This window comes from Streptomyces sp. CA-251387 (assembly GCF_050936625.1).
Lineage (GTDB): Bacteria > Actinomycetota > Actinomycetes > Streptomycetales > Streptomycetaceae > Streptomyces.
Genome location: NZ_JBNJMJ010000001.1, coordinates 2,729,755 through 2,786,877, shown reverse-complemented (window position 1 = coordinate 2,786,877; position 57,123 = coordinate 2,729,755). Strand labels below are relative to the sequence as shown.

General features: G+C 69.3%; 47 protein-coding genes, 1 other RNA gene and 4 pseudogenes (2 of these 52 cut by a window edge). 26 read left to right on the top strand and 26 right to left on the bottom strand.

The annotated features are described in order from the left end of the window. Both ACQEV2_RS12470 and ACQEV2_RS12465 read right to left on the bottom strand, forming a co-directional pair. A protein-coding gene (locus tag ACQEV2_RS12470; RefSeq protein WP_433039413.1) for an MBL fold metallo-hydrolase crosses the window boundary here: on the bottom strand, positions 1–657 show its 5' portion. 372 nt of this gene lie to the left of the window's left edge; the window shows 657 of its 1,029 coding nt (coding positions 1–657); its start codon is at positions 655–657; its stop codon lies off the left edge, out of view. A 75-nt stretch (positions 658–732) separates the two neighbouring features. Continuing rightward, positions 733–939: a hypothetical protein gene (locus ACQEV2_RS12465; protein WP_433039412.1), complete on the bottom strand. Its 207-nt coding sequence runs from the start codon at positions 937–939 to the stop codon at positions 733–735. Positions 940–1,082: 143 nt separating this feature from the next. On the opposite strand from ACQEV2_RS12465, the gene ACQEV2_RS12460 reads away from it, so the two are divergent. The 3 genes from ACQEV2_RS12460 (at position 1,083) to ACQEV2_RS12450 (ending at position 3,745) form a co-directional block, all read left to right on the top strand. Next, positions 1,083–2,540 carry an aldehyde dehydrogenase gene (locus ACQEV2_RS12460; protein WP_433039411.1) on the top strand — a complete coding sequence of 486 codons (1,458 nt, stop codon included), beginning with the start codon at positions 1,083–1,085 and terminating at the stop codon, positions 2,538–2,540. Positions 2,541–2,546: 6 nt separating this feature from the next. After that, on the top strand, positions 2,547–2,780 hold the full coding sequence (locus tag ACQEV2_RS12455; protein ID WP_433039410.1) for a ferredoxin: 234 nt from the start codon (positions 2,547–2,549) through the stop codon (positions 2,778–2,780). Between the two features lie 101 nt (positions 2,781–2,881). Beyond that, positions 2,882–3,745 carry a tetratricopeptide repeat protein gene (locus ACQEV2_RS12450; RefSeq protein ID WP_433039409.1) on the top strand — a complete coding sequence of 288 codons (864 nt, stop codon included), beginning with the start codon at positions 2,882–2,884 and terminating at the stop codon, positions 3,743–3,745. Between the two features lie 352 nt (positions 3,746–4,097). On the opposite strand, the gene ACQEV2_RS12445 is transcribed toward ACQEV2_RS12450, so the two are convergent. Beyond that, positions 4,098–4,715 carry a TetR family transcriptional regulator gene (locus ACQEV2_RS12445; protein WP_433039408.1) on the bottom strand — a complete coding sequence of 206 codons (618 nt, stop codon included), beginning with the start codon at positions 4,713–4,715 and terminating at the stop codon, positions 4,098–4,100. Between the two features lie 210 nt (positions 4,716–4,925). Between ACQEV2_RS12445 and ACQEV2_RS12440 the strand changes: the two genes are divergently transcribed. From ACQEV2_RS12440 to ACQEV2_RS12430, 3 genes are all read left to right on the top strand, one after another. Further along, on the top strand, positions 4,926–6,392 hold the full coding sequence (locus ACQEV2_RS12440) for a glycosyltransferase family 4 protein (RefSeq protein WP_433039407.1): 1,467 nt from the start codon (positions 4,926–4,928) through the stop codon (positions 6,390–6,392). Between the two features lie 64 nt (positions 6,393–6,456). Then, positions 6,457–7,218 (top strand): class I SAM-dependent methyltransferase, encoded by a 762-nt coding sequence (locus tag ACQEV2_RS12435; protein ID WP_433039406.1) that lies wholly within the window; start codon positions 6,457–6,459, stop codon positions 7,216–7,218. Beyond that, positions 7,215–8,285 carry a prenyltransferase gene (locus ACQEV2_RS12430; protein WP_433039405.1) on the top strand — a complete coding sequence of 357 codons (1,071 nt, stop codon included), beginning with the start codon at positions 7,215–7,217 and terminating at the stop codon, positions 8,283–8,285. The genes ACQEV2_RS12435 and ACQEV2_RS12430 overlap by 4 nt, the downstream gene beginning before the upstream one ends. A 17-nt stretch (positions 8,286–8,302) precedes the next feature. Here ACQEV2_RS12430 and ACQEV2_RS12425 read toward each other — a convergent pair whose 3' ends face one another. The 6 genes and pseudogenes from ACQEV2_RS12425 to ACQEV2_RS12400 all read right to left on the bottom strand — a co-directional run bounded on the left by ACQEV2_RS12425 (position 8,303) and on the right by ACQEV2_RS12400 (position 14,327). Next, positions 8,303–8,596, bottom strand: coding sequence for a hypothetical protein (locus ACQEV2_RS12425; protein WP_004001644.1), 294 nt, complete (start codon positions 8,594–8,596; stop codon positions 8,303–8,305). 48 nt (positions 8,597–8,644) lie between these two features. Then, positions 8,645–9,655, bottom strand: a complete 1,011-nt coding sequence (locus ACQEV2_RS12420) for an LLM class F420-dependent oxidoreductase (RefSeq protein WP_433039404.1) — start codon at positions 9,653–9,655, stop codon at positions 8,645–8,647. A gap of 102 nt (positions 9,656–9,757) precedes the next feature. Next, positions 9,758–10,566, bottom strand: a pseudogene (locus ACQEV2_RS12415) (hypothetical protein). 164 nt (positions 10,567–10,730) lie between these two features. After that, positions 10,731–11,702: an N-acetylmuramoyl-L-alanine amidase gene (locus ACQEV2_RS12410; protein WP_433039403.1), complete on the bottom strand. Its 972-nt coding sequence runs from the start codon at positions 11,700–11,702 to the stop codon at positions 10,731–10,733. Positions 11,703–11,781: 79 nt separating this feature from the next. Next, on the bottom strand, positions 11,782–12,432 hold the full coding sequence (locus ACQEV2_RS12405) for a class I SAM-dependent methyltransferase (protein WP_433039402.1): 651 nt from the start codon (positions 12,430–12,432) through the stop codon (positions 11,782–11,784). Between the two features lie 140 nt (positions 12,433–12,572). Then, positions 12,573–14,327 carry an MFS transporter gene (locus tag ACQEV2_RS12400; RefSeq protein WP_433039401.1) on the bottom strand — a complete coding sequence of 585 codons (1,755 nt, stop codon included), beginning with the start codon at positions 14,325–14,327 and terminating at the stop codon, positions 12,573–12,575. 275 nt (positions 14,328–14,602) lie between these two features. Between ACQEV2_RS12400 and ACQEV2_RS12395 the strand changes: the two genes are divergently transcribed. The 4 genes from ACQEV2_RS12395 (at position 14,603) to ACQEV2_RS12380 (ending at position 18,543) form a co-directional block, all read left to right on the top strand. Next, the gene (locus ACQEV2_RS12395; RefSeq protein ID WP_433039400.1) at positions 14,603–16,030 is read left to right on the top strand and encodes an MFS transporter; all 1,428 of its coding nucleotides are present in this window, start codon (positions 14,603–14,605) and stop codon (positions 16,028–16,030) included. 152 nt (positions 16,031–16,182) lie between these two features. Then, a complete protein-coding gene (locus ACQEV2_RS12390) occupies positions 16,183–16,722 on the top strand; it encodes a SigE family RNA polymerase sigma factor (protein WP_433039399.1) in 540 nt (179 codons plus the stop codon). Next, on the top strand, positions 16,722–17,561 hold the full coding sequence (locus ACQEV2_RS12385; RefSeq protein ID WP_433039398.1) for a hypothetical protein: 840 nt from the start codon (positions 16,722–16,724) through the stop codon (positions 17,559–17,561). Before ACQEV2_RS12390 ends, ACQEV2_RS12385 begins: the two co-directional genes overlap by 1 nt. Before the next feature lie 232 nt (positions 17,562–17,793). Next, entirely contained in the window at positions 17,794–18,543 is a 750-nt protein-coding gene (locus ACQEV2_RS12380; protein WP_433039397.1) for a class I SAM-dependent methyltransferase, read from the top strand. A gap of 43 nt (positions 18,544–18,586) precedes the next feature. Here ACQEV2_RS12380 and ACQEV2_RS12375 read toward each other — a convergent pair whose 3' ends face one another. Further along, on the bottom strand, positions 18,587–19,219 hold the full coding sequence (locus ACQEV2_RS12375; protein WP_433054391.1) for a response regulator: 633 nt from the start codon (positions 19,217–19,219) through the stop codon (positions 18,587–18,589). A gap of 445 nt (positions 19,220–19,664) precedes the next feature. Here ACQEV2_RS12375 and ACQEV2_RS12370 point away from each other — a divergent pair, with 445 nt between their 5' ends. From ACQEV2_RS12370 to ACQEV2_RS12360, 3 genes are read left to right on the top strand one after another with little or no spacing between them, the layout of a single operon-like run. Next, a complete protein-coding gene (locus tag ACQEV2_RS12370) occupies positions 19,665–20,543 on the top strand; it encodes a MaoC/PaaZ C-terminal domain-containing protein (protein ID WP_433039396.1) in 879 nt (292 codons plus the stop codon). A gap of 30 nt (positions 20,544–20,573) precedes the next feature. Beyond that, positions 20,574–21,650, top strand: coding sequence for a Zn-dependent alcohol dehydrogenase (locus tag ACQEV2_RS12365; RefSeq protein ID WP_433039395.1), 1,077 nt, complete (start codon positions 20,574–20,576; stop codon positions 21,648–21,650). Between the two features lie 20 nt (positions 21,651–21,670). After that, the gene (locus ACQEV2_RS12360) at positions 21,671–22,609 is read left to right on the top strand and encodes a 3-oxoacyl-ACP reductase (RefSeq protein WP_433039394.1); all 939 of its coding nucleotides are present in this window, start codon (positions 21,671–21,673) and stop codon (positions 22,607–22,609) included. Positions 22,610–22,691: 82 nt separating this feature from the next. Here ACQEV2_RS12360 and ACQEV2_RS12355 read toward each other — a convergent pair whose 3' ends face one another. Further along, positions 22,692–22,844: a hypothetical protein gene (locus ACQEV2_RS12355; RefSeq protein WP_433039393.1), complete on the bottom strand. Its 153-nt coding sequence runs from the start codon at positions 22,842–22,844 to the stop codon at positions 22,692–22,694. A gap of 96 nt (positions 22,845–22,940) precedes the next feature. Then, positions 22,941–24,128, bottom strand: coding sequence for a hypothetical protein (locus ACQEV2_RS12350; protein WP_433039392.1), 1,188 nt, complete (start codon positions 24,126–24,128; stop codon positions 22,941–22,943). A 232-nt stretch (positions 24,129–24,360) separates the two neighbouring features. Here ACQEV2_RS12350 and ACQEV2_RS12345 point away from each other — a divergent pair, with 232 nt between their 5' ends. The 3 genes from ACQEV2_RS12345 to ACQEV2_RS12335 are packed head-to-tail and all read left to right on the top strand — an operon-like array spanning position 24,361 to position 27,318. Beyond that, on the top strand, positions 24,361–25,218 hold the full coding sequence (locus tag ACQEV2_RS12345) for a Nif3-like dinuclear metal center hexameric protein (protein WP_433039391.1): 858 nt from the start codon (positions 24,361–24,363) through the stop codon (positions 25,216–25,218). Continuing rightward, on the top strand, positions 25,215–25,958 hold the full coding sequence (locus tag ACQEV2_RS12340; RefSeq protein WP_433054388.1) for a zinc ribbon domain-containing protein: 744 nt from the start codon (positions 25,215–25,217) through the stop codon (positions 25,956–25,958). Before ACQEV2_RS12345 ends, ACQEV2_RS12340 begins: the two co-directional genes overlap by 4 nt. Before the next feature lie 49 nt (positions 25,959–26,007). Next, a complete protein-coding gene (locus ACQEV2_RS12335) occupies positions 26,008–27,318 on the top strand; it encodes a bifunctional RNase H/acid phosphatase (protein WP_433039390.1) in 1,311 nt (436 codons plus the stop codon). On the opposite strand, the gene eda is transcribed toward ACQEV2_RS12335, so the two are convergent. After that, complete coding sequence (eda, locus tag ACQEV2_RS12330) at positions 27,301–27,930, bottom strand: bifunctional 4-hydroxy-2-oxoglutarate aldolase/2-dehydro-3-deoxy-phosphogluconate aldolase (RefSeq protein ID WP_433039389.1); 630 nt, start codon at positions 27,928–27,930, stop codon at positions 27,301–27,303. The two genes, ACQEV2_RS12335 and eda, sit on opposite strands and share 18 nt — an antisense overlap. Before the next feature lie 78 nt (positions 27,931–28,008). Further along, positions 28,009–28,791, bottom strand: coding sequence for a peroxide stress protein YaaA (gene yaaA / locus ACQEV2_RS12325; RefSeq protein WP_433039388.1), 783 nt, complete (start codon positions 28,789–28,791; stop codon positions 28,009–28,011). Positions 28,792–28,864: 73 nt separating this feature from the next. On the opposite strand from yaaA, the gene ACQEV2_RS12320 reads away from it, so the two are divergent. Continuing rightward, a complete protein-coding gene (locus tag ACQEV2_RS12320; protein ID WP_433039387.1) occupies positions 28,865–30,313 on the top strand; it encodes an RNB domain-containing ribonuclease in 1,449 nt (482 codons plus the stop codon). Here ACQEV2_RS12320 and ACQEV2_RS12315 read toward each other — a convergent pair. Both ACQEV2_RS12315 and ACQEV2_RS12310 read right to left on the bottom strand, forming a co-directional pair. Beyond that, complete coding sequence (locus ACQEV2_RS12315; protein ID WP_433039386.1) at positions 30,288–30,902, bottom strand: hypothetical protein; 615 nt, start codon at positions 30,900–30,902, stop codon at positions 30,288–30,290. The two genes, ACQEV2_RS12320 and ACQEV2_RS12315, sit on opposite strands and share 26 nt — an antisense overlap. Continuing rightward, positions 30,899–31,681: a MerR family transcriptional regulator gene (locus tag ACQEV2_RS12310; RefSeq protein ID WP_433039385.1), complete on the bottom strand. Its 783-nt coding sequence runs from the start codon at positions 31,679–31,681 to the stop codon at positions 30,899–30,901. The genes ACQEV2_RS12315 and ACQEV2_RS12310 overlap by 4 nt, the downstream gene beginning before the upstream one ends. Positions 31,682–31,788: 107 nt before the next feature. Between ACQEV2_RS12310 and ACQEV2_RS12305 the strand changes: the two are divergent. The 3 genes and pseudogenes from ACQEV2_RS12305 (at position 31,789) to rnpB (ending at position 33,932) form a co-directional block, all read left to right on the top strand. Next, a pseudogene (locus ACQEV2_RS12305) lies at positions 31,789–32,614 on the top strand (helix-turn-helix domain-containing protein). A 19-nt stretch (positions 32,615–32,633) separates the two neighbouring features. Beyond that, a pseudogene (locus ACQEV2_RS12300) lies at positions 32,634–33,413 on the top strand (DMT family transporter); the annotation flags it as partial. 103 nt (positions 33,414–33,516) lie between these two features. Then, positions 33,517–33,932: RNase P RNA component class A (rnpB, locus tag ACQEV2_RS12295), an RNA gene on the top strand. A 280-nt stretch (positions 33,933–34,212) separates the two neighbouring features. Here the strand turns inward: rnpB and ACQEV2_RS12290 are convergent. After that, positions 34,213–35,043 (bottom strand): hypothetical protein, encoded by an 831-nt coding sequence (locus ACQEV2_RS12290; RefSeq protein ID WP_433039384.1) that lies wholly within the window; start codon positions 35,041–35,043, stop codon positions 34,213–34,215. Between the two features lie 601 nt (positions 35,044–35,644). Between ACQEV2_RS12290 and ACQEV2_RS12285 the strand changes: the two genes are divergently transcribed. Both ACQEV2_RS12285 and ACQEV2_RS12280 read left to right on the top strand, forming a co-directional pair. Continuing rightward, positions 35,645–36,328, top strand: coding sequence for a hypothetical protein (locus ACQEV2_RS12285; RefSeq protein WP_433039383.1), 684 nt, complete (start codon positions 35,645–35,647; stop codon positions 36,326–36,328). Next, a complete protein-coding gene (locus tag ACQEV2_RS12280) occupies positions 36,325–37,656 on the top strand; it encodes a hypothetical protein (RefSeq protein ID WP_433039382.1) in 1,332 nt (443 codons plus the stop codon). The genes ACQEV2_RS12285 and ACQEV2_RS12280 overlap by 4 nt, the downstream gene beginning before the upstream one ends. Before the next feature lie 162 nt (positions 37,657–37,818). Here ACQEV2_RS12280 and ACQEV2_RS12275 read toward each other — a convergent pair whose 3' ends face one another. Next, positions 37,819–39,438, bottom strand: a complete 1,620-nt coding sequence (locus tag ACQEV2_RS12275; protein WP_433039381.1) for a serine/threonine protein kinase — start codon at positions 39,436–39,438, stop codon at positions 37,819–37,821. Between the two features lie 454 nt (positions 39,439–39,892). On the opposite strand from ACQEV2_RS12275, the gene ACQEV2_RS12270 reads away from it, so the two are divergent. Then, positions 39,893–40,495, top strand: a complete 603-nt coding sequence (locus tag ACQEV2_RS12270) for a restriction endonuclease (RefSeq protein ID WP_433054385.1) — start codon at positions 39,893–39,895, stop codon at positions 40,493–40,495. Positions 40,496–40,517: 22 nt separating this feature from the next. On the opposite strand, the gene ACQEV2_RS12265 is transcribed toward ACQEV2_RS12270, so the two are convergent. The 5 genes from ACQEV2_RS12265 to ACQEV2_RS12245 form a co-directional block, all read right to left on the bottom strand. Beyond that, positions 40,518–44,255, bottom strand: a complete 3,738-nt coding sequence (locus tag ACQEV2_RS12265) for a caspase, EACC1-associated type (protein ID WP_433039380.1) — start codon at positions 44,253–44,255, stop codon at positions 40,518–40,520. After that, the gene (locus tag ACQEV2_RS12260) at positions 44,252–44,671 is read right to left on the bottom strand and encodes a hypothetical protein (protein ID WP_433039379.1); all 420 of its coding nucleotides are present in this window, start codon (positions 44,669–44,671) and stop codon (positions 44,252–44,254) included. The genes ACQEV2_RS12265 and ACQEV2_RS12260 overlap by 4 nt, the downstream gene beginning before the upstream one ends. 127 nt (positions 44,672–44,798) lie before the next feature. After that, on the bottom strand, positions 44,799–45,491 hold the full coding sequence (locus tag ACQEV2_RS12255; RefSeq protein WP_433039378.1) for a hypothetical protein: 693 nt from the start codon (positions 45,489–45,491) through the stop codon (positions 44,799–44,801). A gap of 166 nt (positions 45,492–45,657) precedes the next feature. Further along, entirely contained in the window at positions 45,658–46,179 is a 522-nt protein-coding gene (locus ACQEV2_RS12250; protein ID WP_433039377.1) for a hypothetical protein, read from the bottom strand. A gap of 331 nt (positions 46,180–46,510) precedes the next feature. After that, entirely contained in the window at positions 46,511–47,824 is a 1,314-nt protein-coding gene (locus ACQEV2_RS12245; RefSeq protein WP_433039376.1) for a tyrosine-type recombinase/integrase, read from the bottom strand. 224 nt (positions 47,825–48,048) lie between these two features. Between ACQEV2_RS12245 and ACQEV2_RS12240 the strand changes: the two genes are divergently transcribed. After that, the gene (locus ACQEV2_RS12240) at positions 48,049–48,267 is read left to right on the top strand and encodes a helix-turn-helix domain-containing protein (protein WP_433039375.1); all 219 of its coding nucleotides are present in this window, start codon (positions 48,049–48,051) and stop codon (positions 48,265–48,267) included. Positions 48,268–48,898: 631 nt separating this feature from the next. Here ACQEV2_RS12240 and ACQEV2_RS12235 read toward each other — a convergent pair. The 3 genes and pseudogenes from ACQEV2_RS12235 to ACQEV2_RS12225 form a co-directional block, all read right to left on the bottom strand. Next, complete coding sequence (locus tag ACQEV2_RS12235; protein ID WP_433055237.1) at positions 48,899–49,363, bottom strand: hypothetical protein; 465 nt, start codon at positions 49,361–49,363, stop codon at positions 48,899–48,901. Between the two features lie 42 nt (positions 49,364–49,405). Continuing rightward, positions 49,406–49,543, bottom strand: a pseudogene (locus ACQEV2_RS12230) (HNH endonuclease); the annotation flags it as partial. A 132-nt stretch (positions 49,544–49,675) separates the two neighbouring features. Beyond that, complete coding sequence (locus tag ACQEV2_RS12225) at positions 49,676–51,421, bottom strand: hypothetical protein (protein WP_433039374.1); 1,746 nt, start codon at positions 51,419–51,421, stop codon at positions 49,676–49,678. 505 nt (positions 51,422–51,926) lie between these two features. Here ACQEV2_RS12225 and ACQEV2_RS12220 point away from each other — a divergent pair. Further along, positions 51,927–56,447, top strand: coding sequence for an AAA domain-containing protein (locus tag ACQEV2_RS12220; RefSeq protein WP_433039373.1), 4,521 nt, complete (start codon positions 51,927–51,929; stop codon positions 56,445–56,447). A 1-nt stretch (position 56,448) separates the two neighbouring features. After that, a protein-coding gene (locus tag ACQEV2_RS12215; protein WP_433039372.1) for a hypothetical protein crosses the window boundary here: on the top strand, positions 56,449–57,123 show its 5' portion. Its footprint extends 141 nt past the window's final position; only the first 675 of its 816 coding nucleotides appear in the window; its start codon is at positions 56,449–56,451; its stop codon lies beyond the right edge, outside the window.

Genomic DNA, 57,123 nt, shown 5'->3' with positions numbered 1-57,123 from the left:
CTCGTACAGGCCGATGTGCGGGGTGATCTCGGGGAGCAGGTGGTCGCCGGAGAACAGGCGGCCGTGGCCCGGCAGCCGGGCCGGGTGTTCCTCCTCCAGGTGGAGGCAGACGTGGCCGGGGGTGTGGCCCGGGGTCCAGATGGCGCGCAGGCGGCGGCCGGGGAGGTCGAGGAGCTCGCCGGGGACGATCTCGCGGTCGGGCGCGGCGGGCGAGAAGCCGGGCAGGGAGCGGGGGCGGCGGGCGGCGCGGAGCGGGGACACGTGGGCTTCCGGGGCGCCGGCCGCCGTGAGCTTGTCCGCCATGTACGAGAACCAGCGCTCGGGGCGGGTCGCGCGGGTGCGCCGTACGATCGCCGCGTCCGCCGCGTGCATCGCGATCCACGCCCCGGAGGCCTCGCGCACCTTGCCCGACAGGCCGTGGTGGTCCGGGTGGTGATGGGTGATCACCACGCCGTGGATCTCGGCGGGCGCCGTGCCGCACGCCGTCAGGCCCTCGGCGAGGGCGTCCCAGGAGGCCGGGTCGTCCCAGCCGGTGTCGATGAGGACCGGGCCGCGGTCGGTGTCGACGACGTACACGAGGGTGTGGCCGAGCGGGTTGTCAGGGATGGGGACCTGGAGGGACCGGACGCCGCCGCCGTGGTCGTACACCTGCGCCATGGGCTCCCCAATCGCCGCACACCGGCACACACCGACGGCCACTATAACTAGAACGGGTTTCGATGGGAGCCTGAGTCATCCAGGCTTGGCGTTCCGCATCCGCTCCGGGGTCCAGAACTCCCTCATCTCCTCGGGGCTCTTGGTCTCCCGGTGGACGGACACCCCGTTGCCATGTGTGACGTCGTCCCAGTTCGAGGCCGTCCATACGGCGCCGCAGGCGGCCGTCGTCATGGCCGTCGCGAACACCGCCCACGCGCGCCTGCGCTCACGGTTTGCCGTCATCCACCGTTCCTCCCCGTCGACTTGATCAGCGTAGGCGTGAGTGATGTGCGATCCGTGGACTCCTCGTAGTGGAACTGGTATCAGTTCTGAAACAGCGTCAGATACCAAGGAAACCCGCTCCAGCTCCGCAGGAGGCGTCGGCCATGACCGAGCTCGTGGAACACGGACAGCTGTTCATCGGCGGGGAGTTGACCGACCCCCTGGGCAAGGACGTCATCGAGGTGATCTCGCCGCACACGGAGGAGGTCATCGGACGCGTGCCGCACGCCTCGCCGGCCGACGTCGACCGGGCGGTCGCGGTGGCGCGGAAGGCGTTCGACGAGGGCCCCTGGCCGCGGATGTCGCTCGACGAGCGGATCGAGGTCGTCACCCGCATCAAGGACGGAATCGCCCTGCGGCACGAGGAGATCGCCCGCGTGATCTCCTCCGAGAACGGCTCCCCGTACTCCTGGAGCGTCCTCGCGCAGGCGCTCGGCGCGATGATGGTGTGGGACGCGGCGATCACGGTCGCGCGGAACTTCACCTACGAGGAGCGGCGCGACGGCGTGCTGGGGAAGATCCTCGTGCGGCGGGAGCCGGTCGGGGTCGTGGCGGCCGTCGTCCCCTGGAACGTCCCGCAGTTCGTCGCCGCCGCCAAGCTCGCGCCCGCGCTGCTCACCGGCTGCACGGTGATCCTCAAGCCGTCGCCGGAGTCACCGCTGGACGCCTACCTCCTCGCCGAGATCGCGAAGGACGCCGGGCTGCCGGACGGGGTCCTGTCCATCCTCCCGGCGGACCGCGAGGTGAGCGAGTACCTGGTCGGGCACCCGGGGATCGACAAGGTCTCCTTCACGGGGTCGGTGGCGGCCGGAAAACGGGTCATGGAGGTCGCGGCCCGCAATCTCACCCGCGTGACGCTGGAGCTGGGCGGCAAGTCGGCGGCCGTCGTCCTGCCGGACGCGGACGTCGAGGCGACGGTCGCCGGTGTGGTCCCGGCGGCGTGGATGAACAACGGCCAGGCGTGCGTGGCCCAGACGCGCATCCTCCTGCCCCGCGCCCGCTACGACGAGTTCGCCGAGGCCTTCGCCGCGGCGGCGGGCGCGCTGGTGGTCGGCGACCCGCTGGACCCGGCGACCCAGGTGGGGCCGCTGGTGGCGCAGCGGCAGCAGCGCAGGAACCTCGACTACATCCGCATCGGCCAGGAGGAGGGCGCGAAGATCCTCACCGGCGGCGGGCGTCCGCAGGGCCTGGACCGGGGCTGGTACGTCGAGCCGACGCTCTTCGGCGACGTCGACAACTCGATGCGGATCGCGCGCGAGGAGATCTTCGGCCCCGTGATCTGTCTCCTCCCCTACGGCGACGAGTCCGAGGCCGTGAAGATCGCGAACGACTCCGACTACGGCCTGAGCGGCAGCGTCTGGACGGCCGACACCGCGCATGGCATCGAGGTCGCCCGCCAGGTCCGTACCGGCACCTACTCGGTGAACACCTTCAGCCTGGACATGCTGGGCCCGTTCGGCGGCTACAAGAACTCGGGCCTGGGGCGGGAGTTCGGCCCCGAGGGCTACGGCGAGTACCTGGAGCACAAGATGATCCACCTGCCGGCCGGCTGGGAGGCGTGAGCCGGCATGGGCGACCGCTGGCACGTCGAGGTCGACCGGTCGGTGTGCATCGGCTCGGCCCAGTGCGTCCACCACGCCCCCGACGGCTTCCGCCTCGACACCGGCCGCCAGTCCCATCCGGCCGACCCGGAGACCGACGCGAACGAGAGGATCCTGGCCGCGGCGGAGAGCTGCCCGGTGGAGGCGATCGTGATCACGATGCTGGGGAGCGGGGAGCCGGTGTTCCCTCCGGAGGACTGAGGCTGTTCCCGTCCCGTCCCGAGCCTCGCCCCGAGGAGCAGGGCTGCCGGCGACGCGGGGTACTCTCCTGCGGTTCCGGCGGGTCGACAAGGGTGGGGAACGTGCGCAAGTCCGAGGCCAGAGAGCTGCTCAAGCAGGCACGCACGGCATGGGAGGCCGAGGACTGGCTGCGCTCCGCCGAGCTCCACGAGCAGGTGCTCGCGCACTTCCCGGACGAGGAGCCGAGCGCGGTGTGGTGGTACGACGCCGCGCTCGCCCACAAGTTCCTGCGCAACTGGCAGAAGGCCTACGAACTCGGGCGTGAGGCCGCCGCCCGCTCACCGCGCGGCGAGGGCGACCCCGCGTACTGGAACCTCGGCATCGCGGCCACCATCCAGCGCGACTGGGCGACGGCCCGGGACGCCTGGGCCGGCTTCGGCTTCGAACTCCCGGAGGGCGAGGGCGCGATCGAGGGCCGCTTCGGGAACGCCTGCGTACGGCTGGACACCGGCGGGCAGCGGGAGGTCGTCTGGGTCGAGCGGCTGTGCCCGACGCGCGGAAGGGTGGTCAACGTGCCGGTCACGGGCGGGCGCCGGTACGGCGAGATCGTGGTTCACGACGGCGTCCCGAATGGCGAGCGGATCGTCGACGGCACGACGTATCCCGTCTTCGACGAGCTCCTGCTCTTCGAGTCCTCCGACCTGCCCACCCTGGAGGTGACGGTGGCGGCGGGCGAACCCGGCGACCTGGAGGCGCTGATCGGGCTGTTCGTCGAGCACGGCTACGGCGCCGAGCCCGCGAGCGCCGTACGGATGCTCTGCGCCTGCTGCAGCGAGGGCAGCCACCAGCAGGAGCGGACCGTGCAGGCGGGCGCCCAGCAGGTGGCGCTGGCGGCTCCGGAGAAGGATGCGCGACGGCTGCTGGAGCGATGGGCCGGGGAGGCTGTGATCGGGCGGAGCTGGAGCGGGCTGAAGGCGGTCGGCTAGACAGGCGGTCGGCTAGACAGGGTGTCCGATTTTGCCCAGGAAAATAGCTATTCGGGGTGTTCTCTTTGGGGGCAAACGTTCTATTATGGAAGTCGGCCTACGGGACGAGTGAGGGAGCCCGAACCGGAGTAGCCGACTCTGGCGGGAAGCCGAAGGGCTTCCGCTGGGGCCGACATCGACGGTCCGGGCTGAGAGGCCGGAAAGTCGGAAGACCGGAAGGCGACCCCCAGTACCTGATCCGGGTAATACCGGCGCAGGGAACCCGTCTCGTAGGTCTTTTACGTGCCCGGACGCGCCCGGTCTCCTCGCGCGCCCGGGCTTCTTCATGCGTCATGGGTACGCGGGCGCCGTCTCAGGTGTCCGTGGGTGCCGTCAGGTCGATCAGGCGGCAGACCGTCTCGATGTCGATCTTCACCTGGGCGATCGAGGCGCGGCCCGAGAGCCAGGTGATCAGGGCCGAGTGCCAGGTGTGCTCGATGACGCGGACGGCGGAGAGCTGCTCGGGCGTAGGGTTGTCCAGCCCCATCGCGTCCAGGATGATCACCGTCGTCTGCCGGGACACCTGGTCGACCTCGGGGGAGACGCTGCGGTCGGCGAAGGTCAGGGCGCGGACCATGGCGTCGGCCAGATGCGGCTCGCGCTGCAGTGCGCGGAAGGCGCGCATCAGGGTCTCCGCGACCCGCTCCGCCGCCGTCTCCCCCTGCGGCGGCTTCTTCCGCAGCGTGCCGTGCATGTGCTCCAGCTGGTCCTGCATCGTGGCGACCAGCAGATGCACCTTGGACGGGAAGTAGCGGTACAGCGTGCCGAGCGCCACCTGCGAGGACTCCGCGACCTCCCGCATCTGCACGGCGTCGAAACCACCCCGGCTGGCGAGCTGCGCGCTGGCGTGCAGGATGCGCCGGCGACGAGCCTCCTGCCGCTCGGTGAGAGGCGGTGAGGCGGGGGTCGCGCTACTGACTTCCGCAGGCATGGATCCCGTTCCGTGACAGTCGGTGAGGGTGAGTGACCGGACAGAGCATGCCAGGGCGTCGGCCGTGGCGTGAATCACCTGATCCATCGCTCACAGCGGCGCTACCTGCCGGTAGATTCAGAGCCTCTTGAACGATCAAGTCTGAAACTTGTTCTAGATTAGCGTCCCGGCGTAATCTCGCGGGACAGAGCAGGGAGAAGGGGGCCTGGAGTGACCGCTGAGGCCAGGGAGGCCGGGTCCCCGAAGGACCTTGCCGCCGACGGCGAGCGACCGCTCGACATCGCGCTTCTCACCTATAAAGGGAACCCGTTCTGCGGCGGCCAGGGCGTCTACGTACGGCACCTCTCCCGCGAGCTGGCCCGCCTCGGCCATCGCGTCGAGGTCATCGGCTCCCAGCCCTACCCCGTCCTCGACGAGGGCGCGGACTACGCCGACCGTCTGAGCCTCACCGAGCTCCCCAGCCTCGACCTGTACCGCCAGCCCGACCCCTTCCGCACCCCGAAGCGCGACGAGTACCGCGACTGGATCGACGCGCTGGAAGTGGCGACCATGTGGACCGGCGGCTTCCCCGAGCCGCTGACGTTCTCGCTGCGAGCCCGCCGCCACCTGCGCGCCAGGCGAGGGGACTTCGACGTCGTACACGACAACCAGACGCTCGGATACGGCCTGTTGGGCGACGTCGGCGCGCCCCTCGTCACCACCATCCACCACCCCATCACCGTGGACCGGCAGCTGGAGCTGGACGCGGCCGAGGGCTGGCAGCGGCGGATGTCCGTACGCCGCTGGTACGCCTTCACCCGCATGCAGAAGCGCGTGGCACGCCGCCTGCCGTCGGTGCTGACCGTCTCGGGTACGTCCCGCGCGGAGATCGTCGACCACCTCGGCGTACGGCAGGACCGTATCCACGTCGTCCACATCGGCGCCGACACCGACCTCTTCTCGCCGGATCCTTCGGTACGGCAGATACCGGGCCGCATCGTGACGACCTCCAGCGCCGACGTCCCGCTGAAGGGCCTCGTCTTCCTCGTCGAGGCACTCGCCAAGGTCCGCACCGAGCACCCCGACGCCCACCTCGTCGTCGTCGGCAAGCGGCCCGAGGAGGGGCCGGTCGCGCAGGCCGTCGAGCGGTACGGCCTCGAAGGCGCCGTCGAGTTCGTCAAGGGCATCTCCGACGCGGACCTCGTCGACCTGGTCCGCTCGGCCGAGGTGGCCTGCGTGCCGTCGCTCTACGAGGGCTTCTCCCTGCCGGCCGCCGAGGCCATGGCCACCGGGACGCCGCTCCTCGCCACGACCGGCGGGGCCATCCCCGAGGTCGCCGGACAGGACGGCGAAACCTGCCTGGCGGTGCCACCGGGCGACGCGGGGGCGCTGGCCGCCGGGCTGAGCCGACTCCTGGGCGACCCGGACCTGCGCGCCCGACTCGGCGCCGCGGGCCGCGAGCGGGTCCTGCAGCACTTCACCTGGGCACGGGCCGCCGAGGGAACGGTGGCCCGCTACCGAGAGGCGATCGCCCGCTCGGCGGGCCCGGATGCCGGCCGCTCGGCGGCACCCGCGATGGAACGCCCCGCGCTCCAGACCCCCGGCCGCTCCGCGGCCTCGAACGATGTCGTACCGGCAGGGGTGACCAGCGCGGCCCAGACCGGGGAACCCGCCCGCGTCACCGGGGCCGCCCAGTGAGCCCCGCGCACACGACCCTCGACCCCCGTCCCTCCAACCGTTCCGACCGCGAAAGCAGGCCCACGTGCTGACCGTCGACTTCTCCCGGTTCCCGCTCGCCCCGGGCGACCGCGTCCTGGACCTCGGCTGCGGTGCCGGCCGGCACGCGTTCGAGTGCTACCGGCGCGGCGCCCAGGTCGTGGCGCTGGACCAGAACGGTGAGGAGATCCGCGAGGTCGCGAAGTGGTTCGCGGCGATGAAGGAGGCGGGGGAGGCACCGGAGGGGGCCACGGCCACCGCCATGGAGGGCGACGCCCTCGCGCTGCCCTTCCCGGACGAGTCCTTCGACGTCGTCATCATCTCCGAGGTCATGGAGCACATCCCGGACGACAAGGGCGTCCTCGCCGAGATGGTGCGGGTGCTGAAGCCGGGCGGCCGTATCGCCATCACCGTCCCCCGCTACGGCCCCGAGAAGGTCTGCTGGGCCCTGTCCGACGAGTACCACGAGGTCGAGGGCGGCCACATCCGCATCTACAAGGCGGACGAGCTGCTGGCGAAGATCCGCGAGGCGGGACTGAAGCCGTACGGCACCCACCACGCCCACGCCCTGCACTCGCCCTACTGGTGGCTGAAGTGCGCGTTCGGCGTCGACAACGACAAGGCCCTGCCGGTGCGGGCGTACCACAAGCTGCTGGTCTGGGACATCATGAAGAAACCGCTGGCCACCCGGGTCGCCGAACAGGCGCTGAACCCGCTGATCGGCAAGAGCTTCGTGGCGTACGCGACCAAGCCCCATCTGCCGCGCCTGTCCGAGACGTCTGAGACCTCCGAGGCGGCCGCCAAGTGACCACCCCCCGGACAGAACACCTCGTCCTGCCCGGGGTCCTCACCGCCGAGCAGGCCGCCGCGACCGTCGCGGGGATCCTCGCCGTCCAGCGGGAGGACGGGGCGATCCCGTGGTTCCGCGGACACCACCTCGACCCGTGGGACCACGTCGAGGCGGCGATGGCGCTGGACGCGGCCGGTGAGCACACGGCCGCCGAGCGGGCGTACACCTGGCTGGCCACCCACCAGAACGAGGACGGCTCCTGGTACGCCGCCTACGCGGACGGTGCCTTCGACGACATCACCGACACCGGCCGCGAGACCAACTTCGTCGCCTACATAGCCGTAGGCGTCTGGCACCACTACCTCTCCACCGGCGACGACACGTTCCTGGACCGCATGTGGCCGTCCGTCTACGCGGCCATCGAGTTCGTCCTCCAACTCCAGCAGCCCGGCGGCCAGATCGGCTGGCGGCGCGACGAGGACGGCACCGCGACGCAGGACGCCCTGCTGACCGGCTCCTCCTCGATCCACCACGCGCTGCGGTGCGGGCTGGCCATCGCCGAGCAGCGTGAAGAGCCCCAGCCCGACTGGGAGTTGGCCGCAGGTGCCCTGCGGCATGCGATACGGCGGCATCCGGAGCGGTTCCTGGACAAGGACCGGTACTCCATGGACTGGTACTACCCGGTGCTGGGCGGCGCGTTGACGGGTGCCGAGGCCAAGTCCCGCATGGAGGAGGGCTGGGACCGCTTCGTCGTGCCCGGGCTCGGAGTGCGGTGCGTCGTGCCGAATCCGTGGGTGACGGGGGGTGAGTCCGCCGAACTCGCCCTCGCCCTTTGGGCGATGGGCGAGTCCGACCGTGCGCTGGAGATCCTGCAGTCGATCCAGCACCTACGTGACCCGGAGAGCGGGCTGTACTGGACCGGCTACGTCTTCGAGGACGACGCGATCTGGCCGCGGGAGCTGACGACTTGGACGGCCGGGTCCCTTCTCCTTGCCGTCGCCGCCCTGGGCGGCCACGAGGCCACTTGCGCGGTATTCGGCGGCGATCGTCTGCCGATGGGACTGGACCCGGACTGTTGCGCCTGAGACGCCGGGGGGATCAGTCAGTGGCGGTGTACTCGATTGGCGATGGCGTGACCCACGAACAGGTACACGACCGCCGCCAGGCCGTACCCCGCCACCACCCTCGCCCACGCCTCGTCGAACGTGAACAGGTCGTGCGACCAACCCGCCAGCCAGCGGGCCGCGTCATGGACGAACTGGACGAAGTCGTTCGCCCGGTTGGCGTCCAGTAGGTACATCAGGATCCACAGGCCCAGGATGAGGGCCATGATGTCGGCAACGATCGCGATGACCGTGCCGGCCTGGTTGGCACCGTTGCGATATCGAGGGGACATGTCCGTCGGGTGACCCTTGAACCCTGGATGAAACCTCGGCGCGTCAGGCTATGAGGTGAGCTCGGCGAGCACCCGCAGCGTGTGCCGGTCCGGTGCCAGCGCCAGCAGATCCGTCACCGGCCCCTTCCGCCACAACTCCAGCCGCTCGGCGATGCGTTCACGCGGCCCGACGAGGGAGATCTCGTCGGCGAAGGCGTCCGGGACGGCGAGGACGGCCTCCTCCCGGTGGCCCTCCAGGAACAGCCGCTGAATCCGCCGGGCTTCCGCCTCGTACCCCATGCGCGCCATGAGGTCGGCGTGGAAGTTGCGGGCCGCGTGGCCCATGCCGCCGATGTAGAAGCCGAGCATGGCCTTGACGGGGAGCAGGCACTCGGAGACGTCGTCGCAGACCTGGACACGGGCCATGGGTGCGACGATGAAGTCCCGCGGGAGGTCGCGTACGGCCTCCCCGTACACCTCGGGTCTGCTCGGCGACCAGTACAACGGCAGCCAGCCGTCCGCGATCCGGGTGGTCTGGGCGACGTTCTTGGGCCCCTCGGCGCCGAGGAGGACGGGGAGGTCGGGGCGAAGGGGATGGGTGATCGGCTTCAGGGCCTTGCCGATGCCGGTGGCGCCCGGGCCGCGGTACGGGTGGGGGTGGAAGCGCCCGTCGAGTTCCACGGGAGCCCGGCGCTTGAGGACCTGCCGTACGACATCGACGTACTCGCGGGTGGCGGTCAGCGGTGAGCTGGGGAACGGTCGCCCGTACCACCCCTCCACCACCTGCGGCCCGGACAGCCCGAGCCCCAGCATCATGCGCCCGCCGGAGAGGTGGTCGAGGGTGAGGGCGTGCATGGCGGTGGTGGTCGGGGAGCGGGCGGCCATCTGGGCAACCGCCGTGCCGAGCTTGATCCTTGAGGTCTGAGCGGCGATCCAGGTGAGCGGCGTGAAGGCGTCGGATCCCCAGGACTCGGCCGTCCATACGGAGTCGTAGCCGAGCCGCTCCGCCTCCTGCGCGAGGGGGACGTGGTCCGCGGAGGGGCCGCGACCCCAGTAGCCGAGTGCGAGCCCGAGCCGCATGCCGCCTCCTGACGGTACGTCAGATCCATGCCTGGGCCTGCGACTGTACGACAACGGCCCCTCACCGGGAAGGGTGAGGGGCCGTTGAGGAGAGTGCCGGGCTCAGCCGCGCTGGATGCCCGAGGTGTCCTGGAGCACGCCACGGCGGCCGTCCTGCGTCTGCGCGACCAGGGCCGGGCCGCGCTGCTCGACGGCCAGGTACCAGGTGCCCGGCGCGAGTTCGGCGATCGGCGTGGGCGAGCCGTCCTCCGCGAACAGGGGGCGCGGCACGGGTACGGCGAACCAGAACGGCGAGAAGTCGGCGGAGGGCGCCTGCGGCGCCTGCGGCTGGCCACCACCGAAAGGCTGCCCCGGCTGCGGCTGCCCGCCGTACGGCTGCTGCGGCTGCTGGGCACCCGGGTAGCCGTAACCGCCCTGGGGCTGGGCGCCGTAGGGCTGGGGGGAGGCGGGGCGGGGGCGGGGATCAGGCCGGCCTGGAGGGCGGGGACGAGGGGGGTGGCGACTGCGGCGCCGGCCATGACCAGGGTGGCGATGAGGGCGAGGATCAGGCCGATGCCCGCGTCGGGGCCGGAGGTGCCCTCGCCCACGTTGTTCAGACCGCCCGCCGGGTCGAAGATGTTGCCGAGCGCGCTCCAGGCGGCGAAGACCGTGAAGGCGATGCCGAACTGTCCGAGGTCCAGACCGACGACCTTGGGCGCCTGCGGCAGCCCCCGGGCGACCACGATGAGCGCGGCGCCGATGAGGCCCGCCAGCACGACGCCGAGCAGGAGCGGTCCGCTGCCCCAGGCGTTCGGCATGTCGATGCCTTCGGCACCTTCGTCGGAGTACAGGCCGAGGAACGACGCGATGAACAGCAATACCGCTGCTCCGATCACCACGCCGTCGCCTCGAGTGAGGGAGCGGATATTCACTTCAGGTCCTTCGTCAGTCGTCTAGTCATCGGCATCGCTGGAGGCATCGCTGTCACCATGTCGCCATCAGGCCCCGGTGTGAAGCGCGGGGGTGGCCCCTCATCGTACGGACGACCTTATCGTCCGACAGACGAGGCTGTCCGCCGGGATCAACCCGTGGACCATTACCCCCGCAGGAAGCTCACGATTCCCTCAGAGATCCCTCGCGCCGCCTTCTGCCGCCACGCGCCGCTGGTGAGCAGCGCCGCGTCCTTGCTATCGCGCATGTTGCCGCACTCGATGAACACCTTGGGAACCGTTGACAGATTGAGACCGCCAAGATCCTTACGCGTGACGAGTCCCGTGCCGTCGCCGACGTAGTTGGAGGGCGCGCTGCCGGTGACGCGGACGAAGGAGCCCGCGATGCGCTCGCCGAGGTCGCGGGAGGGGGCGACGATCGGGCCGGTGTCGGCGGCGCCCGCGTCCACCCGGCCCGGGAGGATGACATGGAAGCCGCGGTCACCGGCCGCCGCGCCGTCGGCGTGGAGGGAGACGACCGCGTCGGCCCCCGCCTTGTTGCCGATCTGCGCCCGTTCGTCCACGCACGGCCCCCACGGCCGGTCGCCGTCCTGTGTGAACTTCACCGTGGCGCCCTGCTTCTGCAGCAGCGTGCGCAGACGGTGGGCGACGTCCAGGGTGAACTCGGCTTCTGTGTAGCCGTCGTTGGTGGACGTCCCTGTCGTGTCGCACTCCTTCCAGTTCGTGCCGATGTTCACCTTGCGGTTGATCTCGGCCGTGTGCTGGAAGTTGTGGGGGTTGTGGCCCGGGTCGATGACGACGACCCTGCCCTTGAGGGGGCCGGAGGCGGCGGGCGCGGAGGTGGAGTCGGCCGTGGATTCGGCTGTGGAGTCGGTGGTCGGGGTCGGCCCCGGCGGCTTGTCGTCCTCCGTGGAGGAACCGTCGGCCGGCGTGAACGGACCGCCCGACGCCGAGGAAGCCCCGGTCGGCCGGCCCGGGCCCTCGCCGGGTCCGCCCACCGCCTCGTACATCACCCATCCGAGCAGCGCCCCCGGCACGAGAGCTGCGGCCGCGACGGTCAGGGCGCGGCGTCGGCGGCGGGGCTGGGGAGGATCGAAGTCCGGACCTACGTACGACACGCCTGCCACCTTACGGGCCGACCCGGGCGTCCGTCGGTAAGCCACGGCCGGGTCACGGTCGAGCGATCTCGCCGCGGGATCAGGCTCCCGCCGCCGTCCGCCGCAGCACCCGCAGTGACTCCGTGACCGACACCTCAGTGAACGCCCCGGACTCCAGCGCCCGCAGATAGACGCGGTACGGCGCCTGCCCGGTGAACTCGTCGGTCGGGTCCGGGAAGACGTCGTGGATGACGAGCAGTCCGCCCTCCGCCACATGCGGGGCCCAGCCCTCGTAGTCGGCGTTCGCGTGCTCGTCGGTGTGGCCGCCGTCGATGAAGACGAGGCCGAGAGGGGTACTCCAGATCTTGGCCACCTGCGGTGAGCGGCCGACGAGGGCGACGACGTGCTCCTCCAGCCCGGCGCGGTGCAGCGTGCGGCGGAACGTCGGCAGCGTGTCCATCAGGCCGATCTCGGGGTCGACCGTCTCCGGGTCGTGGTACTCCCAGCCCGGCTGCTGCTCCTCGCTGCCGCGGTGGTGGTCGACTGTGAGGGCCGTCACCCCGGCCTCGCGGGCGGCGTCGGCGAGCAGGATCGTGGAGCGGCCGCAGTACGTGCCGACCTCCAGGAGGGGGAGACCGAGGCGCCCGGCCTCTACGGCCGCCGCGTAGAGCGCGAGCCCCTCGCCCGTGGGCATGAAGCCCTTCGCCGCCTCGAACGCGGCCAGGATCTCGGGCTTGGGGGCCGGGGCCATGGGGGTCCCTTTCGGTCGTACGAGCGTGTGGGCGCCCATCGTGCACCACACCCCCCGTCATGGGGACGACGGGGGGTGTGGGAGCCGGGCGTCAGCAGGGTGGCCGTCTCGCCTGGCCGTAGCCGGGTCTCAGCCGGGTCTCAGGCGGTGACCGTCTCTCCCGGCAACGACAGGTCCAGGTCGACCGGGCTGTCGTCGCCCGTGTGCGTCGCCGACGAGGCGAGCGGGGCGTGGCCGTCGGCCCGGGCGGCCAGGACGTACGCGCCCTGGGCGGGGACGGAGACGGCGTAGCTGCCGTCCTCCGCGGAGAGGGTCGCGCCGGCCTGGCGGCCCCGGCGGTCGATCAGCGTCACCTTCGCGCGGGCCACCGGCGTGCCCTCGGCGTCCAGGACGCGGCCGCGGAAGCCGCGCAGGACCTCCTCGGCGCGCTCCAGGTTGGCGTCCTCCTCGCTGCTGGCGCGCAGCTGCGGGTGGGCGGCGGGGCGGTGCTTCGGCAGGAAGAGGGCCAGGAGGAGGCCTACGGCCACCGCGGCGGTCGCGATCAGGAAGGAGACGCGGAAGCCGTGCATGGTGGGGATCGCCACGCCGTTCACGTTGTTCGCGGTGTTGGCCAGCACCATGCCGATCACGGCGCTGGAGACCGACGTACCGATGGAACGCATCAGCGTGTTGAGGCCGTTCGCCGCGCCCGTCTCCGACGCCGGGACCGCGCCGACGATCAGGGCGGGCAGGGAGGAGTACGCCAGGCCGATGCCGGCGCCCAGGACGACCGCGATGACGAGGCTCTGCCAGGGGGCGCTCATCAGGCCGAGGCCGGCGCCGTAGCCGATCGCGATGATCAGCATGCCGAGGATGAGGGTGGTCTTGGGGCCGTACGTCGCGGACAGGCGGGCGTAGACCGGGGCCGTGAACATCATCGTCAGCCCCAGCGGGGCCACCAGCAGACCCGCGACGACCATCGACTGGCCGAGGCCGTAGCCGGTCGCCTTCGGGAGCTGGAGCAGCTGGGGGAGGACGAGGGAGACGACGTAGAACGAGACTCCCACCATGATCGACGCCAGGTTGGTGAAGAGCACCGCCGGGCGGGCCGTGGTGCGCAGGTCGACCAGCGGGGCCTGGGTGCGCAGCTCGTAGACGCCCCACAGGAGGAGTACGACCAGCGACGCGCCGAACAGGCCGAGCGTGGTGCCGGACGTCCAGCCCCAGTCGCTGCCCTTGGTGATCGGCAGGAGGAAGAGGACGAGGCCCGCGGACAGGCCGAGCGCGCCCAGCAGGTCGAAGGAGCCTTCCGCGCGGACCTTGGACTCCGGTACGACGAGGAGGGTGAGGGCGATGGCGAGGGCGCCGAGGCCCGCGGCGCCGTAGAAGAGGGCGTGCCAGTTCGTGTGCTGGGCGACCAGGGCCGCGGCGGGCAGCGCGAGGCCGCCGCCGACGCCGATCGAGGAGCTCATCAGCGCCATCGCCGAGCCGAGCCGCTCGCGGGGCAGCATGTCGCGCATCAGGCCGATGCCGAGGGGGATCGCGCCCATCGCGAAGCCCTGGAGGGTACGGCCGACGATCATGGGGAGCAGGTCGCTGGTGACCGCGCTGATCAGTGCGCCGGCCACCATCACGGCCAGGCTGGTGATCAGCATGCGCCGCTTGCCGTAGAGGTCGCCGAGGCGGCCCATGATCGGGGTGGCGACGGCGCCGGAGAGGAGGGTCGAGGTCAGCACCCAGGTGGCGTTGCTGGGCGTGGTGTCCAGCAGCTGCGGCAGGTCCTTGATGACCGGGACGAGCAGCGTCTGCATCACCGCGACCACGATGCCCGCGAAGGCGAGCACCGGGACGAGGGCCTTCCCGGCCGCTCTGCCGGTGGGCTGGTCGGCCGACGGGTGCGTCGACGTGTGCGTCATGGGGCGAGGCCTCCGGGCCGGGGAGTGGAGTCAGGTACGTGTGTCCTGAACTACGTATGCATGGGCAACTATTCCGATGCTTTGGCGTACTAACGAATTCTTGACCATTCCATGAGGATGTGATCGTCCGTCAGGCGATCCGACCTCGGCGGCCTCGCCGGCTGCACCGGGCCGGTCCCGCTGACACAGGGCACCAAGCCCTAGGGCTCGCGACCGAGGCGGGGCGGTGCGAAATGCCGATGCAGGGGCGTAACCGGGTTGAGAGCATGACACCCATGCTCGAAGCCGCCGACGCCACCCGCGCCTCCCGCCGTACCGCGCCGCCTACCTGGCTGGTGGTGGCACTCGCGTGTGCCGGGCAGTTCCTGGTCGTGCTCGATGTGTCCGTCGTGAACGTGGCCCTGCCGTCGATGCGGGCCGATCTCGGACTGAGCGCGCAGGGCCTGCAGTGGGTCGTGAACGCGTACGCGATCGCGTTCGCGGGGTTCATGCTGCTCGGCGGGCGGGCCGGGGACCTGTACGGCCGTAAGCGGATGTTCCTCGTCGGGCTCGGCCTGTTCACCCTGGCCTCGCTGGCCGGCGGGCTGGCCCAGGAGGGCTGGCAGCTGCTGGCCGCGCGGGCCGTACAGGGGCTGGGGGCGGCGGTGCTGGCGCCCTCGACGCTGACGATCCTCACGGCTGCGGTGCCGGAGGGCGCTCCCCGTGCGCGGGCCATCGGCACCTGGACCGCCGTCGCCGGGGGCGGTGGCGCGGCGGGCGGCGTCGTCGGCGGGGTGCTGGTCGACGTGCTGTCGTGGCGCTGGGTGCTGCTGATCAACGTGCCCGTGGGGGCGGCGGTACTGGCCGCCGCACTCCTGTGGCTGGCGGAGAGCCGGAACGGGGACGGACGGCGGCTGGACCTTCCGGGCGCGGTACTGGTGACAGCGGGGCTGGCCATCCTGGCCTTCGGCATCTCGCAGACGGAGGCGGAGGGCTGGACGGCCACCGCCACGGTCGTACCCCTCCTCGTCGGCCTGGCGCTGATCGGCGTGTTCCTCGTCGTCGAGGCGCGTACGGCCGCTCCGCTGATGCCGCTCGGGCTGTTCCGCCGGCGGGCGGTGTCGTCGGCGAACGTGGCGATGTTCCTGTGCGGGTCGGCGATGTTCTGCATGTGGTTCTTCATGACGCTGTACGCGCAGAACGTGCTGGGCTACACGCCGCTGGAGGCGGGTCTCGCGCTGGTGCCGAGTTCCCTGGCGGTCGTCTTCGGGTCCAAGGTCGCGCCGCGGTTCATGCGGGTGCTCGGGGCGCGCGGGCTGGCGGCCGCGGGGACGGCCGTGGCGGTCGCCGGGTTCGCGTGGCAGTCGACGATGACCGTGCACGGCACCTATCTGACCTCGATCATGTTCCCGGGCATCCTGATGATGCTGGGCGCGGGCCTCGCCTCGACCCCGCTCGCGGCGCTGGCCACGTCCGGGGCGGCGCCGGGGGAGGCCGGGCTGGTGTCGGGGCTCGTCAACACCTCCCGCACGATGGGGGGTTCGCTGGGACTCGCGGTCATGTCGACCATCGCGTCGGCCCGTACGGCCGGTTCGGCGGGGAGTGGGACGCCGCAGGCGCTGACGGAGGGGTACGCGCTGGCGTTCCGGGTGGGGGCCGGGGTGCTGGTCGGCGGGGTGCTGCTGATGATGGTGTGGCTGCCGCGAGAGACTTCTTCGAGCTGAGAAGTGCCTTCGCAAGCAGAGAAATACCTTCGCAAACTGGGCAATACCTTCGCTGTCGGCCGCCGCCCTGGAGAAACTGAGAAATCTTTCTTTCGGAGGCAGGCAACGATCCGGTCGGCCCATGGACTCCTTTAGACATCTAGGAGGTGCCCATGGGGGATCGCAAGCAGGCTCGGGACTCGGAGTTCCAGAGCTTTGTCATCGGCCGCTGGCCGCGGCTGATGCGGACGGCATTTCTCCTCACGGGGGAGCAGCACGCCGCGGAGGATCTGGTCCAGTCGACGCTCGAACAGGTCTATGTGGCCTGGCGCAGAGTCGGCTCGGCCGACGACCCGGAGGCCTATGTACGGCGCGTGATGATCAACGCGCACGCACGCAAACACCGCAGGCGACTCAGGGAGTTCCTCGCACCGAAGGACGACTCCGGCCTGGTGCGCGAGGTGGCGGACACCGGTGACCGCATCGCCCAGGCCGAGGACCGCAGCGCCCTGCTGTCGGCGCTCGCCCAACTGCCGCCACGTCAGCGGGAGGCGGTGGTCCTGCGGTACTGGGAGGACCTGACCGAGACACAGACGGCGGAGGCGATGGGCTGTTCCGTCGGTGCGGTGAAGAGCAACGCGGCCAAGGGGATCGCGAAGCTCCGCGCCATACCGGGACTGGCCGAGACGGTGACGCAGGGAGGGCGGAAGTGATGAGCGCGGACCGGGAGACGAACCACGGCATGACCAGCCACGACATGACCCCCACGGACATCTCCCTCCTGCTGGCCGACGCCGCGGACGAGGTCGAGATCGGTATAGCCCCCTACCAGGCGGTGATTCGCGGCGGGCGGCGGCGCAGGGCGCGGCGGTGGGCGGTGGCCACGGCGGCGGCGCTGGTGCTGGCCGGAGCGTCGGGTGGGCTCGCGGTGGCCGAGTTCCGGGGCGGGAACGGACAGCTGACACCGCCGGCGGCCACTCAGTCGCCGACGGCGGAGCAGCGGAACCTCTACACGGCCCAGCGGACCACGCTGGCGACGGGAACGGACCGGGGCAAGGAGTGGCGGGTCGTCATTGACGTGTGGCCGGCGCCGCGCGACGAGGCGGAGGCGGCGGGCCAGTGGGAGGCGATGGGCCACTACGCGTACGGTGAGCGGCCCGCGGACGCGGACCAGTCCTCCGATCTGGTCGGCAGGAGCTCGTTCTTCGTGTGGCGCAGCGTCGGAGACGAAGAGCAGTCGGTGACGATGCTGGGCACGTTCGCCAAGGGGGACACCCTGTCGGGCAATGACATCGAGCACGTCTCGCTCCCCCTGGACCCGAACTTCCCCGCCCCTCACCGTTTGGTCATCGGCCAGGTCGCCACGACCGCCCAGCGCATCGGCTGCACCTGGGCGGACGGCACGACGACCGAAGTCCACAGGGTGCCCAAGGGATACGACGTCAACAGCGACCAGCAGGTGATTCGCCCGGCGGACGGGTCACCGACGAACTGGTTCGTGTGCCTGGCGCCGGAGGGGACGGAGTACAAGTCCGTGAAGGTGACGAAGTAGGAGGAGGGCCGGTGAACAAGGCCTGGTCGGCGTCGCGCAGAACGCCGCCCTGACGGTCATGTGACAGGGGACTTCCGGCACTTCACCCTGTCCCCGGAGTGATGCCTCCAAGCCCGCCGCCTCGGCTCCGCACACGGCCCTCGACGGCGTCCGCCCGGTCCCCTCCCACCCCTGCTGACCTGGATGTCAGGCGCAACCGGCATACGATCGCCGCACGGGAGAGGGGGACCGGATGGACCGGAACATTCGCTCGGTGGACGACGTGCTGAGGCTGCTGGACAGCATGGTCGGGCAGGAGGCGGACCGCTGGACCAGCGGTGCGGCGGACTGGTGGGACGCGTTCTACGCCGACCGCTCCAGGCCGGTGCCGTTCTTCGTCGGCAAGCCCGACGAGAACCTGGTCTCCTACCTGGACCACGGTCTCCTCACCGGTGGCTCCAGGACGAGGCGGGCCCTCGACCTGGGCTGCGGCCCGGGCCGCAACGCGCTGTTCCTCGCCGCGCGGGGCTTCGAGGTGGACGCGGTGGACCTGTCCCCGTCCGCGGTCGCCTGGGCCGAGGAGCGGGCCCGCGGGACGGGAGCGACGGCCAGGTTCCACTGCGGTGACGCCTTCGAGCTCACCGGCACCCAGCTCACGGGACCGTACGACCTGGTCTACGACTCGGGCTGCTTCCACCACCTGCCCCCGCACCGACGCATCAGCTACCTGAGCCTGCTCGACCAAGTCCTCGCTCCCGGCGGCCACTTCGGCCTCGCCTGCTTCGCGGCCGGTGGCATGGGCTCGGAGCTCTCCGACGCCGAGTTCTACGGTCGCTCCGGCCCGCAGGGCGGACTCGCCTACACCGCCGAGTCCCTGCGCCGGATCTTCGCGGACCTGACGGAGGTCGAACTCCGCCGCATGCACGACGAGCCGGCCGACTCACCGCGCTTCGGCGAGGACTTCCTGTGGACCGCGTTGTTCCGCCGAGAACCCGCCGTGTGAAGGGTCGCCGCGAGGACGCCGCAAGGTCGCCGCGAGGCGCCCGCTACAGCCACCCCTGCCGCCGGGCCTCCCGCAGCGCCTCCACGGGGTCCTGGGTCCCTGTCTTGGCGAGGGCGGCGGACAGACAGCCGCGTACCGTCGGCTCGGCGAGACGCAGTCGACCGGCGATATCGGTGACGGTCGCGCCGTCGGCCGAGGCCTTGAGGACGGTGCACTCCTGGGGCGTGAGCGGGTTGGGAGCGTCGTTCGCGGCGTGTGCGGCGAGGGCCGGGTCGATCACCGTCTCGCCGGTCAGCACCCGGCGGATCGCGGCCGCCAGTTCCTCCACGGGGGCGTCCTTCACCAGGAAACCGGCGGCACCCGCGGCCATGGCCCGGCGGAGGTGTCCGGGGCGCCCGTGGGTGGTCAGGAGCAGCACCCGGCAGTCCGGCACCTGGTCGCGCAGCTGGGCCGCGGCGTCGAGGCCGCTCCGGCCCGGGAGGTCGACGTCGAGGAGGGCGACGTCGGGGCGGTGCGCAAGGGCGGCGTCCACGATCGCGTCCCCCGCCGTCAACTGCGCCACGACCACGATGTCCGGCTCCATCCCCAGCAGTAAGGCGAGCGCCCCGCGCGCCATGCCCTGGTCCTCGGCGAGCAGGACCCGGACGGACTTGGCGGGCCGGTGGTGCCGGGGCATTTCGTTCACGGCCCAAGGGTAGGCGTGCGGTCCCCCGTCTGCGCTGGTCGTGGCCCGGCGGAAAGTGAGCGGTGCCCTGCCGGCCAGGAGCAGCGCGGGGCCGCTCCCCCCGGCTGAGGCACCCGTGCCGCACGCGTGGCCGGCCGGGGCCTGGACCCGCCCCGGCGATGCCGCCCGCGGATCCCATGCAGAACGGCGTGGGACCAGTCCCGGCAATGCCGCCCGCGGTGCCCACGCCGAACCGGGCGAACGCGATCTGATGCGGCGTCAGGAGTCTTCACAAGTGCGGTGCGCTCGGCTATACAGGGGGCGCCGGACTGGAACGCGTTCTAGAACGGCCCGTGACGACCTCGGTGCGGCCGACGGTGCGGACGGCCGTACCGAGGTCTTGCCCGATATACCGGTTGCCCCGATCCGCCGGATGTCCCGTTCTGTCAGGAGCCCCATGCCCATCGACGCCGCCAAGGCCGTAGCCGCCGAACCCCGGACCGGCGAGATCTCCTGGACCGCGAAGGACGTGCAGCTCTACCACCTCGGCATCGGCGCGGGCGCCCGACCGGACATCGCCGGCCCCGCCACCGACCCCGACGAACTGCGCTACACCCTGGAGTCCCGGCTGCACGTCCTGCCGAGCTTCGCCACCGTCGCGGGCGCCGGCTCGCCCGGCGTGATCAGCAGCCTGTCCATGCCCGGCATCGAGGTCGACCTGGCCCGCGTCCTGCACGGCGGGCAGTCGCTCACCGTCCACCGCCCGGTGCCCGTGGCGGGCACCGCCACCGCCACCGGCCGTATCGCCGCCGTCTACGACAAGGGCAAGGCGGCCGTCCTCGTCATGCGCACCGAAGTCGCCGACGCCGACGGCCCGCTGTGGACCAACGACGCGCAGATCTTCGTACGGGGAGAAGGGGGATGGGGTGGGGACCGCGGCCCGTCCGCACGCCTCGAACCGCCCACCGGCGACCCCGACAAGGTCGTCGAGCGGCCCGTCCGCGAGGACCAGGCCCTCCTCTACCGCCTCTCCGGCGACCTCAACCCCCTGCACGCCGACCCGGAGTTCGCCAAGATCGCCGGATTCGAGCGGCCCATCCTGCACGGGCTGTGCACCTACGGGATCACGCTCAAAGCGGTCGTCGACACGCTGCTCGGCGGGGACGTGACCCGGGTGCGGTCGTACGCCACACGGTTCGCCGGGGTCGTGTTCCCGGGGGAGACCCTGCGCATCCGCGTGTGGCGGGAGGGGGAGGGCCGGGTCCGGGTGGAGGTGGGCGCCGTCGAGCGAGGCGACGCGCCCGTCCTCGCCGACACGATCGTCGAACACACCTGAGTCAGACCGTTGCCCGAGGGGAGCCGCACCATGCGCGCAGCCGTACTGCACGAGATCGGCCAGGACAAGCTCGAGGTCCTCGACGACGTCGAGGCGGTGGGCTTCGGCCCCGGCCGGGTGAGGGTCCGGGTGCGGGCCACGGGGCTGTGTCACTCGGACCTGTCCGCGATGGCGGGGGTGCTGCCGCAGCCGGCGCCCTTCGTGCCCGGTCATGAGGGCGCCGGGGAGATCATCGAAGTCGGGGAAGGCGTACGCCACCTGAAGCCCGGCGACCGCGTCGTCGTCTGCTGGCTGCCCGCCTGCGGTGCCTGCCCCGCCTGCAAGCGCGGCCAGACCGAGCTGTGCCTGGCCGGGTTCATGAACGCCGGCACCCCCAACTTCAAGCGCCCCGGCGGTGACGTCTTCGGCTTCGCCGGCACCGGCACCTTCGCCGAGGAGGTCGTCGTTGACGCCGGCTGCGCGGTGCCGATCCCCGACGACGTCCCCTTCGACATCGCCGCCCTCATCGGCTGCGGGGTCACCACCGGACTCGGTGCCGCCCTCAACACGGCCGACGTGGAGGCCGGTTCGTCGGTCGCCGTCATCGGCTGCGGAGGCGTCGGCATCTCCGCCATCCAGGGCGCCCGGCTCAAGGGGGCCGCCGAGATCGTCGCCGTCGACCCGGTCGCCGCGCGCCGCGAGTCCGCCCTCAAGTTCGGGGCCACCAAGGCCGTCTCGCCGGACCAGCTGCCCGACGCCAAGCAGCAGGTCACCGCCGGCGAGGGCTTCGACTACGTCTTCGAGGTCGTCGGCAAGTCCGCCACCGCCAGGACGGCGTACGAGAACACGCGGCGCGGCGGCACGCTCGTGATCGTCGGCGCGGGTGCCATGGACGACTTCTTCCAGCTCAACATGTTCGAGCTGTTCTTCGACGAGAAGCGGATCCTGCCGTCCATGTACGGCGGCGGCGACGTCCTGCGCTCCTACGAGCGCACCATCGCCCTGTGGCGCGCCGGCCGTATCGACCTGGCGGGCCTGATCACCCACCGCGTACCGCTCGCCGACATCAACGAGGCCCTGGACCAGATGCGCACGGGCGCGGCGCTGCGTACGTGCATCGAGATCTGACCGGAAGGACGGGAGTGTCTGTGTCGCTGCCACTCGAGGGACTGTCCGCCATCGTCACCGGCGCCGGCCGCGGCCTGGGCCGGGCCGAGGCGCTCGAACTGGCCCGGCTCGGCGCGGCCGTCGTCGTCAACGACTACGGACAGCCGCGCCGGGACGGCTCGGGCGAGGCTTCCACCGGGCCCGCCGAGGAGGTCGCCGCCGAGATCCGCAAGGCGGGCGGCACGGCGCTCGCCCACACCGGGGACGTCGCCGACTTCCGACAGGCCCGTCAGCTGGTGGAGCTGGCGATCGCCGAGTTCGGCAAGCTGGACATCCTGGTCAACAACGCGGGCATCCTGCGTGACCGCATGGTCTTCTCCATGGCGGAGGAGGAGTGGGACTCGGTGATACGGGTCCACCTCAAGGGCCACTTCAACACCACCCGCTTCGCCGCCGCGCACTGGCGGGAGCGGTCCAAGGCGGCGGGCGGGCCGGTGTACGGGCGGATCGTGAACACCTCGTCGGAGGCGTTCCTCGCCGGGTCCGCCGGACAGCCCAACTACGCGGCGGCGAAGGGCGGAATCGTCGGCCTCACCACCTCCACCGCCCTGGCACTCGCCAAGTACGGCGTGACCGCCAACGCCATCTGCCCGCGCGCCCGCACCCGCATGACCGAGGACGTCTTCGCCGGCCTGGAGCGGCCGGAGGACGGCCTGGACCCCCTCGCCCCCGAGCATGTCGCCCCACTCGTCGGCTACCTGGCCTCACCGGCCGCCGCCCGCATCAACGGCCAGTTGCTCGTCGTCCACGGCGGCATGGTGGCGGTCGTCGAACGGCCGCGGGTGGGGGCGAAGTTCGACAGTAAGCAAGAGGCCTTCACGTACGACGAGTTGGACGCCGTACTCGGTCAGTACTACGCGGCACGGCCGCAGGGGGAGACGTTCGGCGCGGTGGAGGTGCTGGGCCTGAAGAGGGCGTAGAAGACGGCGTAGAAACGGGACTTGGAAAGGGCGTAGAAACAGGAACGGCCCCGCTCCTCGCGAGGAGCGGGGCCGCGCGGCGTCAGGCTGCCGTCTCGGTCTCCTCGACCGGCTTGCGGTGACGGCCGCGAGGGGCCGTCTCGCTGTCGTGGGCCGAAACAGGACCCCGGTGCCTGCCGTGACCGGCGGCTTCCTGGACGTCGGACGACGGCTGGGTCGTGCTGGCGTTGCTCATCGGTAAAGCTCACCCCGTCAACATGATCTTTCAAACAGCCGGGCGAGTTTAACCAACGCACCGAGGGCCGAATCCAGGCGGCCACACCAACCGGCACTACTTCGTTACAAGATTGCCCAACGGCGCTTGCTGCAACGGCACAGGGCGGGGCGTGACGGGATGCGGAGGGTCCGTTTCCGAGGGCTCGCGCGATGGCGGCCCGGAGTCCCAACCTCTCCCCGAGTCAGGGCCTGACTTCACCTCTTTCTCCGTCGATGCCGGACCGGGCACCTCCACCCGAGCCACCCCACACCGCACCTCCCGCGTGGCATACGGCAGGTGCAGCACCCCGTCCCGCGACCAGAACCCGGTACCCGCCAACCACCCCTCGGGCGCCGGAAGATGACGCACCTGCCGTTCGGCGGGCCGCCACACCCCGACCCAGCTCCCCACCGGCCCGTCGATGCGCAGCGCCACCCCGCAGCTCTCCGGCGTCAGCACCTGCCCCGGCTGGACCGCGAACGGCGTCACCGTGCAGTCGGCCACCCGCAGGCACTCCGGGAAACGCACCGGCAGCGTGCTGCCCAGCACCCCCCAGCCCAGCCGTCCCTGTCCCGGCGAGGGGGCGTCCGAGCGGATCAGCAGCAGCCCGCTGTCCGGGTCGGCGAGCAGCACCCGGTCGTCGCTGGCGTCCGTGATCTGCAGCAGCGGCGACACCTCGCCGCCCCGCTCCAGGTCCACCACGACGGCCTTCGTACGGCCCCCGGACTCCCGGTCGAGGGCCAGCATCCGCCCGCCCCGGTCCAGCCACGCTCCACCCGAGCAGCGCCCCGGGACCTCCGCGATCTGCTCCGGCCCGAAGGCGCCCCCCGCCACCAGCCACACCGCGCTGGAGCGCCGGCCCACCGCGAGGGCGTACGCCTTGTCGCCGCCCGGAGCCGGGGGCAGCAGCCGCAGCCGCGCTGCCTCGTCCGGGCACTGCACGGCGCCCAGCAGCAGCTCACCGGTGCCGGGTCCGGTCGGGTACAGCAGCGAGAAGACGTGCCGTCCGTCGGTGCGGCGGCGGATCAGGACCCGGCCGTCGCCCATGGGCTGCACCTCGGTGCCGGGCTCCTCGGGCTGGTGGGCGGGCAGGGGCACGGCGTAGGGCTCGGGGCCGTCCAGGGTCCAGCGCTCCGGGAACCAGCAGTCGCCGTCCAACGCGAGGCGGGCGGCGTAGGAACCGTCCGCCGTGATGGTGCAGCCCGCCCGAGGCAAGTCGCCGTCCTCGTGCTCAGCCGCGGGCTCGATCGCACAGGCCGTCATGGTCCGGTCACCTCCAGTAACGAAGCTAGTTTTCGCACGCACAGGCGTGGGATCGGCAGCATCCGCTTCACACAAAGGGGTGGCAGAGGAACGATTCGCCTGAGGAAACGAGGGCGATTGTGCTGAGCGGGTCCGGGCTTGGCAGGCGCAGCTGCCCAGGCATGAATCGGCGCCGATCCCGCGGCTCCGGCGCCGGTACAGCCGTACGGGGCATCCAGGTAGCCTGTCCCTCGTGCCCCGTCTGTCTGAAGTCATCGCCGCGCTGGAGAACCTGTGGCCCGCCGAGCGGGCCGAGTCCTGGGACGCGGTCGGCACCGTCGTGGGCGACCCCGACCAGGAGGTCTCCCGGGTCCTGTTCGCCGTCGACCCGGTCCAGGAGATCGTGGACGAGGCGGTGAAGCTGGGCGCCGACCTGCTGGTCACCCACCACCCGCTCTACCTCCGCGGTACGACGACGGTCGCGGCCTCCACCTTCAAGGGCCGGGTCGTGCACACACTGATCAAGAACGACATCGCCCTGCACGTCGCGCACACCAACGCCGACACGGCCGACCTGGGCGTCAGCGACGCGCTGGCGGGTGCGCTGGACCTGCGGGTCGTACGCCCGCTGGTGCCGGACGCGAGTGATCCGGAGGGCCGGAGGGGTCTGGGCCGCATCTGCGAGCTCGACCACCCTCTGACCGTCCGCGAACTCGCCGCCCGAGCCGCCGAGCGGCTCCCCGCCACCGCGCAGGGCATCCGCGTCGCGGGCGACCCCGAGGCGGTCGTACGGACGATCGCCGTCAGCGGCGGCTCCGGCGACAGCCTCTTCGACGACGTACGAGCGGCCGGCGTCGACGCCTTCCTCACCGCGGACCTCCGCCACCACCCGGCGTCCGAGGCCGTGGCCCACAGTCCTCTCGCGCTGCTCGACGCGGCGCACTGGGCCACCGAATGGCCCTGGTGCGAGCTGGCCGCGAGCCAGCTCGACGAGATCTCCGACCGGCACGGATGGGACCTGCGCGTCCACGTCTCCAAGACGGTCACCGACCCCTGGACCGCCCACGCGGCGTCCAACCCGCCCACTAGCACTACGGGAGCCCCCAACTGAACGCCGCCGCGGCCGACCAGATCCGACTCCTCGACGTCCAGGCCCTCGACGTCCGCCTGCAGCAGCTCGCGCACAGGCGGAGGTCCCTGCCCGAGCACGCCGAGATCGAGACGCTGAACAAGGACCTCACCCAGCTGCGCGACCTGCTCGTGGCCGCGCAGACCGAGGAGAGCGACTGCGCCCGCGAGCAGACCAAGGCCGAGCAGGACGTGGACCAGGTGCGCCAGCGCGCCGCCCGCGACCAGCAGCGCCTGGACTCCGGCGCCATCACCTCCCCCAAGGACCTGGAGAACCTCCAGCACGAGATCGCCTCCCTCGCCAAGCGCCAGGGCGACCTCGAGGACGTCGTCCTGGAGGTCATGGAGCGCCGCGAGTCCGCGCAGGAGCGGGTCGCCGAACTGACCGAGCGGGTCGGCTCCGTCCAGTCGAAGATCGACGACGCGACCGCCCGCCGGGACGCCGCGTTCGAGGAGATCGACGGCGAGGTCGCCACGGTCACCAAGGAGCGCGAGGTCATCGCGGGCGCCGTACCGGCCGACCTGCTCAAGCTCTACGACAAGCTGCGCGAGCAGCAGGGCGGCATCGGCGCGGCCAAGCTGTACCAGCGCACATGCCAGGGCTGCCGACAGGAGCTGTCGATCACGGACATCAACGAGATCCGCGCGGCGGCGCCGGACACGGTGGTGCGGTGCGAGAACTGCCGCCGGATTCTGGTGCGTACGGCGGAGTCGGGTCTGTAGGACCCGGTAAGTGAGGGGCTTGAGCCCCGGTAGGTAAGGGGCTTTGGTCGTGCGGGAGTTCATCGTCGAGGCCGACGGCGGGTCACGGGGCAACCCGGGGCCCGCGGGCTACGGTGCCGTGGTCATCGACGCGGCGACGGGCCAGACGCTGGCCGAGCGGGCCGAGTACATCGGCATCGCCACGAACAACGTGGCCGAGTACCGGGGCCTGCTCGCGGCCCTGCGTGCCGCGCACGAGCTCGACCCCACGGCCACGGTCCACGTCCGCATGGACTCCAAGCTGGTCATCGAGCAGATGACGGGCCGCTGGAAGATCAAGCACCCCGACATGAAGCCGCTCGCGGCAGAGGCGGCACGGGTCTTCCCCGTTCCTCAGGTGACGTACGAGTGGATCCCGAGAGAGCAGAACAAGCACGCGGACCGGCTGGCGAACGAGGCGATGGACGCCGGGAAGCGCGGGGAGCAGTGGTCGGCGTCCACTTCCACGGCGGAGCTGGAGGCGGCTGACGCGAGGGCCGCGGCGGGGGCGAGGGCTGCGGGGGAGGCGAGGACTACGACGGCGCCCGAGCCGTCCGGCCCACCGGGAGACGCCGCCGCGGGCGCGGCACGGGCACGTGCGGCGCTGGCGGAGGGGCGGGTCTCTGCGACTCCGTCGGCCTCGAAGGCCGAGGCCGATGTCAGGGCCGCGCGCACCGTGGCCACGCCCTCGTCCGGCTGGGCTCCCGCCGACATGGGGGCGCCGGCCACCTTCGTCCTGCTCCGGCACGGGGAGACCCCCCTCACCCCGCAGAAGCGGTTCTCCGGCAGTGGCGGTACCGATCCGTCCCTCTCCGACGTCGGCCGGGAGCAGGCCGAGCGCGTGGGCGCCGCCCTCGCCCGGCGGGGCACCATCCAGGCCATCGTGGCGTCGCCGCTCGCCCGCACGCGGGAGACAGCCGGCATCGTCGCCGCCCGCCTCGGCCTCGACGTGACCGTCGACGACGGCCTGCGCGAGACCGACTTCGGCGCCTGGGAGGGCCTCACCTTCGGCGAGGTCCGCGAACGCTACCCGGACGACCTGAACGCCTGGCTGGCCGACCCGGAGGCCCACCCCACCGGCGACGGCGAGAGCTTCGCCGAGACCGCCGCCCGCATAGCCGCGACCCGCGACAAGCTGATCGCGGCGTACACCGGCCGCACGGTCCTCCTCGTCACGCACGTCACCCCGATCAAGACGTTCGTACGCCTTGCCCTCGGCGCCCCGCCCGAGTCCCTGTTCCGCATGGAACTGTCGGCGGCCTCCCTCTCGGCGATCGCGTACTACGCCGACGGCAACGCCAGCGTCCGCCTGGTCAACGACACGTCACACCTGCGAGCCTGAACCGAGCGTCGCCGCCTCTCGCGCCAGCTCCTCCACGCGCCCCCAGTCCCGCGCGGCCACGGCGTCCGCGGGCAGCATCCAACTCCCGCCCACACAGCCGACGTTGGGCAAGGAGAGGTATTCCGACGCCGTCGCCGGACCGATCCCGCCGGTCGGACAGAACCGGGCCTGCGGCAACGGCCCGGCCAGCGACTTCAGATACGCCGTACCGCCCGCCGCCTCGGCCGGGAAGAACTTCATCTCCCGCACCCCGCGCTCCAGCAGCGCCACCACTTCGGATGTGGTCGACACCCCCGGCAGATACGGCACCCCGGACCCGCGCATGGCCTCCAGCAGTACGTCCGTCCAGCCCGGGCTGACCAGAAACCGCGCCCCCGCCGCGACGGCGCCCGTCACCTGCTCCGGCGTCAGCACCGTGCCGGCCCCGACCACCGCCTCCGGCACCCCCTCCGCGACCGCCCGGATCGCCTCCAGGGCGCCCGGCGTCCGCAACGTCACCTCGATCGCGGGCAGCCCACCCGCGACCAGTGCCCGGGCCAGCGGTACGGCGTCGGAGGGATCGTCGACCACGACCACGGGTACGACGGGCGCAAGATCCAGGACTGAGGTCATGGCCTCATCCTGCCCACGGCCATCAGCATGCGCAAAGGTCGTTGCATGTGCTGCAACGAGAGGGTGGTCCGGGTCGGTTCAGTGGATCTCGTCCACCAGCACGTCCAGCGACCACGCCTTCCCGGCGCCCTTCGGAGGCTCCACCTCGACGACGTACCCGAGGTCCCGCAACGCTTCCACCAGCTCGGCCGGGCTCTTCGGCGCGGCCCCCGCCGTCAGCAGGCTCCGTACGATCCGCCCCTTCGTCGCCTTGTTGAAGTGGCTGACGACCTTCCGGGTCGGCGCATGCAGCACCCGTACCGTCGCCGTCCGCCCGGCCACCTCGCCCTTCGGCTTCCACGCCGCCGCGTACGCCGACGATCGCAGATCGAGCACGAGCCCGTCCCCGGCGGCCTCGGGCATCACCTCCGCCATCGGCGTCCGCCAGTACACGCCGAGCGCCCCGAGCCCGGGCAGCTTCACACCCATCGAGCAGCGATACGAGGGGATCTTGTCGGTGACCCTGACGGCCCCCCACAACCCGGAGAACACCAGAAGCGAACGACCCGCCCGCCGCTTCGCGGCAGCGTCCAGCGACGCCAGGTCGAGGGCGTCGTACAGCACGCCGGTGTAGATCTCCCCGGCCGGCCGCGCGCCCGCGGTCAGCAGCCCGGCGTTCTTGGCGACCTCGCCGCGCAGCCCTTCGCTCAGCCCTAGTACGTCCCGTGCCTTGTCCTCGTCACCCGCACACAGCTCGACCAGCTCACCGAGTACGGCCGCACGGGCCTCGGTGAGCCCCGGCAGCGACAGCGACTCCAGCTTCAGCGAGGCACCCCGACCGGACGAGGCCTTGCCTTCGGAAGGCGGCAGCAGGACAAGCACACGTACTCCTTCAGTCGAACTCCGCCACAGGGTACGGCGTGCCACCCGGCGCCCCCCGCCCTACGGTGGCTGTATGCCCCGCCGCCCCATCCATGTGACCGGCGCCCCCGAGGGCCCGCTGCGGGCCGCGCTCGCCGCGCTGCGCACCAAGCTCCACGTGCCGGCCGACTTCCCGCCCGAGGTGCTAGCCGCCGCCGAGCAGGCCGCGCAGGCGCCGGCGCTGCCGGAGCACGACGCCACCGACATCCCCTTCTTCACCATCGACCCGCCCGGCTCGACCGACCTCGACCAGGCGATGCACCTGTCCCGGCAGGGCACCGGCTACCGCGTCCGGTACGCCATCGCCGACGTCGGCGCCTTCGTCGTACCCGGCGGGCCGCTGGACAAGGAGGCGCACCGGCGGGTGACGACCCTGTACTTCCCCGACCTCCGCGTCCCGCTGCACCCGCAGGCGCTCAGCGAGGACGCCGCGAGCCTGCTGCCCGAGCGGACCCGCCCGGCCGCGCTGTGGACCATCGACCTCGATGCGAACGGCCGTACGATCGCCGTCGACGTCCACCGCGCCCTGGTGCGCAGCCGGGCCAGGCTCGACTACGCGGGCGTGCAGGCGCAGATCGACGCCGGTACGGCGGAGGAGCCCCTGGTCCTTCTCAAGACGATCGGCCTGCTGCGCGAACAGCTGGAGATCGAACGCGGCGGCATCTCACTGCGCGTCCCCGACCAGGAGATCACCGAACGGGACCGCACCTACGAGCTGAGCTACCGTGCCCCGCTCCCGGCCGAGGGCTGGAACGAGCAGCTCTCCCTGCTCACCGGCATGGCCGCCGCCCAGCTGATGCTGGCGCACGGCACGGGCATCCTGCGCACCCAGGAACCGACCACGGCCGGCAAACTCGCCGAACTGCGCCGTACCGCGCACGCCCTGCACATCGACTGGCCGCACCATGTGTCGTACGCGCAGCTGGTGCGCTCCCTCGACCCGACCGCACCGCGGCACGCGGCCTTCCTCCAGGCCTGCACCGGGCTGATGGCCAGCGCCAAATACACCGTCTTCCAGGGCGGCCACCTGCCACAGCAGACCATGCACGCCGCCGTCGCCGCCCCCTACGCGCACTGCACGGCCCCACTGCGCCGCCTCGTCGACCGGTACGCCACCGAGATCTGCCTCGCCGCCGTCGCCGGCCGGGAACCACCCGGCTGGGTGCTCACCGCCCTCGCCACCGTGCGGAAGCGGATGGCCGAGGGCGGCAGGCGCGCGCGTGACATCGAGCGCAGCTGCGTCGACCTCGTGGAGGCCGCCGTGCTCAAGGACCGGGTGGGCGAGATCTTCGAGGGCTGCGTGGTCGAACGGGAGCACCCGGGACACGACGGGAAGGTGGAACCCGGCGTCGTACAGCTGGCGTCCCCCGCGGTCATCGGCGACATCACGGAAACGACCGAGGACTCCCTGGGCGAGCGCCGCCCGGTCCGCCTCACCCGGGCGGACATGGAGGTCCCTACGGTGAGTTTCGCGCTCGCCTGATTGCTTGCGCTCGCCTGATTGCTTGCGCTCGCCGGATTGCTTGTACGAGGCGGTCGGCGTCGTCGGCGTGGAAGCGGACGAGGCGGATGTCCCGCCGACGGCCGAGGAAGGTGAAGTGGGAGACGGGCTCGGTGAGTTCGAGCGTCAGGGAGGTCTGCGCCCCGATGGCGAGGTTGAGTTCACCGTCGGCCCGCTCATGGGTGGTGCGCAACTCGCGGCGCACATGCGCGATCTTCTCCAGCGGTATGCGCAGATCGACATGCGCGGCACGCCGGACGCGCAGGGAGCCGGTGTCGAGGACATGGGGTCGTACGACGGAGGCGGCGTGCATCGCGACGACGAGGACGATGGTGTAGACGTCCAGCATGAGCACCACCCGGTGCACGGCCGGATAGTCCCGCAGCAGCACGGACATGGTGATCGACTCGACGACGCACACGAAGGCGAACCCGAACATCATCGGTCCCTGCCCGCGCGCATACCCATAGGCGGTGCCTGAGCCGGCCCCGTGCCGACGCCGGGCCGCCCACAGAGCGAGGCTGACGAGGAGCCGCAGCTCATGCCGGGCGAGGAGGAGCACGGTGTTCATCCCTGCTCCCCCGTTTCCTCCATCTCGTCCATGAGGATCCGCAACGTACGGCGGATGGCCTCCGCCTGCGCCGGGGCGAAGTCGGCGTAGAAGGCGCGCAGTAAGCTGCTGTCCTGGTCGATGTCCGCCCCGATGCCCGCCTCCGTGATCAGTTCGCGGGGAATCAGCTCGGCGAGCAGCCGGGCCGCCTCGCTCACGCGAGGGTCGTCGGGCTCGGCCTCCGCGAGGTCGTCGAGCAGCGCGTAGGCCTCGTGCGCCCGCGCCACCGCATCCGGACTCGCGAGGGCGCCGCTCCACAGGGACATCAACTGCTCCCGGACCTCCGGTGACGCCGCCGTGTCGAGCAGCGCGAGGATCTCCCGGTCCTTGGCGGCCATGGGGGAGTCGGACGACAGATGGGCGGTCCGGGCGAACAACTCGCCCAGCTCCGGCGAGACCGGCCCCTCCGCGGGCAACTCCTCCGCCCCGAGCAGCGCCCGAAGCCGGGCTCGCCGCTCCCGGATGGCGGCCTCCTGCCGGGCGAGGTCCTCATCCAGCTCGGTGAGCACCTCGACGAGATCCTTCCCGGCATCCTCGGCGAGCACGTCCCGCACCTCGGCGAGCCCCAGCCCCAGCTCGGTCAGCCGCCGGATCCGGGCGAGGACGACTGCATGCCGCAGGGTGTAGTCCCGGTAGCCGTTGGGCCGCCGCTCGGGCTCGGGCAGCAGCCCCTGATGGTGGTAGTGCCGCACGGTCCGCGTGGTGACGCCGACGGCGGCGGCGAGTTCTCCGATCCGCATGGGATCAGTACAAACGCTGACGTTGCGGCAGGGTCAAGCGAACGCCTCCGGCGGCATGGAAACGGGGCGGGCAGGTGTTGACCCCTTCATGGGCCAGGGGGTGCGAAGTGGGTGAACAGGCGCTGTGGACCAGGGCGCGACTCGGCCGGGGCGGACCCCCGCTCGACCTGCTGACCGCTCGCTTCGACCGGCACGTCTACGCGCCGCACGCTCATGACGAGTTCACGATCGGCGTGTGCGTCGGCGGCAGTGAGGTCATCGACTACCGGGGCGGCCGCATACGCCCTGGCCCCGGCTCCATCGTCGTACTGGCACCGGGAGAGATGCACACGGGCGGCCCGGCGGCCTCCGACGGCTACGCCTACCGAGCCCTGTACGCGGACACGTCGCTGCTGACGGACGGCACCCTGGGCACGGCCGTCCCGCACTTCCACGACCCCCTCCTGGACGACCCGGAACTGGCCACCGCCCCTGCGCATCACGCACACCGAACTCGCCGCCTGCCCCGACCCACTGGAGACCGAGTCCCGCCTCCCCTGGCTCCTGACGGCCCTGGCCCGCCGCCACTCCACGGCCCGCGCGGCGAGCGACAGGGTTCCCGGCGCCGACCACATCGCCCACGCCGTACGCGACCGCCTGGCCGACGAGCTCACGGCCCCGCCCTCCCTCGCAGCCCTGGCCACCGACCTCGGCCTGTCCCGCTACCAGCTCCTACGCGCCTTCCGCACCGCGATGGGGGTACCGCCGTACGCCTGGCTGGCCCAGTACAGGGTCGGCAGGGCTCGCGGCTTCCTGGAGTCCGGCCTGCGCCCGGCCGAGGTCGCCGCCCTGGTCGGCTTCGCGGACCAGGCCCACCTCACCCGCTGGTTCCGCCGCGTGCTCGGGGTGACCCCGGCGGCGTACCGCAACAGCGTTCAAGACGCGGGAGCATGACCCGGCCGAAACTCGCCGCATGACTGCACGCGGCTGGTTTCTGTTCGCCCTGATGGGCGTGGTCTGGGGCATCCCGTACTTGATGATCAAAGTGGCGGTGGAGGCGGTGTCCCCCTCGGTGGTGGTATTCACCCGATGCGCCCTGGGCGCCGCACTGCTCCTGCCGTTCGCGATCCGGCAGGGCGGCCTGATCAGGACGGTACTCCGCCACTGGCGCCCCATGCTGGCCTTCGCGTGCATAGAGATCATCGGCCCCTGGTGGACGCTGACGGACGCCGAGCGCCACCTCTCCAGCTCGACGGCAGGCCTGCTGATCGCGGGCGTCCCGATCGTCGGCGTCGCCCTGGCCCGCTTCTTCGGTGGGGCGGAGCACCTGGGCATACGCCGGCTGACCGGCCTGCTCCTGGGCCTGACCGGCGTGGCGGTCCTCACGGTCCCGCATCTGACAGGCGGCGACGCCCGCTCCCTGGCGGAGGTACTGCTGACGGTGCTGGGCTACGCGACGGCCCCGCTGATAGCGGCGCGGTGGCTGAGGGACGTACCGTCCCTCCACCTCACAGCGGCCTGCCTGACCCTGGCGGCACTGGTGTACGCGCCCGCGGCCGCCCTGACCCGGCCGACCGGGATGCCGTCGGCTTCGGTGCTGGCGGCCCTCTCCGGCCTCGGCGTGATCTGCACGGCGGTGGCCTTCGTCGCCTTCCTGGAGCTGATCAAGGAGGTGGGCCCGACGCGGGCCACGGTCTTCACGTACGTCAATCCGGCGGTGGCGGTGGCGGCAGGGGCCCTGTTCCTGGACGAGCCCCTGACGGCGGGAGTGCTTGCCGCCTTCGTCCTGATCCTCGCCGGATCAGTACTGGCGACGGCCGCCCCCCGCAGGCCGGTAACATGGTCGACACGGCAGACGAGCCGGGCGGACGGCCGCGTGGAGTCCCCTTGACGGGGGGCTTCCCGAGGAACGTCCGGGCTCCACAGGGCAGGGTGGTGGCTAACGGCCACCCGGGGTGACCCGCGGGACAGTGCCACAGAAAGCAAACCGCCGGGGGTCTTGGCCCTCGGTAAGGGTGAAACGGTGGTGTAAGAGACCACCAGTGCCCAGGGTGACCTGGGCAGCTAGGTAAACCCCACCCGGAGCAAGGTCAAGAGGGGCCGCCTTTCGCAAGAGGGGCGTCCCTGCGCGGACGTTCGAGGGCTGCCCGCCCGAGTCCGCGGGTAGACCGCAGGAGGCCGGCGGCAACGCCGGTCCTAGATGGATGGCCGTCGCCCGGGGCTCCGCGAGGAACCCTGGGAACAGAACCCGGCGTACAGCCCGACTCGTCTGCCGCTCTTCATTTTCGCAGGTCAGAGGCCATGTTTAGTCGATGAACAAACTGTCCGGGTCGAATCCGGGTCGAATTCGGGCCGTGCAACTGGGCGACAGTGCGGAGAAATACGGCTCGTATTGTGCACCCTGTCCCGCAGATAGGGGATGGACAGGGCATATCGGTCCCTTGTTGGGTGCAAGGTACTGCCCGAAGCCAGTGCTGAGCGAGCTGGGACGCTGCGGGCGCCTTCGAAAGTATCGTTCGGCGTGTCTCCCCGCTGGCGGGGCTGGGGGCAAGTCATTCCGTCTGCTGTGACTCGCTGGCAGAACCGCCTTCTTGGGGTGCCCTCACGCGTTGTGCTGCGTTGAGGTTCACGTCGATCGTCAGGTTCTCGTGGTTGTCGTTGATCCTCGCGGCGAGTGCCTGGATAGAGGTGGCGTCGAACCGGTATGGCGGAGGCCAGTCGAGTAGGGGATTGGCCGGTGGCCAAATCGGCACGACAGAACCGTGAAAGTCCTCTAGGGGAGCGAGGTCTCCCTCGTGGAAGGGGATGAGCACCTGGAACGCGACCTTGACCACCGAGAAGGTGACGCACAGGCCGAGGAAGTCGTCACTTGAAGCGTTCCCCGGCATGTAGATCGGGCGCGACACCACAGTCAGGGGGTTCACGTCATGGTATGCGGCGATCCAGATCTGCATCCCGTGGTGCGGTTGGCGGAAGATCTCCAGGCCCTGCCCGGCGCCGTGAGGAACGATGTTGCCGCCTATCGCATCGAAGAGGATGGCCATCTTGGCGGCCCACAGGGCGAGTCGGCCTTGGGTATGCTCGTTCAGCGATCTCACGTGGAAGAACATCGGGACGAGGATGTCCTTGACGTCGTTCTCCAGCGTTGACATCCACGTGTTGTTGCAGTGCTGGCAGACAGGTGTTGTCGGCCAGTTGATACGCCGCCGACGGGGATCCGAGCTCCGCACGCCGTGGCGCTTCATCTCGCGCACGAGCCACTTGGGGTAGACGTCTTCGTCGGTGGGCTGGGCGTGTGGGTCCTGACAGAAGGGGCAACGGCCTGGTGGCGGGGCCATCCAGTTCGTGTGGGCCTGGCCTTCGAGATTCGTGTCGATGTCCATCGTGGTCAGGATGTCGGCAAGTTGGGCTCTGCCCGCGCGGAGGAGTTGGACAGCCGTTCCGAGGCAAGCGCGGTGAGCTGCCCCCAACATATAGAGCGGTTCGTCGTCCGGTGGTGGAAGAGGATCCGAGAACATGCGTCCTACGACGCGTGTTCCGATCAACCAGCTCCCAGAGCGCGTGCCGCCGATCTCCACCCATGAGTCGCGGGCGCGCTTGACGAGCTCGCCACAACCAGCGAGGCAGTCCAGCCTGCGCCAGTCCCAACTCCATGAACTCCAAGCAGTCGCCATGGCTAAGAGTGACAGGGGCTGAACTGATCTGTCCCGAAAATTTCTGCAGACATCATTTGCCGCCGCCGAATCCGAAAAGCAGCAGAGCTTCAATGTCGGCCAGCAGCGGTGTGGGGCAGTTGACACCTGTCGGCAGTCGAGCGTGATGCCAAGGCCGCGTGGCCGGCGGCGATGCAAGTGGCAGGAATGGGGCACGCACAGAATTGCTCGAATGTGACCCACCTGCTGGCGCTTGGTAGTGATCGGGCTTTGAACCCGCTCAGTGGGTGAAGAGGTTGCCCAAGCCTGAAGTCGGCCGGACCATGGAGTCATGGACTACCGTCCCCTCCTCGCTCAGCACGCTGTCCAGCTCACCCACGACGTGCCGCGGTGGGAAGATGCCGCTCAGATCGCCGGGCTCGACGACCCGTACGTGGGCAAGGCCTCGTACGTCTGCGGTGTCATGCGCGAGTTCATGCAGGCCTCTGGGCTCAACTTCGAGCACAACTACCACCTCGGGTCGCTCTTCCTCGCCCTCGATGCCACCGAACTGATCGGCCGGATTGTCACCGGCAAGCGCGGAACAGACGGCAGCACCGAAGTCCTTCGGGAGGGTGTGCGGTACCTGGAGGGTCACGCTGATCCGCAGGCTAGGCCCTTGCCGCACTCCGCAGTGCAGTACGTGAAACTGAGGAACTTTGCCGGGCATGGCGCAGCGCAGCTCGCGCGTAGCGTGGCCATCACGCCTGACTCGACTCAACTGCTGCTCCGGCACTTGGCCTACGTGTTGAACACGATGTGGAAGGACCCATCTCTGTCGGCCAACCTGGCCGCAGCTGAGATCCATCCGCTATTCACCGTGGTCAAGGGAAGCCGACAGCCGGTGTATGTGCGCGACATCCAAGAGCACCTCATGACATCTAAGCCCGCCGACGGTCTAGAGCACGACTGCTGGCGATACGACGAGGCCGCGATCCTGGACAACTCATCTCCATCAGCGAGTGGAACCGCTTGACCACGATGAACACGCCTCCAGCAAGTCCACCGCTCACGCCGGTCTACCCGTACAACAAACCGGGCCGGCCCATCCTCCTGCACGACGGCCCGATGGGTGGGCTCGGCACAGATGATGACCCTGGCCGCGTCGAGCTGACCTGCTCACACGGGTTCAACCTTGAGTGGGAGGTTGGCGGTGGCGCGACGCCGGGCTTCGCCAACCGAGACCAGGTTCCCCTGACGCTTCGTCGTCCCATGGGCGACATGACCCTGCCCGGGTTCCCCCGAAACGTCGATGGTGGCTGGTCGAACGGAGCCGTCTTCGGGAACTCCGATGCTCCCTTGAGTCGAATCCTCGCTCATTGGTTCAACCTGCCCAACTGGCATGGACCGTTGGGACTGGTAGAGGAGACGCCGCGCGGCAAGCATGAATGGTCCGGCCGATGGTTGCTCGAAGCCAATGGATGGAAGATCACGCTCGACGTTCGTCCTGACCATCAGCAGGTCTGGCAGGAACTTCACAAGACCGACGTGTACGTGATGACGCACGTCATGGAGGTGCGTCGCGCCGATGATTCCGTCTTTACGGCCGACGAAGCTGACCCGTTGCTGACGGCGCTGCACGTCGGGATCTCGTTTGCCCTCGGTCGCTGGGCTGCCCCGATGCTGCCCGCGGGAGAAGACGGCGACGGCCGAGTGGTCTGGGAGCAGTGGCGAGCTGCTCACTGCGACCCGGCACGCTCGAACAGCGATGGCTGGTGGTACGACCAAGATCACGAATCGCTCGGCGACTTCCTGCGTCTGGCGATCGCCGCCTTCCTCGACCCGGACAAACTCACGCCCCTGCGATTCCAGATGATGTACGCGATCTCGGCCTTGCGGAGCCGAGACTTCGTCGAGCCCCGAATCATCATGGGGACAGCCGGCTTGGAGCACATCATGTGGCAGAGCCTCGTCTTGAGCGGTGCCCTGACCGAGCGGGAGTACAAGCGGCGGCCAGCTCACGACCTGCTGCGCACGGTGCTGCGCGATGCCCAGATTCCGGTAGCCATCGACCCTGGCCTGTTGACGGCCGCCGCGCAGTACGCCGCCGATGTGAAGGCAAAGGAGAACAAGGACATTGACGGGGCCGATGTCGTCACGTGGGTCAGGAACCGGCTGGTACACCCGCAAGAATCGCAGGAGCGGATCTACGGACTGGACGGGCTGACACGAGATGCATGGCTTCTCGCTCGCCAATACCTCGTGTTGCTGATCCTCAACTCGCTCGGATACACCGGAAATTACCGGGACCTCACCTGCATCGCGGGCTGGGTAAGTGACGTTACCAAAGTGCCTTGGCGCTGAACATGGTGGCGTGACCATGTGCCAGGCATCGGACGGATGCCCGTGAAGGGCCGTACTTACGGTCGTTGGCTGCAAGCCGTCAACGATGCCTACCAAGAGAGGCTTCCGGATCACCAGGTCAAGTCCGCCACTTTTGTTAGGAGTCGTAAAGAGAATCGAGCGCTACACGCGGCAGCTGTCGATGTGGGTGACTTCGCGGTAGTCGACGATGGTGGGGCTGGCCATGGACTCTCGGTAGACAAGGACGGCACGGCCGTAGGGCCAGGCATTGTCGTTGCCGAAGTTCTGCTGGGCTTCGGAGCAGCTGCCGAACATCAGGCCGCGGACGATGTCAGTGAATCCGGTGTCGTCACGGTAGTCCTGTCCTTCCGGGTAGATACCGGGGCCGAAGGTGACGAACATGGTCTGGGCTGCGGGGTTGAAGGTCACGGTCACGGTGTCGCCCATGTATTGCTGTCCCTGAAGGATTGGCGCTGCGTCCGTGATCAGGCGCTGTGCGGCAGTCTTCTCGGCCGAGGTGGCCGGGAGCCGGGCTGAGGCCCATTCGTCCACGTTGGGCTGGGCGTTGTCGCTGCGGGTGTAGGCGGGGGAGGGGACGCTAGCGCGTTGGGGGGTTTGAGACGTCGCTGGCGCCGAGGGGGAGGTCGTAGCAGGGCTCGTTGCCCGGGAGGTGGACTGTTGGGCCGCGGCGGTGGCAGTGGCGGCGCTCGTGTGGCTGCTCGGTGTGGGGACCTGGCCGTGGGCGGCGTTTGATGATTGGGAGGCAGCCGCGAGGGCACCGCCGAGACTGCCGAGGACGGCGGCAGCCACGGCGACCGTCAGATACAGGGGTGTGCGGTTATGGCGCCTGGGCGGGGTGGGCCAGGCGGGTTCGGCTTCAGGCGCCACGTCCCAGTGCGCGCTGACGAGGTCGGATATCAGGGTGGGCTGCTGGTCGCCAGACGCGAGGACGGCGGTCGCCTCGGCTGAGAGCAACTCGGTGCACTCACCCGCCAGTTCAGCGGCACTCGGCCTATCAGACGGGTTCTTGGACAGAGCCTTCTCCACCAGGCGCCGCAGGCTGGTCGGTACGCCCTCCAGGTCTGGTTCGGCTTGCATGACGCGGAAGGCCACCGCATCAGCGGCGCCGCCGCCGAAGGGGAGGCGGCCAGTGGCTGCGTAGGCGAGGAGGGCTCCCCAGGCAAACACGTCGGCTTGGGAGCCGACGGCGCCGGTGCGGTAGTGCTCGGGACTGATCCAGCCGGGCGTGCCGGTCATCACTCCGGTGCGGGTGACCGAAGTGCCGTCCAGGGCGTGGGCAATGCCGAAGTCCAGGACCTGTGGGCCGGAGGGGGCCAAGATGACGTTCTGCGGCTTCACGTCCCTGTGGATGACGTTCTGCGCGTGTACAGCGGCGAGTGCGGCTGCGGTGCCGGAGGCCAGCGCGTACAGACGCCCTCCGGACAAGGGGCCGTTGGCCGTCACGTGCTCGTTGAGGGTGAGGCCGGGGATATAGGGCGTGACGAGCCAGGGCGTCGAAGCTTGGGTGTCGGCGTCGCGGACCGGAACCAGGCACGGCCCGGTGACGCGCTGGGAGAGCTGCACTTCCCGCCGGAACCGAGCGCGGAACTCATCGTCTGCGGCCTGAGCCGGATGCACGACCTTGACGGCGACCCGCTCGCCGGTGGCGGTGAGAGCGGCGTACACCGTGCCCATGCCGCCGGATCCAAGTCGTCCCACAACGCGGTAGGGCCCCACCCGGCGCGGATCGCCCTGCTGCACCGGCTGAACACGGTTGGACACGACAGCTCCCCCAGGCTGATCACGGCGCACATCGGCCGTAACGATGGGCAGATCGTATCGACGTGATGTTCACCGAGCGGCTCAAGTGCCATATCCCGTCCCCAGCCGTGTGCTCGCCCGGCCGTGACGATGAGCGCAGTGTTCGGGCACAGGCGCGCGGCGAACGAGATGATCGCGCTGCACTCAACATTTGTTGGGCCGCTGCAGGATCGACAGCCACGCTGCTGAATCAGCGGATGGTGGCATCGGCCGCCGGATCCGACTGAGTGGAATCGGTCATGGCTGACTTGCGCCCTTCCGGGCTTGTCCTGCGTTGCCGAGACTCTCGCTTCAGGAAGGTTCGGGGGAGGGCGAGATGGCTGTTCAACGTGGACGGAAGCCGGCCCGTCGTACCGGGCGGGTGACAAGGGCAACGCCGATCGTGCTTGGCGGAGGCGGCCTGCTCATCGTGCTGATGGTGTTCTGGTCGGAGGTGTGGCCATACGTCGTTGGGAGCGTGGTCCTCGGCGGTATCGGAGCCGTGGGCTGGTGGCTGTGGCGTACCGACCGGAGGGTGCGTGCTCGGGACCGCCGTTGGCGCCAGGACGAGGTGGTGAAGGCCGGTCGGCGGACCCTGGTCGAGGTGGATGCGATGACGGGCACCGAATTCGAGGAGTTGGTTGCCGACTTGTGCCGTAGGGACGGGTGTACGGAGGTCCGGCGGGTGGGTGGTTCGCACGACAACGGTGCCGATGTCGTCGGTCGTCTGCCGGATGGCCGGACGTTTGTGATCCAGTGCAAGCGGTACGCGCCCAGCAGCACCATCGCCAGCCGTGAGCTGCGTGATCTGCTGGGTGCCAAGGTCCACTTCCAGGCCGACGTGGCGGTGTTTGTGACGACCACCAGGTTCAGCCGTCCTTCCGAGAGGTTTGCCGTCGAGCACGGCATTCTGGCCCACCGCGATCACCTCGGCTTGTGGAACAACGGAGCGTCGCTTCTGGCGCTGAGCCGTGTGAACGGTCGCGGCCAGGGCGACTCCCGTCACCGAGCGCGTTGGAAGCAGGCCTACGGGAAGTGACTGACCGGTGTCCAAGGGCCGTTCACTGGTCAGCGGTGCTCGTGTCGTACAGTCGCCACGCCGGGTACCGCAGGGCGTGACCGCTCTCTTCGCTGCGGTCCACGAGCCGACGGCGGTGCAGCATCAGGCGCATGTGGCGTGCTTCGTCAGCGCCTTCGTCCGGCCCGCGGTCGAGCAGGACGGCCTGTGGACGGGCAGCGTCCTGGGTTCGTACCAGGACGTCGACGGGGTGGCCGTTGACGCTCTCGCCGAGTGCTGCTGTTGTTCCCGGCTGTGTGGACATGACCTGGTAGAGGCGCTGCAGCAGGTCGTCTCCCGCATGGTCTTCGATGCGAGGCCCGGTCGTGGTGGCGGCGTTCAGCAGCTCGGTGGCGACACCGCCCCACTTGCGCCACAGGTTCATGTCGCCGACCACGATGAGGTGGCTGCGGGCGCGGGTGATGGCGACGTTCCAGAGGTTGAGCTGGCGGTGGACCCAGCCGATCGCGCTGTCGTGCATGCCTTCACCGGCGACGAGGGAGAAGACCATGACGTCGCGCTCACCGCCCTGGAAGGTGTGCACGGTGCCGACGCGCACGCGTTGCCGGCCGTATTGCCTCAGTTGCGCGCGGAGTTCGTCGGCTTGGGGCGTGAAGGGGGTGACCACGCCGATCGTGGCTTCGTCGGGGAGTTCCTCCAGCAAGGCACGCACGAAACTGTCCACCTGCCGGATCTCGGCGTGGTTCACCCAGGAGCCGCCGTATGGGGGCCGGGTGGCCCGTCCGGGAACGTGGGACCAGAAGATCGGTTGCCTGGGCAGGGACGGGCGGTCCCGGGTGTCGGTGAGGACCGTCAGCCCCCGGTCGTAGAAGAGTTCGTTGGACACGGCGGCGATGTCCGGGTGGCAGCGGAAGTGCTCGTCGAGAAGGAGGGTGCCTCCCGCGGAGCGCTCGGCGGCGTGGAATGCGGAGTGGCGGCGGTGGGCGAGCCGGTGCTTCTCCAGCCAGCCGGAGCGCAGGCCGGTCTTGCGGCGGATCAGAGCCTCGCGTTCCGGACTGATCTCGGCGATGTGCGGGAGCTGCATGGCGTCCCCGATGACCAGGGCTCGCCGCGCCCGGAACAGCAGCGGAAGCACGTGCGGGATGGCGCACTGGCTGGCCTCGTCGATGACGACCAGGTCGAACAGGGCGGGACCGAGCGGGAAGCGCCGAGCGGAAAGGCTGGTGACTGCCCAGCCGGGTGCGGCAGGGAGCACTTCGCGCACGGCGGCCCAGTCGGTGCGGTTGCTGTCTCTGGCGCTCAGAAGATTGCGGATGCGCTGACGGCCGGTCCGCGCGTTGCTCCGTACGGTGCTTTCCAGCAGGGCGCGGGAGGCGTTTTGTAGGCCCGCTTCGGCAGCGCCGACCGTCGTAGCCAGCGCGGTGTCATCGACATGGGCGACCTGTGCGTACCCGTTGCGCCAGGCTGCTTCCGCAGCAGCGAAGTCGGCCAGAGCGAGGCAGCCTTCTGACCGGTCCCCCTCGAAGGTCTTGAGACCGATCTTGCTCAGGAAGCGGCCGCGCCGCCAGGTGCCGAAGAACCGGGCGTGGGCCAGACGCCGTGCCCGGGCCTCCAACTGATCGAGGCTTCTTGCTTGTGACAGGACCTCGGTCAGTTCGGTTACAGACTGGCCGAGTTGGGCGGCGTGTTCCTCACGCAGTTGGCCGGCTTGAAGCAGGTCCTTTTCGGTCGTGGTGACCTGGGCGAGATCCTGCCGGACGCGGGCGAGTTGGCCGCGGGCGATGTCGACGTCCATGGCGGCCGTGGCCACGTTGAGGACGGGTTCCGGCGCGGTGCGCAGGGCGTCCAGGCCTTTGGCCTCGGTTTCGACGTAGTTCCCGGTCTTGGCCTTGGCCGAGCCGGTGCGTATGACACTGCCGGGTACGAGCGTGTCGCAGCGGCGCCAGACCTCGTCCACCGCCTCGTTGTTGTTGGAGGCCACGAGAACGGTCTGGCCGCTCGTCACCGCTGTGGCGACGAGGTTGGCCACGAGCTGGCTCTTTCCGGTGCCCGGCGGTCCCGTGGCGACGGTCAGCCGTCGGGTCATGGCCGAGTGCAGCACGGCGGCTTGGGCCTCGTTGCAGGGCAATGGTGTGACCAGACGTGTCGGCTCTGGTTCCGACAGGGCCAGTGCGCGGGTGCGTTCGGCCGGGTCGGGCGAGAGGGCAGCGAGCGCTGTCGTCTGGATGCGGTCCGTCTGCTCCGCGATACCGGCGAAGTCGTCCAGGAGCTTCTTCGTATAGGCGGTATCGGGCAGCGCTGTGAAGAGCACGGCGGTGTTGCGCGCGCCGTCGCCGGGCGTGTGAATGTCGATGCGGTCGGCGAGCTGATCGGGAAGGAGTTCCTGGACGCAGGGGATCTCGAACTCCTCCCGGAGGAGCTTGCTCGCTTCCACGGCCATGCGGTCGTGCTGGCCGCGATGCCAGGTCGGCTGGAAGGTATCGGCGAGCTGGGCGGCCTCCTCGTCCCCCAGCCAGTCCCGCGCCAGCTGAGGGTGCGGCTGGACGGGACCGTAGGGCTTGAGCCGTACCCGGCCGTCTTCGGAGACGACCTCCACGCGGCGGGTCAGCAGGGGCGCGAATTTCGGGTGCCGCCAGGGGCGGCCGCCGCGTGGCCCGGTCAGGACCACGGCCGGGTATCCGGCCCACAGTTCTGCCTCCTGCTCGACGGCAGACTCGATCAGCCCGCCTGCCTCTGCCGGGACGGGGATGCAGCCGTCGTCGTCGACGTCGCCGGATAGAAGTCGCTCCGAGACGGAGAGGCAGACGTATGAAGTGTCTTGGTCGCCGACCGACATCAGCGGTGTCTCGGTCTCGTCAGAAAGCACGCACTCGCGGTAGTAGTCCAGGAGGTGGTGCCACGTTGGTTGAGACGAGGCGGATTTGCGAGTGGGCGCCTGGGCCTGCGGCGCGGAGGAGAGGGTGGGGCAACGGGTAAGTGGTGTGAGCAGCGGGGCCGCGCCGAACGGGCAGTCGGCGATGACGATACGGTCGTCGACGCCGTGCGCGAACTTGACCGGCACCTGGCGGGCACCCTGGGCGCGCATGCGTCGGTTGACGTAGTGGAAGAGGTCCTCCACCGACACGTCACCCTTGCCGTCCTTGCTCACCTTGCCGGTGCGCAGGGCTTCGATGACCTCGGCGGTGAAGGCGGACGGCCGCACCTCGCCGGTGCTCTCCGTGTCGGCGTACGAGTCCTCACCGGCCCGTGACGACGACAGCACGTACACGCCGCGGCTGGTGAGCAGGGGCTGCTCCTGCTCGGCGGACTTCGCGACGGAGTCGGTCTGCCGGTCGGAGGTGCGCAGGCCCACGGCGAAGCCGCCGCTGCGGCAGCAGTCGATCATTACGACCTTCTGCGGCGCCCAGCACTGCTCCAGCTGCTCGTTGACGAAGCCCGCGCTCACCCCCGTTTCAGCGATCCGGTCGAAGTCGGTGTCGGTGGCGATGAAGTGGAACTCCCCGCCGTCCCGCACGAGTCGCGCGCCGTGTCCGGATACGTAGACCAGGGCCAGTTCGTCCTGCTCACAGGCGTCCAGGAACTCGCTGACGGCCTCCTGCATGTCGGCGGCGGTCAAGTTCTCCCGGGACGTGATGGAGACGAACCCGCCGATGTTGCGGTGTCTGAGGACCTGCTCCATGCCCCAGATGTCGGCCCGCGTGGAGGGCAGCGGCGGGAAGCGGCTGTCGTCGTAGTGCTCATTGCCGATCAGCAGGGCGCGGCGCCTGACAAGCCGGGTCACTCGCCGTCACCTTTCGGGCTATTGGACGGGGCGTCACCCACCTTGTCCAGGAATTCGCGGACCACGCGCTCCTGAGCGGCGTCCGGGCGGCCCGTAATGGCAACGGAATGCCCGTCGTAGGTGACCTCGACCTTGCGGTGCCGGTCCTTGGCGCACCATTCCTTGATCGCGGTGATCAGGACCTGGGAAGCGGGCCGGGCGACCGCGGTGGCCGTGGCAGCCCACAGGGCCACCTCGCCGACGCCGACGCCCTTGTGGCCCGGTCGTACTGCCGCGTCGTCTTCGGTGAAGCCGGCGACCACGCCCTCCGTTCCGTGCAGGGCCGCGTACAGATCGCGCGTGAGACGCTCCTGCCGCAGCGCGTCCCCGCCGGCCGCCACCACGAGCTGCCACCGGCGTCCCCGTCCTGCATGCACCACTCCTTGTTATCGGGTCATCACGTGGGATGACTTTGGCATGAAGATGCCCCTGGCAACAGCTCGACGGGGATCCACAGGGGCACCATTCAGCCAGCCGTGAGCTACAGCATCGTGTCGGCTCGACTCAGAGTGCGCGCAGCCGGCGGCGTGTGCGGGGCGGCTCGGGCAGCAGCCGCATGGCCATGATGGAACCGTCCTCGCGCAGCGAAACAGGCCCGTCCCAGTCGTCCTGGCGGCGGACAGCCCGCCACCTCGATCGCAGAGCGTATGCGCTGCGCCGGTACTCCTCCATCCGCCCGTCGCGCAGGTGATCGAAGAGACTTGCCTCGAGACCGGAGAACGCGTCCACCCGCGTGCCGTTCAACCGGAAGACGTGATCCGTCCCGACAAAGGACATCCCGCCGATCTCGTGATCGATGTCCTGCACGATTCCCGTACCGGCATGCGTGAAGCCCTTGAAGTGCCGCTTCCCCTGCCGCTCCGTCAGGTACTGCGCCGTCGGCTCACCGCCGCCGGTGAACCCCATCAGCCCGGCTGCCCCTGCCCGCGCGAGAGCCCTGCGGAACCATGGGTACTGGTCCGGCATCACCTGGAAGCCGCTCACGCGTTGCTCGTCCTCGCCGTCAGCGCCCGGGACGCGGACGTCGGGGTAGATGTTCAGGTCCTGCAGCTGGCGATCCGCGTCCAGAGCGTCCGGTGGCATGGGCAGGGAGCCGTCACCGGGGGCATGCAGCACGTGCACGATGATGCCGCCCTGCCCGAGCAGCTCCGTCGACGTCACCACGGTCGGCGTCTGATCCCAGGGGCCGATGTGCACCGCCTCGACCTGCGCTGAGGCAGCGGCCAGGTGGGTATGCGCGTAAGAGCCCTTCGCATGAGTCCCCTTGCACGCGAGAGGGACGACCTTCGACGGCTCGCCAGGCTTCCACGCCTCCAGGAGAAAGTCGGGGCGCAACTTCACCCAGTCCCGTCGCTTGACGTCCTTACCCACCAAACGCCCAGCCCGCCTGCAGGGCGATGTCCGCGTCCACGACCGAGATCAAGTGTTCCGGGTACCGCTTCTTGAGCGCTCGCTCGGCGACGGCGAGCGCGAATCCGATGCCCAACTCGCCGGACTGCACAGTCTTGTACTGGCGCCTGGGATTCAACCCTTCCACCGACAGCGCCATATACCGACCAGGACTGCCGTCCAGTGCCTGGCAGTACTTCAGACAACCCCAGTGCTCAGCCAGCCCACGCCCGGCTCCCTGCCGGGACAGCACAGCGGCACGCCCCAGCGCGTGCAGCACATCCCACGGAGTGAACCTGAATGACGGGCCGACCTCGGTGGCAGGCAACGGCCTCAACCCCGGCTTTCGCCGGAGCGGTTCGCGCCCGTCCTCCCGTCGTTCCTTGTCGTCCTTCGCGGCGGCATCGGCGACGGCTCCCGCCAACGCGCTGGTCGAGTCGATCTGCACATTCCAGGCCTGCACGAGTTCCTTGAGCACCTGTGCTGCTTCTGCCACGGCTGTTCCCCCTACGTCGCATCGGTGGCGTCACGACAAGATCGAGACGCTAGGTCGGATACGAGGGGCACACACAAGGGGACATACCCGCGCACAGTCCGAAAACGGACGCCAGAGCTGCTGCCGTGCTGCTCGACGCGGCCGAGGCCCAGCCAGGAGCCGAACGCCGGTCGAAGGTTCGAACCGACGCAACCGGGTACCGCTGCGAATTGGCTGGATCCCTGTGAGGGCTGCAGAGGGAGGGGCGGTCAATCTGCTGAGGCGGTCATCGAAGCAAGGTGCGGCTGAGGCCGCTCCTGGACGCGGAGTTGGAGGCAGGAGAGGCAGGCGCTCAGGACGCGGACGCCGCGCAAGCCACGACGGTAGACCCGTTCCGCAACGACGTTGCCGGAGCGTCGATGTGTGAGAACGCGGTTCCGAACACGGTGACCATGACCTCCTCCACAGCGAGGGGTGGGTGGGCGTAGGTATCCCAGGTCTCGGAGAATTTGGCGTGCCGGGAGAGTGCTTGCACGGTCTTCGGGTCGTGCTTGCCGGAGCCGCCGAGCGTGGTGGTGTAGAAGTGCTTGAGGTCGTGGAAGCGGGTCCTTTCCGGAAGTCCGGCTTGCTTCACGGCCTTTCGCCATTTCTGGTGGAAATCGGTGTGCAGTACGGGTCGGCCGTGACGGTTCGTGACGATCAGGTCCTCGTCCGGCGGCTCGGCGTAGCCGCGTGCCTGGCGGCGGCGTTGGGCGGCTGGTGAGACGGGCTCCGGCTCGGAGAAGCGTGACACGTGGTGTGCCAGCCGCTCGATCAGGTAGTGATCCACTGGCAAGGTGGCGTAGCTGGCCTTGGTCTTGAGGCGTACGGTCTTACCGCGCTGCCGTTGTTCTTCGATGTGCAGCAGGTCGTGTTTCCATGCCACCTGGCTTCGCTTCAGCCCGAAGGCCTCGCCCTGGCGTAGTCCGGCGCAGGCTCCGAGCCAGATCAGGACCTCGTAGCGCGGCGCGACCGTCCGCATTGCCGCTGCGACCGCGGCGACCTGCCCAGGAGACAGTGCAACTTTGACGCGGGGGGTGACGTCCGGGAGGTCGATCCGCGCCACGATGTTTGCAGGTAGCGAGACGTCCTCGTCCAGCATGTAGTGCACGAGGATGCGCCAGGTCTTGAAGACCTGGACGACGGTGCAGGCAGAGTCGAGGCCTTCCTTGTCGAGGAGGTAGTCGACAAAGGCCATGGAATCGGGTCGGCGCAGGCTGCTTGCACGGCGGTGGCCGGCGAAGGGCAGGATGTGGTTGCGGAGATGGCTTTCGTAGGTGTCGCAGGTATTGGTGTTCTTCTTCCGCTTGCGTCTCCTTTCCATCATCTCGGTTGCGAAGTATTCAACCGGCAGGCTGCCCGGATTACTGTCGCGCGACGTCTGCCTTTCGACCTCCGTGAGCACCTTGTCCAGGTAGTCGCGGGCTTGCTGCCAAGTGGCAAAGGTCGGCCGTTTCTCCTTTCCTGCGGAGTCGGCGTACCGGGCCTGCCAGCGATGGCCTCGGCCGTGGTCCGCAGACGGGTACAGAGGTTGCTGTGGCGTTCCGCACCGGCACGGGGTGTCACCGCGTTCTGGTTTTGGATATCTCTTGTGCCAGCGATCGAACGGCTCGATTGGCTTGCTCATGTGCCCCGCCCACGAAACTGAGCTGCATGCTGGACCTGTCGCCGACCTTTTGCACTGGCTAGGCGGTGGGCGCGACGACGTTGTTGCTGCCCGCCACGGCGATGCTGTCCGTTACGACGAGTAGTTATGCACAGCTGTTCATGGCGCACGCAAAGGTGTGACGGTCGAGTCGCCGTGTGCCAGCACGTGAACTGTCACCAGACCCGCGACTCCTGTCCCTGGGTATGCAAATCCGTCGCCTCAGAGAGGCACGGGGATACAGCCTGGAAGAACTCGCAGAGCGCAGCGGGCTGAGCTTTCGCGGCCTCATCTATATCGAGCACGGGCAGCGCAGCCCCAGCGTGCTGACGCTTCTGGATATCGCAGCAGGACTAGGTGTGGAACCGGGCGAGCTCGTCAACCATGTAGCGCGCGAGGTGCCAGGCAAACGAGGCTCACCATAGTTCGCAGGCGGTCAATAGGGGATCGGTGTTTCCTGCCAGCACACGACGCCCGTTTGGGCTTTGCTGCTCGCGGGCAGGGTTTTTCAGGCCGAATGACTGCGGGCGTCAGGGGGGATTAGCCGGCGGGCCTGCGGTCACGAGGGGCGCTGCGCGAAAGGTGTTCTTCGTGCCGCAACCACGTTCTGTGGCTGACGGTTTGGCGCCGACGGCACTCAAACCTGTCAGGAGCAACGATTCTCGGTGAGGTGACCGACGCCAGTGCCGAATCCCACCGGCTGCTGCGGCATTCGCATACTTCCGTGCGGGTTCACGGTGCACGGTGCCTGACGCGAACCAGTCGTGGGCGTTAGGCAGGGCGTCCTCGGGGATGTCGGTGAGGAAGACGACGGCCAGGCCGCGACGGGCTCTGGAGCAGGAGACACAGAAGAGGTTGCGTGATCGCTCCAGTCGTTTGTCGAGGTCGTGACCGGCGAGCATCTTGCCCACGAGCGCCGCGCGTTCGATGCTCGCGGTTCGTCTACGGGCGGGTTGCCCTCAAGATTTTGACGGAGGGGCGGACCGCTGTCCGAACTTCGCTCGCCAGTGCTGGCCGAGATGGTAACGAGGTCGACTCACCCTCACCCAGGGTGACTCAGTCCGCGATGCTCTCATCCAATTTGGCCAGGTGCTCACGCACCAATTCACCCAAGAGATCGCCCGGGTAGAGCTTCGCCTGGTATGCGGCCCTGAGGAATGCCGTCCGGTCTTTCTCGGCAAGGATCATCGTCGGTGCGGAGAACCAAGCCTGCGGATCCTTCCAACCACAGCACATCCGCCGGACGCAGGTGTCGGCCCCGGTCTCCCGTACCTTCGGCGCTATCCAAGGGTGATACGGGTAACCCTTCAATTCCGCCTTGCAGCGTTCGAGTACTTTGAACATGCCTGCCTTGCCCTTGTGCGTCTCACGGCCATAGTGGTGGCGAAACCAATCGCGGCGGTCGATGTCGGCAATCTCCCTCTGGGCCTGCTCAACGCGGCGTGGAATCCCAGCAAAGACCTCGGGACGCATTGCCCTGCTGGTGAAGCCGACCTTCGGGTAGCGATGGTGCAGATCCATGTCACGCACCCAGAGGCGCGCGGACCGTCCGTTCTTCCATCGATTGCAGCCAGCGCATGCCGGTACGAAATTCCACCAGATGTCTGCTCCGTGCTCTGCCACCGGTCTCTCATGGTCGAGAGTCGTAGCAGGCGACCGTCCGCAGTAGACGCAGGTCCCCCGATGAGCGGTCAGGACCATGAGCCACACCCATGTCGGCTGAACTCCACGACTCCCGCGCGGTGTTGCCGCCGTCTCGCTAGCCACGCCACCTCCAGTGTGCTGTCAGAAACAGAGGAGCGACCATAGTGCCGACGACTGACAATGCGAGCGTTAGGGGCGGGTGAGGCGACGGGTGAGGCTGGTGATGACGGTGGTGCCGAGTAGCCAGCCTGAGAGGGAGCTGAGCCAGGCGATCCAGGCGGTGCTGTCGACAGGGATGAACGCCTTTTCCTGGCCCAGGTCGAGGATGGGCAGGATCAGGTCGAGGGCGAAGACGACCGGTTGGAAGGACGGTCCGTGGGATTGGGCGGGCCGTGGTGGTGCTGCTGAGAAGGCGATGGAAGCGGTAGCGACAAGTGCCAGCAGCCATATGAGCGCGCGCCCTGGTCTGTAGCCGTATCCGACAGTGGCGTCTTCGATGTAGCCCCAGAGTCGGGCAGGCCTTGGCAGGCTACGTCGCCGTTGTCGATGCCGAGCCAAGAGCACGGTCCGCGCGTCGTCGTCATGGCCGAGTTGACGGTAATAGGCGGCCAACTGTTCGTAGGGCTGAGGGTGGTAGTCAGTGCCGCGCTGCAGCCAGGGAAGACGGTGGGCGGCCGGCATCACAGGGTGGAGGGCTTGGTAGGTGAGTGCGGTGAGCGCGATCTGTGCGGGCCATGAGTCGGCGGCATCGGTGATGGCAACGATCGAGGCAGCGCTCAGGTCGAGGGTGGCGGGTGGTGCAGTGAGGGAACCCAGATGGAGCGCTCCGAGGGCGGTGTGGTGCAGTTCGACGGTTGTTTCCTCCACGAACGTTGTCTCGGTGAGTGAAAAGGTGCCCTTGATCTCGGCGCGGGTCAGATCGATGTTTCCTGCGACGCGTGTCGCATTGTCCAGCGTGACGTTTGCTTCCACTCGGGCTCCGGGAGCCCGAAGCGCGTACTGGTGGTAGGGGAGGAGCGTGCTGGCGGTGAGTTCAATCGATTCGCCGACGACGGCAGCGAACAGATTGATGCCCCCCTCGACAGTCAAGCCGTCAGCGTAGATACCACCACCGACGTTGAGCGTGGGAGCGCTGACGGCCCACCCAGTGGTACTGCGTATGTAGGCACGGGCAAGCCAGCATTGGCCGCCGATCGTTGCGCCGAACAGACGGATGCCGCCGCCGTCGACCAACAGGTCGGTGCAGCGGAGGTCTTGGACGAGGTGGAGGCCGTCGCCACGGAATGCGGGACGTCCCTCCTTCCCGGACAGGCGTGCCTGGGTGAGCTCAAGAGTGAAGGCCTGGGCGCCCCACAGGTTCAGTCCGCCCGTCACGTGAGCGGAGTGCGCGTACAAGCCGCCCTCGATGCGGAGTTGCGGCCCGTTCACGGCAAAGCCGGATCTGTCGCCTGTGACGAGGGCGGAAGTGAGCCACAGATCGCCCCTGATCTGCGCGCCGAACAGGTCCACTCCACCGCTGACCAGCTGGGCGAGCGTCAGATCACCGTCTACGCGAAGTCGGTCGGCGCTCAGCCAAGGCATCTGGCACCCCGTGAAGTCCGCCGCACGCAGCGAGGCGTCAGCGAGTTCCACCGGCTCATCGAAACGACAATCGAGTAGGGAGAAGGGTATCTCGACCGCGGCGTAGTGCAGCTGAAGACGTCCGGTGATGTGCGCACCGACCACCTGTAGACGCGGCACCGCTCCCGGCTCCGGCGTAGGGGGGTTCAGTAGGAGAACGGCAATAACCTCGGCAGGGACTTCCTGGGTCATGGAGCTCGGGTCTTGCGCTGTGCCTTCGGGTGAAGCAGCGGTGAGATTAAGGACGTTGCCGTTGCGTACTGCTTGCCACAGGCGTTGTGAAATCGGATTCCAGTGGGCAGGTGGTGTGGTCACCTTGACGATGGTGCCTGCTCTCGGCTGTCAAGTGTGAACTGCTGGACGCGTCTTTGGCGGCGCGGAGCCGACAACGCACGTGCCCATCTTCGGCGTGCGTGTGTTCGAATCCGCTCGCCGGTTGCCCTGGCATCTCGGCAGGCCGCATGTGTTTGAACCGTTCAGGTCCCGGTTGCTGGTGCCAGGCGTCTGGGGAACGTGGCCCGGCGGCTGCGCTCGCCCGGTCTGCCGGTGTGCGTTGAAAGCACTCCTGCCTGCAGGTGAGTGTTCACCGAGGGCGGCAGCTGCTCCGTGCCATGGGTTAGCCGCAGGTGGCGAGGCTGAAGTGCACCGGTGGACATTCATGTCCGGAAATGATTGTGCATGATGCCCGTCACATTGCCCGGTGTGCAGCTGCCGGGGATCCTAAAAGGCTTGCCACAGTGGCAGGCGTTTGGGGGATGTGATGGCCCGCCCGGCAGTACGAGATGGCAGCGATCCCAAAGCCGTCCGCGACACTCGCGTCTTGATCGACTGTCTGCAGGAGCTGGTGCGGGGCGCCGTCTCCAAGACCATCCGGGACTGTGCCAAGTACCCGGAAATGGTGTGGCTCGCGGACGCTCCCGATGGGACCGTGCGCCGTGCTGTGGACGCCGACCCTCGCATCATGGTGGTCAAGCACCGTCCGTCCAAAGAAGCACCGCGGCTGCCTGCGATCCTGCACGGCAGGGTATCCGCCGAGGCCGCCACCACCGCTGCGGCGCAACCTCCCGGCCTGATTGACAACACACCGAATGACCGTCAGATGACCGACGACCAGGCAAGCGTGGAGGAGAACCAGCTGGCCCTGGGGAGCGGCAGCTCCGAAGAACGTAAGGCGTACGAGACGTGGGCCGGCAAGTGGATGCGATGGTCGCAGGAAGAGCTGGCGGCCGAGCCGCAGCGGCGGCTGCACCAGCAGCTGTACCGGATGGCCAAGAAGATCGAGCAGGACAGTGACACCTTCGAAGTAGTTCTGGCCGTAGGTCTCTTGCAACTCGGAGCCCAGCGTCCCTCGGCCCGGGTCCGCAGGCACATCGTGACAACACCGGTGACCCTCACCGTTGAACCGGCTTCGATCAACGTGACCGTTTCTCTGGTGCCGGAGCACCCCGGCCGTCTGGAAGACACTGACTTCCTTAGCGAGTCCGACGGCTACACGTCGGAGCTGCTGGGGGTCGTACGCTCCGCTGTCGAGGACGTCCCCTTCCACCCGCTGTCGGACCGGGCGGCACAGGCCGTGCGCTCGTGGGCGCAGCGGGCTTTCGGAGTCGACCGCGTGCTCCCGTTCGACCCAACAACCGGCCAGCACCCCGACCTCACCGCTGAACCCGAGGCGCGGTCACTGCATCTCGCGCCCGCACTCATCCTGCGCGAACACAGCCAGCGCTCCGTCCTCGGCTTCTACGAGAGCATCGCCCGGGCGCTGAAACGTCCCGGAGCACAGGCTCCTCTGGGACTGGCGCAACTGCTGTATGACCTTGAACCGGAGCACCGGACGGCCTGGGGGAGCAGGAATGGCTCCGTGCCGCCGGCACTGGGACCGGATCCGCTGTTCCCGATGATCACCAACGCTGCCCAGCGCGATGTCCTGGACCGGCTACAGCGCGACACCAGTGTCGTGGTCCAGGGCCCGCCGGGCACCGGAAAGACACACACCATCAGCAATCTGATCGCCGCGCTCCTCGCGGACGGGAAGCGAGTTCTGGTCACCAGCGCGAAGAGCCAGGCTCTGAATGTGCTGCGTGACCAGCTGCCGTCACAACTGCGCAGCATGTGCGTGATCCAAGGCGATCAGTGGCAGGGCGGCAACTCCGATCTGAGCCAGTCGCTGGGAGCCTTGGCGCACCTGAACGCGACAACGAACCTTGATCGGCTCCAACAGCGCATTGACGATCAGCAGACGCAGCGGCACCAGCTCATGGCGGAGCAGGCCAAACTCCAAGACCGCCTGCGTCAGGTACGTGAAGTCGAGTGGTACGAACACGCTGAGATCGCGCCGGGCTACCGAGGGCGGCTCGACGAGATCGTGCAGGCGGTGGAAGACGGCGCAGCCGAATATCAGTGGCTGCCGCCCCTGGATGTTCAGGCCCCACAGGTCCCGCCCCTGACCACGGACGAAGCTGAGCGACTGTGGCTGCTCGTTACCCAGCATGGTCCCGGAATCCTCGACGCCCGCATCCAGTACTGCCCGGACCCGGCAACGCTGCCGGACACGACGGAGGTTTCCCGCTGCATCACGGAACTTCAAGGAGCCGAGGAGGCCGTCGGCCGCGAGCCGGTCACACCGCTGGCGCAGGAACTGGCGGACCACGGTGACGCGCGGCTCATTGTGCTGGAAGCGCTCCTCGACCGAGCTCAGCAGGCCCTGCAGAGGGTAGGGCTGTCCGCGGACCCCACCTCCTGGCAGGCGGATATCTGGTCCACGCGCGCGCTGCAGGACGGCATCGCCCAGCGATGGCAGCAACTGTGGGACAGCATCCGAAACGCCTCACAGCGTGCACAGCAGACCCACGACGAGATAGCCGCCGCATCCTTCCCGGAAGTAGAGATCCCCCGCCTCTCCGAAAGCGAGGAGAAGGAACTCCTGATCGCGGGCCGCAATCTGGAGCAACACGTCCTGCGCACCGGAAAACTGAACACGCGATGGCCCCGGCCGGCCGTCGTCAAGCAAGCCCGATTCCTCCTCGAACAGTGCCGGGTGGAAGGCATGGCGCCAGCTGGCCGAGAGCACATCACCGCGGTCGTACGGCAACTGGAGATGCGCGCCCACGCCCGCACCCTGCGCGGCCGGTGGACTGGCGTCGGATCGGCCGTCGGACAGGACACCACCGAACTGATGACGTCCGAGCTCCTGGACAGAGCCGTCATCCTGCAAGCCATCGACACCTGCGTGGAGGTCATCCGCCAGGTCCACGCAACCCTGCTGGCCGACGGAATCCAGACACCGGTCACCACCGCCGAGCAGTGGCGCGACATCCGCCAGGCCACGGCCCAGGCCCGCCAACTCCTGCACATCAGGACCGCAACACAACGCTTCGAAGAACTCCTCAAGAGCCTTCCACCGCCCCACCCGCATGGCGTGGAGGAGCTGCAGCGCGCGGCGGATGCCGCAGTGGCCCGTGATGCGCAGGCCTACGCGCAGGCGGTGGACGCACTGGCTGCGGCATACCAGCGTGAGGCAGACCGGCGCGAGACCGGGAAACTCTTCGAGTGCCTTGCCGAGGCCCACCCCGAACTCGCCAAGGACTTCGCCGGCGATCCCCTCGCCCCGCACTGGCGCTCCCGGTTCGCCGCGCTGCCCCAGGCCTGGGCGTGGCGGCAGGCGCAGGACTTCCTCGACACCCACCTGCTCCCGGGACGCGAAGAGCAGCTCGAAGGCGAACTGACCCAGATCCAAACCCGGCTGCGCGACCTGGTGGAACAGCTGGTCTGCGACCGCGCAGCACTCCATTGCGTCAGCCGCATGACCACCAAGCACAAACAGGCCCTGGCTGCGTACGCCAGCGCCGTGGCCAACGCAGGCCAGGGAACCACCGAGTACGGCAAACGCCACCAGCGTCACGCGCGCTCAGCCATGCAGACAGCGCAAGGAGCGGTACCGGCGTGGATCATGCCGCTGAACCAGGTAGCGGAAACGATCAGTCCAGAGCCGGACTCCTTCGACGTCGTCATCGTCGATGAAGCAAGCCAAGTGGGCCTGGACGGCCTGCTGTTGCTCTGGCTTGCACCGCGCATCATCGTCGTCGGCGACGACCGGCAGTGCGCCCCGTTCTACAGCGGCAGCAAGCACGACCGGATCACCCAGATCTTCGACGAGCGCATGGCCGGCCTCGAACCCTGGCAGCGCGAAGGCTTCGACCCCAAGTCCAACCTGTACGAACTGCTGCAGTCCCGCTTCACCGAAGTGATCCGTCTCACCGAGCACTTCCGGTGCATGCCGGAAATCATCAAATGGTCCTCCATGCAGTTCTATCCCGACAACCAGCTGGTCCTGCTGCGCCAGCACGGCTCCGATCGCCTCCCGCCGCTGAAGGTCGTCCATGTGCCCGAAGGGCACTGCGAAGGGCGCCGGGACAAACTCATCAACCGGCCGGAGGCGGAGGCCGTCGTCAACGAACTGCACCGCCTCACCCAGGACCCTGCCTACGCAGAGCGCAGTATCGGCGTGATCATCCTGCGCCACGGCGACCAGACACGACTGGTGCAGGACCTCGTCGACCAGCGCATCGATGTGTCGGCCCGCGAACGCCACAGCATCCTGGTCGGCACACCCGAGCAGTTCCAGGGAGACCAGCGCGACGTCATCCTCCTGTCGATGGTCGTCGACGGAGCCAACGTCATCGCCGCGACCGGCCGGAACAATGAACGACGCTTCAACGTGGCCGCCAGCCGGGCCCGCGACCAGATGTGGCTCTTCCATTCCCTGACCGTCGACCAGCTCAGCAGTAAAGACCTGCGGCGCTCCCTGCTCACGTACATGGTGAGCCCGCCCCCGCCCTACACACACCCGCACCAACCCGTCAACGTCTGCGCAGACCGACACTGCGCGCCCTTCGACTCGCTCTTCGAGCAGCGTGTCTTCCTGCGCATCAAGGAACGCGGCTACGACGTGGTGCCCCAATGGGAAGTCAACGGAAAGCGCATCGACCTCGTGGTCACCGGAGGCCACGGACGCCTCGCAGTGGAGTGCGACGGAAGCCCTCACCACTCCACCCCGAAGCAGATCCACGACGACGCCGAGCGCGAGCGGGAGCTTCGCCGCGCCGGCTGGACGTTCTGGCGCATACGCAGCAGCGCCTTCGCCCTCTCACCCGACGAGGCCTTGGAACCTCTGTGGGAACGCCTGACCGAGCTGGGCATCCATCCCCGCACGGTCCGCGAGCCATCCACCGATGACGCGCCGACCGACATGCCCTGGACTCCGGTCGGCCTGGCCGAGGCCGAACCCGACGAAGACGCGGACCCCTACGACGGTGAGCCGGACGAAGACAGCGAGGAACACTGACATGGACAACTACGACGACAGCACCCTCGAAGAACTCGCCGCCATGGTCTGCGGTGACGAGCCGGGCATGAAACGCCGAGCGGGCTGGGAACTCGCTCCATTCCTCCGCCGGGCCGGCTGGGAAGACGTCCCCGACCACGACGGCAGCCCGCGCCACCACTGGGTACACACCATCCTGCGCGAACGCCAGGAAGACCAGGCAGGAGACACCGAGCGCGTCATCCTGCGCTTGGCCGACCGACGGGAATACCAACAACAACCCGCCGACTACGACGCCGTCATCCAGCGCCTCCAAGAAGTCCTCGCCCTCGAAGCCCGCCGCATCGACTACCGCAAAGGGCAGCCGTTCCTCATCGAGTACGACCCCGACGAACCCCCTCGCCCGCAGCGCGTAGAGCTGAAGGTGGCCATCACAGACATCGTCTCCGATCCCGACCTGGCCCGCGCCGTTCAGCTTCGCCTGGACGAAGCCCGCATCTGCCAAGAACACGGCGCCTACACCTCCGCCGTCATCATGCTCGGGAGCCTCCTCGAAGGCGTCCTCGTCCACGCCGCCGACGTCAGAAACGCAACCGTGCCGCTGACCCGACCCGCCCGCGACACCCGGCTGCAGGAGCTCATTCAGCACGCCCACACCAACCGGTGGATCGACCAAGACGCAAAGATGGCCTCGGAC

Bases quoted from the DNA above. Each gene is read 5' to 3' on its own strand.
- ACQEV2_RS12445 (WP_433039408.1), bottom strand. From the start codon at position 4,715: ATGCCTGCGGAAGTCAGTAGCGCGACCCCCGCCTCACCGCCTCTCACC.
- ACQEV2_RS12370 (WP_433039396.1), top strand. From the start codon at position 19,665: ATGCCCATCGACGCCGCCAAGGCCGTAGCCGCCGAACCCCGGACCGGC.
- ACQEV2_RS12400 (WP_433039401.1), bottom strand. From the start codon at position 14,327: ATGACGCACACGTCGACGCACCCGTCGGCCGACCAGCCCACCGGCAGA.
- ACQEV2_RS12425 (WP_004001644.1), bottom strand. From the start codon at position 8,596: ATGTCCCCTCGATATCGCAACGGTGCCAACCAGGCCGGCACGGTCATC.
- ACQEV2_RS12310 (WP_433039385.1), bottom strand. From the start codon at position 31,681: ATGCGGATCGGAGAACTCGCCGCCGCCGTCGGCGTCACCACGCGGACC.
- ACQEV2_RS12240 (WP_433039375.1), top strand. From the start codon at position 48,049: ATGCAAATCCGTCGCCTCAGAGAGGCACGGGGATACAGCCTGGAAGAA.
- ACQEV2_RS12365 (WP_433039395.1), top strand. From the start codon at position 20,574: ATGCGCGCAGCCGTACTGCACGAGATCGGCCAGGACAAGCTCGAGGTC.
- ACQEV2_RS12235 (WP_433055237.1), bottom strand. From the start codon at position 49,363: ATGGATCTGCACCATCGCTACCCGAAGGTCGGCTTCACCAGCAGGGCA.
- ACQEV2_RS12270 (WP_433054385.1), top strand. From the start codon at position 39,893: ATGGTGTTCTGGTCGGAGGTGTGGCCATACGTCGTTGGGAGCGTGGTC.
- ACQEV2_RS12405 (WP_433039402.1), bottom strand. From the start codon at position 12,432: ATGGCCCCGGCCCCCAAGCCCGAGATCCTGGCCGCGTTCGAGGCGGCG.
- ACQEV2_RS12245 (WP_433039376.1), bottom strand. From the start codon at position 47,824: ATGAGCAAGCCAATCGAGCCGTTCGATCGCTGGCACAAGAGATATCCA.
- ACQEV2_RS12390 (WP_433039399.1), top strand. From the start codon at position 16,183: ATGGGGGATCGCAAGCAGGCTCGGGACTCGGAGTTCCAGAGCTTTGTC.
- ACQEV2_RS12355 (WP_433039393.1), bottom strand. From the start codon at position 22,844: ATGAGCAACGCCAGCACGACCCAGCCGTCGTCCGACGTCCAGGAAGCC.
- ACQEV2_RS12455 (WP_433039410.1), top strand. From the start codon at position 2,547: ATGGGCGACCGCTGGCACGTCGAGGTCGACCGGTCGGTGTGCATCGGC.
- ACQEV2_RS12385 (WP_433039398.1), top strand. From the start codon at position 16,722: ATGAGCGCGGACCGGGAGACGAACCACGGCATGACCAGCCACGACATG.
- ACQEV2_RS12285 (WP_433039383.1), top strand. From the start codon at position 35,645: ATGGACTACCGTCCCCTCCTCGCTCAGCACGCTGTCCAGCTCACCCAC.
- ACQEV2_RS12395 (WP_433039400.1), top strand. From the start codon at position 14,603: ATGCTCGAAGCCGCCGACGCCACCCGCGCCTCCCGCCGTACCGCGCCG.
- eda (WP_433039389.1), bottom strand. From the start codon at position 27,930: ATGACCTCAGTCCTGGATCTTGCGCCCGTCGTACCCGTGGTCGTGGTC.
- ACQEV2_RS12380 (WP_433039397.1), top strand. From the start codon at position 17,794: ATGGACCGGAACATTCGCTCGGTGGACGACGTGCTGAGGCTGCTGGAC.
- ACQEV2_RS12375 (WP_433054391.1), bottom strand. From the start codon at position 19,219: ATGCCCCGGCACCACCGGCCCGCCAAGTCCGTCCGGGTCCTGCTCGCC.
- ACQEV2_RS12320 (WP_433039387.1), top strand. From the start codon at position 28,865: ATGCCCCGCCGCCCCATCCATGTGACCGGCGCCCCCGAGGGCCCGCTG.
- ACQEV2_RS12420 (WP_433039404.1), bottom strand. From the start codon at position 9,655: ATGCGGCTCGGGCTCGCACTCGGCTACTGGGGTCGCGGCCCCTCCGCG.
- ACQEV2_RS12315 (WP_433039386.1), bottom strand. From the start codon at position 30,902: ATGAACACCGTGCTCCTCCTCGCCCGGCATGAGCTGCGGCTCCTCGTC.
- ACQEV2_RS12290 (WP_433039384.1), bottom strand. From the start codon at position 35,043: ATGGACATCGACACGAATCTCGAAGGCCAGGCCCACACGAACTGGATG.
- ACQEV2_RS12460 (WP_433039411.1), top strand. From the start codon at position 1,083: ATGACCGAGCTCGTGGAACACGGACAGCTGTTCATCGGCGGGGAGTTG.
- ACQEV2_RS12350 (WP_433039392.1), bottom strand. From the start codon at position 24,128: ATGACGGCCTGTGCGATCGAGCCCGCGGCTGAGCACGAGGACGGCGAC.
- ACQEV2_RS12465 (WP_433039412.1), bottom strand. From the start codon at position 939: ATGACGGCAAACCGTGAGCGCAGGCGCGCGTGGGCGGTGTTCGCGACG.